The 56,517-nt window shown below is 60.2% G+C and carries 52 protein-coding genes, 1 tRNA gene and 1 pseudogene (2 of these 54 only partly in view); 31 read left to right on the forward strand and 23 right to left on the reverse strand.

Annotation, left to right across the window (positions count from 1 at the left end; genetic code table 11):
* On the reverse strand, positions 1-28 hold the 5' portion of the coding sequence (locus EI293_RS13760; RefSeq protein WP_125438790.1) for an NAD(P)H-hydrate dehydratase. The gene continues 1,496 nt to the left of window position 1, outside the view; 28 of the gene's 1,524 nt are visible here — the first part of the coding sequence; the start codon lies at positions 26-28; the stop codon falls past the left edge of the window.
* 39 nt (positions 29-67) lie between these two features.
* Here EI293_RS13760 and EI293_RS13765 point away from each other — a divergent pair, with 39 nt between their 5' ends.
* The 4 genes from EI293_RS13765 to sdaAA all read left to right on the forward strand — a co-directional run bounded on the left by EI293_RS13765 (position 68) and on the right by sdaAA (position 3,328).
* Entirely contained in the window at positions 68-862 is a 795-nt protein-coding gene (locus EI293_RS13765) for a M949_RS01915 family surface polysaccharide biosynthesis protein (RefSeq protein WP_394343404.1), read from the forward strand.
* 318 nt (positions 863-1,180) lie between these two features.
* Positions 1,181-1,660 (forward strand): hypothetical protein, encoded by a 480-nt coding sequence (locus EI293_RS13770; RefSeq protein ID WP_125438794.1) that lies wholly within the window; start codon positions 1,181-1,183, stop codon positions 1,658-1,660.
* 132 nt (positions 1,661-1,792) lie between these two features.
* Entirely contained in the window at positions 1,793-2,251 is a 459-nt protein-coding gene (gene msrB / locus EI293_RS13775; protein WP_125438796.1) for a peptide-methionine (R)-S-oxide reductase MsrB, read from the forward strand.
* A gap of 171 nt (positions 2,252-2,422) precedes the next feature.
* The gene (sdaAA, locus tag EI293_RS13780) at positions 2,423-3,328 is read left to right on the forward strand and encodes an L-serine ammonia-lyase, iron-sulfur-dependent, subunit alpha (RefSeq protein WP_125438798.1); all 906 of its coding nucleotides are present in this window, start codon (positions 2,423-2,425) and stop codon (positions 3,326-3,328) included.
* Positions 3,329-3,331: 3 nt separating this feature from the next.
* On the opposite strand, the gene EI293_RS13785 is transcribed toward sdaAA, so the two are convergent.
* The 4 genes from EI293_RS13785 to ispF all read right to left on the reverse strand — a co-directional run bounded on the left by EI293_RS13785 (position 3,332) and on the right by ispF (position 8,433).
* Entirely contained in the window at positions 3,332-4,366 is a 1,035-nt protein-coding gene (locus EI293_RS13785) for a hypothetical protein (protein ID WP_125438800.1), read from the reverse strand.
* A gap of 149 nt (positions 4,367-4,515) precedes the next feature.
* Positions 4,516-5,916, reverse strand: coding sequence for a LutB/LldF family L-lactate oxidation iron-sulfur protein (locus EI293_RS13790; RefSeq protein ID WP_125438802.1), 1,401 nt, complete (start codon positions 5,914-5,916; stop codon positions 4,516-4,518).
* Between the two features lie 272 nt (positions 5,917-6,188).
* Positions 6,189-7,871 carry a M28 family peptidase gene (locus tag EI293_RS13795; RefSeq protein WP_125438804.1) on the reverse strand — a complete coding sequence of 561 codons (1,683 nt, stop codon included), beginning with the start codon at positions 7,869-7,871 and terminating at the stop codon, positions 6,189-6,191.
* Positions 7,872-7,956: 85 nt separating this feature from the next.
* Positions 7,957-8,433 (reverse strand): 2-C-methyl-D-erythritol 2,4-cyclodiphosphate synthase, encoded by a 477-nt coding sequence (gene ispF, locus EI293_RS13800; protein ID WP_125438806.1) that lies wholly within the window; start codon positions 8,431-8,433, stop codon positions 7,957-7,959.
* A gap of 217 nt (positions 8,434-8,650) precedes the next feature.
* Between ispF and EI293_RS13805 the strand changes: the two genes are divergently transcribed.
* The 5 genes from EI293_RS13805 to EI293_RS13825 all read left to right on the forward strand — a co-directional run bounded on the left by EI293_RS13805 (position 8,651) and on the right by EI293_RS13825 (position 16,163).
* Positions 8,651-9,265: a TetR/AcrR family transcriptional regulator gene (locus tag EI293_RS13805; RefSeq protein ID WP_125438808.1), complete on the forward strand. Its 615-nt coding sequence runs from the start codon at positions 8,651-8,653 to the stop codon at positions 9,263-9,265.
* Positions 9,266-9,288: 23 nt separating this feature from the next.
* Positions 9,289-10,980: a TolC family protein gene (locus EI293_RS13810; protein ID WP_125438809.1), complete on the forward strand. Its 1,692-nt coding sequence runs from the start codon at positions 9,289-9,291 to the stop codon at positions 10,978-10,980.
* Positions 10,981-11,080: 100 nt separating this feature from the next.
* The gene (locus tag EI293_RS13815) at positions 11,081-12,205 is read left to right on the forward strand and encodes an efflux RND transporter periplasmic adaptor subunit (RefSeq protein ID WP_125438811.1); all 1,125 of its coding nucleotides are present in this window, start codon (positions 11,081-11,083) and stop codon (positions 12,203-12,205) included.
* 31 nt (positions 12,206-12,236) lie between these two features.
* Positions 12,237-15,716: an efflux RND transporter permease subunit gene (locus EI293_RS13820; protein ID WP_125438813.1), complete on the forward strand. Its 3,480-nt coding sequence runs from the start codon at positions 12,237-12,239 to the stop codon at positions 15,714-15,716.
* A 174-nt stretch (positions 15,717-15,890) separates the two neighbouring features.
* Positions 15,891-16,163, forward strand: coding sequence for an acyl carrier protein (locus EI293_RS13825; RefSeq protein ID WP_125438815.1), 273 nt, complete (start codon positions 15,891-15,893; stop codon positions 16,161-16,163).
* Between the two features lie 405 nt (positions 16,164-16,568).
* On the opposite strand, the pseudogene EI293_RS22580 reads toward EI293_RS13825, so the two are convergent.
* A pseudogene (locus tag EI293_RS22580) lies at positions 16,569-16,922 on the reverse strand (YkvA family protein); the annotation flags it as partial.
* 159 nt (positions 16,923-17,081) lie between these two features.
* The gene (locus EI293_RS13835; RefSeq protein ID WP_125438817.1) at positions 17,082-17,681 is read right to left on the reverse strand and encodes a C40 family peptidase; all 600 of its coding nucleotides are present in this window, start codon (positions 17,679-17,681) and stop codon (positions 17,082-17,084) included.
* Between the two features lie 316 nt (positions 17,682-17,997).
* On the opposite strand from EI293_RS13835, the gene EI293_RS13840 reads away from it, so the two are divergent.
* Complete coding sequence (locus tag EI293_RS13840) at positions 17,998-18,363, forward strand: hypothetical protein (RefSeq protein WP_125438819.1); 366 nt, start codon at positions 17,998-18,000, stop codon at positions 18,361-18,363.
* Between the two features lie 194 nt (positions 18,364-18,557).
* Here EI293_RS13840 and EI293_RS13845 read toward each other — a convergent pair whose 3' ends face one another.
* Complete coding sequence (locus tag EI293_RS13845) at positions 18,558-19,316, reverse strand: SDR family NAD(P)-dependent oxidoreductase (RefSeq protein ID WP_125438820.1); 759 nt, start codon at positions 19,314-19,316, stop codon at positions 18,558-18,560.
* 239 nt (positions 19,317-19,555) lie between these two features.
* Here EI293_RS13845 and EI293_RS13850 point away from each other — a divergent pair, with 239 nt between their 5' ends.
* A complete protein-coding gene (locus EI293_RS13850) occupies positions 19,556-20,035 on the forward strand; it encodes a hypothetical protein (protein WP_125438822.1) in 480 nt (159 codons plus the stop codon).
* 115 nt (positions 20,036-20,150) lie between these two features.
* Here EI293_RS13850 and EI293_RS13855 read toward each other — a convergent pair.
* A tRNA-Thr gene (locus tag EI293_RS13855) sits at positions 20,151-20,223 on the reverse strand.
* A gap of 133 nt (positions 20,224-20,356) precedes the next feature.
* Here EI293_RS13855 and EI293_RS13860 point away from each other — a divergent pair.
* Together EI293_RS13860 and EI293_RS13865 are read left to right on the forward strand one after the other, a co-directional pair.
* Positions 20,357-21,109, forward strand: a complete 753-nt coding sequence (locus EI293_RS13860) for an FkbM family methyltransferase (RefSeq protein ID WP_125438823.1) — start codon at positions 20,357-20,359, stop codon at positions 21,107-21,109.
* Positions 21,110-21,133: 24 nt separating this feature from the next.
* Positions 21,134-21,415 carry a DUF4834 family protein gene (locus EI293_RS13865; protein ID WP_125438824.1) on the forward strand — a complete coding sequence of 94 codons (282 nt, stop codon included), beginning with the start codon at positions 21,134-21,136 and terminating at the stop codon, positions 21,413-21,415.
* Between the two features lie 69 nt (positions 21,416-21,484).
* Here EI293_RS13865 and EI293_RS13870 read toward each other — a convergent pair whose 3' ends face one another.
* The gene (locus EI293_RS13870) at positions 21,485-24,130 is read right to left on the reverse strand and encodes a DUF5686 and carboxypeptidase regulatory-like domain-containing protein (RefSeq protein ID WP_125438826.1); all 2,646 of its coding nucleotides are present in this window, start codon (positions 24,128-24,130) and stop codon (positions 21,485-21,487) included.
* Between the two features lie 253 nt (positions 24,131-24,383).
* Between EI293_RS13870 and EI293_RS13875 the strand changes: the two genes are divergently transcribed.
* Entirely contained in the window at positions 24,384-24,881 is a 498-nt protein-coding gene (locus tag EI293_RS13875; protein ID WP_125438827.1) for a regulatory protein RecX, read from the forward strand.
* A 43-nt stretch (positions 24,882-24,924) separates the two neighbouring features.
* On the opposite strand, the gene EI293_RS13880 is transcribed toward EI293_RS13875, so the two are convergent.
* A complete protein-coding gene (locus tag EI293_RS13880) occupies positions 24,925-25,554 on the reverse strand; it encodes a DUF4230 domain-containing protein (RefSeq protein ID WP_125438829.1) in 630 nt (209 codons plus the stop codon).
* Between the two features lie 60 nt (positions 25,555-25,614).
* Between EI293_RS13880 and EI293_RS13885 the strand changes: the two genes are divergently transcribed.
* The gene (locus EI293_RS13885) at positions 25,615-26,856 is read left to right on the forward strand and encodes a hypothetical protein (protein ID WP_125438830.1); all 1,242 of its coding nucleotides are present in this window, start codon (positions 25,615-25,617) and stop codon (positions 26,854-26,856) included.
* Here the strand turns inward: EI293_RS13885 and EI293_RS13890 are convergent.
* From EI293_RS13890 to EI293_RS13900, 3 genes are all read right to left on the reverse strand, one after another.
* Positions 26,834-27,745: a 1-aminocyclopropane-1-carboxylate deaminase/D-cysteine desulfhydrase gene (locus EI293_RS13890; RefSeq protein ID WP_246010640.1), complete on the reverse strand. Its 912-nt coding sequence runs from the start codon at positions 27,743-27,745 to the stop codon at positions 26,834-26,836. The two genes, EI293_RS13885 and EI293_RS13890, sit on opposite strands and share 23 nt — an antisense overlap.
* A 92-nt stretch (positions 27,746-27,837) precedes the next feature.
* On the reverse strand, positions 27,838-30,414 hold the full coding sequence (locus EI293_RS13895) for a YfhO family protein (RefSeq protein ID WP_125438832.1): 2,577 nt from the start codon (positions 30,412-30,414) through the stop codon (positions 27,838-27,840).
* A gap of 156 nt (positions 30,415-30,570) precedes the next feature.
* Positions 30,571-31,461, reverse strand: a complete 891-nt coding sequence (locus EI293_RS13900) for an EamA family transporter (protein WP_170170375.1) — start codon at positions 31,459-31,461, stop codon at positions 30,571-30,573.
* A 102-nt stretch (positions 31,462-31,563) separates the two neighbouring features.
* On the opposite strand from EI293_RS13900, the gene EI293_RS13905 reads away from it, so the two are divergent.
* A complete protein-coding gene (locus tag EI293_RS13905) occupies positions 31,564-34,065 on the forward strand; it encodes a bifunctional UDP-N-acetylmuramoyl-tripeptide:D-alanyl-D-alanine ligase/alanine racemase (RefSeq protein ID WP_125438836.1) in 2,502 nt (833 codons plus the stop codon).
* A gap of 80 nt (positions 34,066-34,145) precedes the next feature.
* Positions 34,146-34,796: an OmpA family protein gene (locus tag EI293_RS13910; protein WP_125438838.1), complete on the forward strand. Its 651-nt coding sequence runs from the start codon at positions 34,146-34,148 to the stop codon at positions 34,794-34,796.
* Between the two features lie 210 nt (positions 34,797-35,006).
* Here the strand turns inward: EI293_RS13910 and EI293_RS13915 are convergent, their stop codons facing one another.
* A complete protein-coding gene (locus EI293_RS13915) occupies positions 35,007-35,906 on the reverse strand; it encodes a carboxypeptidase-like regulatory domain-containing protein (RefSeq protein ID WP_170170376.1) in 900 nt (299 codons plus the stop codon).
* A 265-nt stretch (positions 35,907-36,171) separates the two neighbouring features.
* Here EI293_RS13915 and EI293_RS13920 point away from each other — a divergent pair, with 265 nt between their 5' ends.
* Together EI293_RS13920 and feoB are read left to right on the forward strand one after the other, a co-directional pair.
* Entirely contained in the window at positions 36,172-36,390 is a 219-nt protein-coding gene (locus EI293_RS13920; protein ID WP_246010641.1) for a FeoA family protein, read from the forward strand.
* A 10-nt stretch (positions 36,391-36,400) separates the two neighbouring features.
* Entirely contained in the window at positions 36,401-38,584 is a 2,184-nt protein-coding gene (gene feoB / locus EI293_RS13925) for a ferrous iron transport protein B (protein WP_125438842.1), read from the forward strand.
* A 57-nt stretch (positions 38,585-38,641) separates the two neighbouring features.
* Here feoB and EI293_RS13930 read toward each other — a convergent pair whose 3' ends face one another.
* From EI293_RS13930 to EI293_RS13965, 8 genes are all read right to left on the reverse strand, one after another.
* Positions 38,642-39,352, reverse strand: a complete 711-nt coding sequence (locus EI293_RS13930; protein WP_125438844.1) for an SAM-dependent methyltransferase — start codon at positions 39,350-39,352, stop codon at positions 38,642-38,644.
* Between the two features lie 102 nt (positions 39,353-39,454).
* Entirely contained in the window at positions 39,455-40,234 is a 780-nt protein-coding gene (locus tag EI293_RS13935) for an alpha/beta fold hydrolase (RefSeq protein WP_125438846.1), read from the reverse strand.
* A 192-nt stretch (positions 40,235-40,426) separates the two neighbouring features.
* Positions 40,427-42,322, reverse strand: coding sequence for an ATP-binding protein (locus EI293_RS13940; protein WP_125438848.1), 1,896 nt, complete (start codon positions 42,320-42,322; stop codon positions 40,427-40,429).
* A gap of 181 nt (positions 42,323-42,503) precedes the next feature.
* Positions 42,504-43,097, reverse strand: a complete 594-nt coding sequence (locus tag EI293_RS13945) for a hypothetical protein (RefSeq protein WP_125438850.1) — start codon at positions 43,095-43,097, stop codon at positions 42,504-42,506.
* A gap of 72 nt (positions 43,098-43,169) precedes the next feature.
* On the reverse strand, positions 43,170-44,231 hold the full coding sequence (gene selD / locus EI293_RS13950) for a selenide, water dikinase SelD (RefSeq protein ID WP_125438852.1): 1,062 nt from the start codon (positions 44,229-44,231) through the stop codon (positions 43,170-43,172).
* 31 nt (positions 44,232-44,262) lie between these two features.
* Positions 44,263-44,655 carry a VOC family protein gene (locus tag EI293_RS13955; protein WP_125438854.1) on the reverse strand — a complete coding sequence of 131 codons (393 nt, stop codon included), beginning with the start codon at positions 44,653-44,655 and terminating at the stop codon, positions 44,263-44,265.
* 14 nt (positions 44,656-44,669) lie between these two features.
* Positions 44,670-45,686 carry a tRNA 2-selenouridine(34) synthase MnmH gene (gene mnmH, locus EI293_RS13960; RefSeq protein WP_125438856.1) on the reverse strand — a complete coding sequence of 339 codons (1,017 nt, stop codon included), beginning with the start codon at positions 45,684-45,686 and terminating at the stop codon, positions 44,670-44,672.
* Between the two features lie 129 nt (positions 45,687-45,815).
* On the reverse strand, positions 45,816-46,529 hold the full coding sequence (locus tag EI293_RS13965) for a pyridoxine 5'-phosphate synthase (RefSeq protein ID WP_125438858.1): 714 nt from the start codon (positions 46,527-46,529) through the stop codon (positions 45,816-45,818).
* An 82-nt stretch (positions 46,530-46,611) separates the two neighbouring features.
* On the opposite strand from EI293_RS13965, the gene EI293_RS13970 reads away from it, so the two are divergent.
* The 12 genes from EI293_RS13970 to bamA form a co-directional block, all read left to right on the forward strand.
* Complete coding sequence (locus EI293_RS13970; RefSeq protein WP_125438859.1) at positions 46,612-47,661, forward strand: hypothetical protein; 1,050 nt, start codon at positions 46,612-46,614, stop codon at positions 47,659-47,661.
* Between the two features lie 27 nt (positions 47,662-47,688).
* The gene (locus EI293_RS13975; protein ID WP_125438861.1) at positions 47,689-48,153 is read left to right on the forward strand and encodes a GatB/YqeY domain-containing protein; all 465 of its coding nucleotides are present in this window, start codon (positions 47,689-47,691) and stop codon (positions 48,151-48,153) included.
* A gap of 78 nt (positions 48,154-48,231) precedes the next feature.
* Positions 48,232-48,753, forward strand: coding sequence for a CvpA family protein (locus EI293_RS13980; protein ID WP_125438863.1), 522 nt, complete (start codon positions 48,232-48,234; stop codon positions 48,751-48,753).
* A 75-nt stretch (positions 48,754-48,828) separates the two neighbouring features.
* Positions 48,829-49,446: an anthranilate synthase component II gene (locus EI293_RS13985; protein WP_125438865.1), complete on the forward strand. Its 618-nt coding sequence runs from the start codon at positions 48,829-48,831 to the stop codon at positions 49,444-49,446.
* Between the two features lie 5 nt (positions 49,447-49,451).
* A complete protein-coding gene (locus EI293_RS13990; protein ID WP_125438867.1) occupies positions 49,452-50,228 on the forward strand; it encodes an alpha/beta fold hydrolase in 777 nt (258 codons plus the stop codon).
* A gap of 159 nt (positions 50,229-50,387) precedes the next feature.
* Positions 50,388-51,065: a CBS domain-containing protein gene (locus EI293_RS13995; RefSeq protein ID WP_125438869.1), complete on the forward strand. Its 678-nt coding sequence runs from the start codon at positions 50,388-50,390 to the stop codon at positions 51,063-51,065.
* A gap of 38 nt (positions 51,066-51,103) precedes the next feature.
* A complete protein-coding gene (locus EI293_RS14000; protein ID WP_125438871.1) occupies positions 51,104-52,549 on the forward strand; it encodes a POTRA domain-containing protein in 1,446 nt (481 codons plus the stop codon).
* A 38-nt stretch (positions 52,550-52,587) separates the two neighbouring features.
* Positions 52,588-53,481 carry an NAD kinase gene (locus tag EI293_RS14005; RefSeq protein WP_125438873.1) on the forward strand — a complete coding sequence of 298 codons (894 nt, stop codon included), beginning with the start codon at positions 52,588-52,590 and terminating at the stop codon, positions 53,479-53,481.
* Positions 53,482-53,609: 128 nt separating this feature from the next.
* Positions 53,610-54,491 (forward strand): DUF6089 family protein, encoded by an 882-nt coding sequence (locus EI293_RS14010; RefSeq protein WP_125438875.1) that lies wholly within the window; start codon positions 53,610-53,612, stop codon positions 54,489-54,491.
* 42 nt (positions 54,492-54,533) lie between these two features.
* Entirely contained in the window at positions 54,534-55,292 is a 759-nt protein-coding gene (gene porG, locus EI293_RS14015) for a type IX secretion system protein PorG (protein ID WP_125438877.1), read from the forward strand.
* A gap of 154 nt (positions 55,293-55,446) precedes the next feature.
* The gene (locus tag EI293_RS14020; RefSeq protein ID WP_125438879.1) at positions 55,447-56,193 is read left to right on the forward strand and encodes an isoprenyl transferase; all 747 of its coding nucleotides are present in this window, start codon (positions 55,447-55,449) and stop codon (positions 56,191-56,193) included.
* Positions 56,194-56,202: 9 nt separating this feature from the next.
* Positions 56,203-56,517 carry the beginning of an outer membrane protein assembly factor BamA gene (gene bamA, locus EI293_RS14025; protein WP_125438880.1) on the forward strand. It continues 2,217 nt past the right edge of the window, so only the first 315 of its 2,532 coding nucleotides appear in the window; the start codon lies at positions 56,203-56,205; its stop codon lies beyond the right edge, outside the window.

Raw genomic sequence — 56,517 nt, forward strand, 5'->3', positions numbered from 1 at the left:
GGGTCTGGGCGGGGGAGAGGAGTTTCATATTCTGGCTATACTTGAAACCTGCTTACTCCGATACATGATGCGCACTATTCTCTGGCTGGCGGCCCTGTCCCTCGTGGTGGCCTGCTCCGAACAACGTTCCCCCACCGAAACTACAACGGCCCCTGCCGGCCCTGCTACGGCCGTTGTTCCTACCGATGCTGATAGCGTAGTCAGCGTGCAGAATTTACCGCTCAACCAGCTGCCGGCCGGCGTGCCGCGCCAGCCGGGCCGGGTGCTGGAGCTTAAGCAGTGGACCGATAAGAACGGCCTGAATCTGCTGGTGCTCACCCGCACCCCCGTTCGCGACGACCCACCCCAGCCCGACGGGCCGGAAGAAGCGCAATCGGTGGATATGTATGCCCGTCAGTATGTGCAGCGAACCGGTCAGCGCCAGTGGCAGGAGTTATGGCACCTGCAGGATGGAGTAGCCGGCTGCCCGTTTGATCTGGGGCTGGGGCCTGTACCCGGAGCCACGGCCGTAACTGACCTGGACGACGACGGACTGACGGAAACGACGCTGCTCTACGCGCTTACCTGCACCAGCGACGTGAGCCCGGCTACCCTGAAGCTGATTATGCACGAGGGCGCGGCGAAGTACGCGCTACGCGGCTACACCGTGGTGCAGTACGACTCGATTCCCGCTGCTGAGCGCCGGCCGGTCAATACCTGTTGTCTGGATACCATCAGCGCGGCGCGGCTGGACGAGCATTATGAGTTATTGGGCGGGCGCTATGAAAACGAGCAGGATTTTCGCAGAGCCCCAGCGGCCTTTCTTCGTTTTGCCCGGCAGGAGTGGCGCCGCTGGTCAGTGCAGGAGTTTGAGCAGTTGTAGCCAGCCCCGTAGAGCAGCCACAGCCCGTCACCGCCGTTATTGCCGGGGCCACAGAACAGGTAAAACGGGGTGGCGTAGGCGGGCTGCAACTCCGTCAGCAGTCAGTTGCGCAACGCGTAGTGGCGCGTTCCATTAGAGCCAGATAGGTAATGCCTTGCACTTGGCTGGTGGCCTGGTCGAGGGCGCGGGTCTGGGCGGCGGTGAGGAGTTTCAGGAGTGATTGAAAGAATGACGCAACGAGTAGTCAGGTGGATATGGAAAAAACAGCATATTTGCTGATAGCAGCAAAGCAGGGATATTATAAGTCACTTTAATTTAATGGCAGATTACGCGTTCCATACCGATGAATTTGGGATAGATGACACTGGCATCCATTTACTACGCAACCGGTTTCGCTATCAAAGTTTCCGGTACGAAGAAATTCGCCAGATGCATGTCGGCGAAGGTCCGGATATCCAGAACTGGGCGGTAGTGCTGGCTTTTGGAGTTGCGTTGCTGGCTGCCGGTTTGTGGGGTTGCTACGCTTTGTACTGGTTTTTTACGCAGGGCGAAGGAAGTATTGATTACCGCTTGGTGGTGGTGCCGTTTTTCCCATTGGTACTGGGTGTATTGGCCGTAGTTTCCGCCTTGCGCCGCACGGTAGTACTGGAAATCCAGGACCACCACCGGAAACGTCGCGTATCCCTGCGGGAGGTGGAGCGCAACGGTCGGTTGCCCCAGCTCCTGACTTATCTGGCGAACCGGCATGAAACACTGGATGTAGCACCGGCTGTTCATCGTTGCTGGCAGGAGGCGTGAGCCGGACAAACTAGTAGGGTTCAGCTTCGGAGACACCAGCGTGGCGCACGTCACTATGTCACCGCAGAAAACTTCCCGCCCGGCCGCTGCGTTTGCACAGCAGTTACCTTGCTGATCTAATTCTTCCCAACCATGCAAACCTGGAACGACGTCATCCGGCTGGCCAACCACGGCAGCCCGGCCCCCCATACACGCGTAGAAAAAACCGACGCCGAGTGGCGCGCCCAGCTCACTCCCGAGCAGTACCACGTAACGCGGGAGCACGGCACCGAGCGGGCCTTCACCGGTGAGTACTGCGAAGCCCACGAGGCTGGGCTGTACGCCTGCGTGTGCTGCGGTACTCCCCTTTACGACTCCCGCACCAAGTTCGAAAGCGGCACCGGCTGGCCCAGCTTCACCCAACCCGTCGACGAAAGCGCCATTCGCTACAAGAAGGACACCAGCTACGGCATGACCCGCGTGGAAGTGCTCTGCAACGTCTGCGACGCCCACCAGGGCCACGTTTTCCCCGACGGCCCGCCCCCCGGCGGCCTGCGTTTGTGCATCAACTCGGCCAGCGTGAAGCTGGTGAGCGAGCAGCAGGAAGCATAAGCTGTTTGCGCGACTACCTGCCGCGTAGCGCTCCGCCTCTGGCTTCGGCCGGAGGCGGAGCTTTTTTTATCTGACTGCCGCCGATTTTATCCCGATTTTCGCACTCCCGCAGGCATCTGTGGGTTATCAAAAGCCGTCACGCACCCATTCCCACCCCTACGTTTCCCACCCATGTCTTTGCTCTTCACCGATTTTGCTTCCTGGGGCGCTCACTGCGCCGCCACCGGCGAACCACTCTATCAACCCGTGCTGGCCTACGAAATCGAGCAGAAAGGCCGGACTGAGGAGCAGATCTGGACCGGTTTGCAGCGCGCCTACGATGTGATGCGCGACGCCGTGCACACCGGCCTTACCCAGAACATGACCTCCCGCTCGGGCATGGTAAACAACGGGGCCAAGAAAATTGCGGCCTCGCCGGTAACCGTACTTTCGCCCGAGTTCAAAAACCTGATTACGCGCGCTCTGGGAGCGAAGGAGGTAAACTCCTGCATGGGCCGGGTAGTGGCCGCGCCCACCGCCGGAGCCTCGGGCATTCTACCCGGAGTATTGGTCACGCTCCAGGATATTCATAAGCTGGAAGACCGCGCCATTCTGGAGGGATTGCTGGTAGCGGCCGGCGTGGCCCTTATCATCGAGCAGAATGCCTCCCTGGCTGGGGCCGTGGGTGGCTGCCAGGCCGAAACCGGCTCGGCCGCCGCCATGGGCGCCGGGGCCATTGTGTACTGCCTGGGTGGCTCAGTGGAGGAAACCTTCGCCGCCGTGGCCATTACCATTCAGTGCATGCTGGGCCTCGTCTGCGACCCGGTGGCGGGCCTGGTGGAAGTGCCCTGCGTGGTGCGCAACGCCTCCGCCTCGGCCATTGCCTTCAGCTCCGCCCAGATTGCCATTGCCGGCGTCGATCCTGTGATTCCCGTGGACCAGTGCGTGGCGGCTCTCGGCGAAGTGGGCCAGGCGATGGAGACCCGCTACAAGGAAACCGCCCTCGGCGGCCTGGCCAACACGCCGCGGGGCCGCGAAATTGAGAAGATGGTGCTGGTGCAGGACGTCCATATCCTGCCTGACGAAGACCAGGAGTAGTGGTTAAATAGGTTTGATTGCCGGGGCCATAACGAGCCGGGCCAGGTAGGCAATGGCTCCGGCGTAGCGGCTCCGGAGTTCCACGTAGTGCTCCCAGGCCATATTTTCGTCCTGGAGTGGAATGCCAGCGGCCCGCAGTTGCTGGCAGGCCAGGGTGAAATCGTGGCGGTGTGGCGCATCGGGGGCCTTTCCGGCCGATTCCTCGGCGCCGGCATCGTACTTAAAGTAGCGCGATACCCGGTTAAGCGACACGCAGCCGGCCTTGAAGCACAGCTCCCGGTGCGCGTTGCGGGGCTGGTCCACGGTGCTGCTGATGAGGGCTGCCGCGTCGAGGATGATATCGGCGGCCGTAATCCAGGAGCGGCCGGGCTGGGGCGAGCGGAAAAAGGCCATGATGGGCAGCGAGGTATGCGTTTCCTCAATCTCCACAAACCACTCTTCCCATGCCTGCCATTGGCTGGTATCGTTCAGGGAGCCGGATTGGTTGAGCCACAGCAGCAACTGCACGGCCGAGGCCTTGATGCCGGCCCGCAGTTCCAGCCGCGCTACCGTCAGCTCCCGTCGTGAGAAGGCCTGGTACATGGTGGGCAGGTAGGAAATCAGCAGCGTGAGCAGCAGCAGGCCCAGCGTCGCCTCGGAGTACGACATGGCCGTGGACACCAGGTGATGGCTGGGGTCTTCGGAGCCGAGCGTGAGCAGGGAGCTGTTGCTGATGCGAAAGCAGCGCTCCAAATCCCCCTCGCCCAGCCCCCAGAAGATGGCGGTGTAGCCTGTGCTGACCATCGTGAGCCAGGCAATGGGCAGCATCACCAACCCCACGGGCGCATAGAGGGCCAGAATCCGGTCCCGTTGCTCGTAGGAGCGGCCCAGGCGGGCGGCGGTTTCAAATACCCAGCGCACCAGCCGGAACACGGCCGTATTCAGCCACGCCGAGTCGCTGCGCGGCAGCACAAACGAGCGGATGGCAGCCAGCACGGTATCGGCCACCAGATAAACGCCGGCCACGAAAGCCAGCGCCCGAAACAACAAATCAAGCATACACAGCAACCACGCGCAGCTACGGTGCCGCCGTGCTTGTACTGCCGGGTAGCCGCTAGGGTTGGATTGGATGGGCGGCAGAATAGCGTAAGCGCTGCCGCATCTGTCTGCTGGCCTGCCTGATTAGTTGCCTGACCTATCCCTGAAACTTACTTCCGCTCCTTCCAGAGCTGGCGAAACGTTTTGGGGGCTACCTGCACGGCGTCGCGGCGCTTGTTCCAGCCTACTTCGCCCAGCAGGCGGCTGAGTACCCAGTTTTTGCCGGCGGCGGGGGCCAAATCCCACACCCAGCGGTGCTTCATGCCATACAGCCACAGTCCCACGGCCCGGCGCTCCTCTTTTTCGGTGAGGCCCTCCTGCACGCTCTGCTGACGGTTGCGGAGCAGGATGTTGTGAATCGGAATGCGGACCGGGCACACCGAGGTGCAGGCCCCGCACAGGCTGCTGGCGTAGCTCAGGTGCTTGTTTTCGGCCATGCCCGAGAGGTGGGGCGTAATTACGGAGCCGATGGGGCCGGAGTAGGTGGCCTCGTAGGTGTGGCCGCCGATGTTCTTGTACACCGGGCAGATGTTCAGGCAGGCCCCGCACCGAATGCAGTTCAGCGCCTCGCGCTTGTCGGGCTGGGCCAGCAGGTTGGTGCGGCCGTTATCCAGCAGAATCACGAACATCTCCTCCGGTCCGTCCTTTTCCAGCGGCTGGCGCGGGCCGGTATAGATGGTATTGTACACCGTGACCTGCTGGCCGGTGCCGCTGGTGCTGAGCAAAGGCCAGAATAAATCCAGGTCCTGGAGACGCGGAATCACCTTCTCGATGCCCACAATGGCAATGTGGGTTTTCGGAAAGGTGGCCGAGAGGCGGGCGTTGCCTTCGTTTTCGGTTACGCACACGGCACCCGTATCGGCAATGAGGAAGTTGCCGCCCGTAATGCCCACTTCGGCCGAGGTGTACTTGTTGCGCAGCAGGTGGCGGGCCGTGAGCACCAGCTTCTGGGCGTCGTCGGTGTACTCAATGCCGAGGTGCTTCACGAAGATATCGGCAATATCCAGCTTGCTCAGGTGCATGGCCGGCGTCACGATGTGATAAGGCCGCTCCCCGTTCAGCTGCACAATGAACTCGCCCAAATCTGTTTCTACCGACTCAATACCGCGCTTTTCCAGGTACTTGTTGAGGTGGATTTCCTCGGTAGTCATGCTCTTGGCTTTCACCACGGTGCGGGCCTTCCGGCGCTCCATAATCTTGCCCACCTCAAACAGAGCTTCCTCCGCGTTCTGGGCCCAGATGACCTTACCGCCCCGGGCCGTAAACTTCTCCTCGAACTGCAGCAGATACTCATCGAGGCGGTTAATTACCTCCGTTTTCAGGTAGGAGGCGCGGCTGCGGGCCAGCTCGTGGTCCTGGTAGAAGCCCAGGCCGGTCTGCACGGCGGCGTTGTACTTGCCAATGTTGAACCGGATTTTGCGCCGGTGCTCCAGATCGAAAGCCTTGTGGTCGGAATCAACCAGAAACTGGGCCGATTTCTTGGGGGCGGGCGTGAGGGTCGTCGGGTTCATGGCAGCACAGAGTACAACGGGTTCTTAGCAAAGATAAAAACCCGCCGGACCTTGAGAGGTTCAGCGGGTTTTTATTTAGGGTAGTCGGAATCGGTGTCATTGCGAGTGGAGCGAAGCAATTCGTCCTTCTCAATGGCAGAAGCCCTGAAATACGAAAAGCTTCTGATGCCTAGTGCTGGCGTCAGGGGCTTTAGAATAGGTCAGAGTTAGGAACTTCGTGAAGGACGGATTGCTTCGCTCCGCTCGCAATGACAGCTTACCTCATTCCTGCATTACTTCTTGTTCGAATCCACGACGATGCGCTGGTCGCGGTTGGCGAGGTCCCAGGCGGTGTAGAACACCAGACGGGCACGCTTTTCCATCTTCGGAAACTCAATTTTCTCGATTTCGTCGCCGGCGCCGTGGTAGTCATCGTGCACGCCGTTGAAGAAGAAGGCCACCGGGATTTTGTGCTTGGCGAAGTTGTAGTGGTCGGAGCGGTAGTAGAAGCGGTTCGGGTCGTCCGGGTCGTTGAAGCGGAAGTCGAGGTCCATCTTGGTGTACTTCTCGTTCTGGGCCTGCAGAATTGTGTGCAGCTCGGAGCTGAGCTTGTCGGAACCGATGACGTACACGTAGTCGCCCTTGCCTTCGTGGTCCTTGTCGGTACGGCCCACCATGTCGGTATTCAGGTCCACCATCGTCTTTTCCAGCGGGAAGATGGGGTGATCGGTGTAGTACTCCGAGCCCAGGAGGCCTTTTTCCTCACCGGTTACGGTCAGGAACAGGATGCTGCGGCGGGGGCCGTGACCCTCGGCCTTGGCTTTCACGAAGGCCTGGGCCATTTCCAGTACCGTTACAGTACCCGAGCCGTCGTCATCGGCGCCGTTGTGTACCTCGCCGTTGATGATGCCGATGTGGTCATAGTGCGCCGACAGCACCATGATTTCGTCTTTCTTATCGGTGCCTTCCAGGAAGCCCAGCACGTTTTCGGTGGTGAAGTCCTCCGTTTTCTTGGGGGCTTTCACCAGCACTTTGGCGGGCTTGAAGGGGCTGGCCGTGGGCTTGGCGGCCTTATTGACGGCGGCGGTATACTTGGTTACGGCCGGGGCGGTGGTGCCCAGTAGCTTGTAACCCACCGCCGGGCTCACGAAGTAGGCCGTGGGCCGGGTGGTCTGGGAGGCTTCCTTGAAGGCAATGCTGGGCCGGCTGATGTAGGGCGTCATGCGGGCCGCCAGCTTCTCAAAGTTGCTGTTGGGGTTGAAATCCACGAAGAATACCGAGCGGGCGCCTTTCTGGGCGGCCAGCGTGAGCTTGGCCCGGTAATCCTGGCCCCACTTGCTGTTCTGGCCGTCTTTACCCAGCAGGGCGGTGCCTTTGTCGGTCTGGGGTTCGCCCAGCAGAATCAGCAGATCCTTGCCCTTCACGTCGCCCAAAGCGGCGTAGTCGGAGTAGCCATCCTGCTCAATACCGTAGCCGGCAAACACGGGCTGCACGCTGGTTTCCTGCGCGAAGCCGTTGCCGCCGAGGGCGTAGAAATCCGTCAGCCACTTGTAGCTGCTCGTCCCGATTTTGAGCGTAGCCCCATCGGCCCAGGAGCTGCGCACCATGGTAAAGTGCTGCAGGTAGGGGTTGTCGGAGCCCGTCACGGGGCCTTGCAGGCCGAGGTCGGCAAACTGCTTGGCCAGGTATTCGGCGGCCATTTTCTGGCCTTTCTCGCCGGTTTCGCGGCCTTCGTAGGCATCAGAGGCCAACACGGACAGGTGCTGGCGCAGGTCGGCCTGGGTGATGGTTTCACCGTAGCCTTGGGCCAGGTCGGCGGCGGGAGTTGGAGCGGCCGTTTCCAGCACGGGCGTGGCCGTTACCTCAGTTTTGGCTTTGCGCTTGGTTTTCACCTTGACTTTCTCGGGGGCCTGGGCTACCGCCGAGGTAGCCACGCCGGCGGCCAGCAGCCAGGTGAGCAGGGAAGTTTTGTTCATACAGGTTAAGAGTGGTAGGGGTGGAGATGGGCTAAAGACAAGGCAGCCGCAAAAGGCTGCACACCCGGTAGCAGGCGGCGGAAAGCTACTTCGTAATCAGCACCGAGGCGTAGGCGGCCACACCTTCGCGGCGGCCCACGAAACCCAGCTTCTCGGTGGTAGTGGCCTTGATGCTGATATCGTCGGCGTCGAGGCCCATTACCTCGGCCAGCACGCGCTGCATTTCTGGAATGTGGGGGTTGACTTTGGGCGCTTCCAGGCAGATGGTGGAGTCGATGTTGCTGATCTGGTAGCCGCGCTCCGTGAGCAGGCGCACCACTTCCTTCAGCAGCCGCTTGCTGTCGATGCCTTTGTACTGCGGGTCGGTGTCGGGGAAGTGGAAGCCGATGTCGCGCAGGTTGGCCGCGCCCAGCAGCGCGTCGCAGATGACGTGGATGAGCACATCGGCATCGGAGTGGCCGAGGGCGCCGTGGGTGTGCGGCACCTGAATGCCGCCAAGCCAGAAGGGCAGGCCTTCCTTGAGCTGGTGAACGTCGTAGCCGAAGCCAGTCCGGATTTTCATAGAGTTCGGAAGAGGAAAAGAAACGGAATGAAGTGCCAAGTTACGGGAACCGCGTCGTTGGGAGCCGGAGAAAAAAAGCGGGCCGCGGCTAAAGTAAAAACCGCCGCCGTGCGTCCGCCCGGGCACCGGGTCTGGAATCGGTGAAAAAGGATAGCAAAAAATTAATGGAAACTATGGAGTCAATAAAAGTTTCCGTAGTACCTTTGCTGCCGTAATCATGGAAATCAAAGACCGAATCTTACACGCCTCCATCGGCCTCTTCACCCGCAACGGGATTAAGAGCGTGTCGATGGATGACATTGCTACCCACCTGGGTATCTCGAAAAAGACGCTGTACAAGTGGTTCGAGAACAAGGACCAGATTGTATCGGCCGTCATTCACAACCACCTGACCGGGGTGCAGGGCGAGTGCGAAGGCATCATCGGCCACGCCCGCAACGCCGTGGACGAGATGGTGCAGATGATGGACTGGGCCAAGCGGCAGTTTGCCAACGTGAACCCCAACGCCATTCACGATTTGCGCAAGTATTATCCCGCCGCCTGGGGCCTGTTTCACGAGCACAAGAGCAGCTTTATCCTGCAACAGATTCAGGCCAACCTCCTCCGTGGCGTGCAGGAAGGCCTCTACCGCGCCGACCTCGACATTGAGGTGCTCTCGCGCCTGCGCCTGGCCCAGATTGACGTGCTGTTCGACCCGGAGGTGTTCCCCTCCGCCCAGTTCGACCAGATGCGGGTGCAGATGGCCTGCAACGAGCATTTTCTGCTGGGTGTAGTGTCGCTGAAGGGCCATAAACTACTGAATGAGTACCGTCATGTGACGGAAGAAGAATAGGCTTCATCACCGCTTTCCCTGATATGAAAATCAACCTTCGCGCGTTGTTGCTGGCCGCCGGGCCGGGCCTGCTGGCCCCTGCCGGGGCAGCCCTGGCACAAACCGCTCCGGCCCCGCAGCCGGCATTGGCTACCTCCGCAGCCGTCGGCCTCATGCCCCTGAGCCTGCAGCAGGCCATCGACTACGCCGTCAAGAACAAGCCAACGCTGCTGGCCACGCGCCTTGGCGAGCAGACGGCCCGCGCCAAAGTGGGCGAAATCAAGGCGGCCGGTTTGCCCCAGGTGAACGTGGCGGCTAACTTGGCCGACAACTTCAAGCTGCAAAAAAGCCTCGTGGACTTTGGGGCCCTGGGCGGCGGTAGCTCGGCTACCACCCTCACGCCCGCCGATATTGCCGCCGCCCAAAGCGGCCGGACGGTAAACCTGGGCACGGTTTCGCTGCCCTCGGAGCCGGTGCCGCCGCAGGCGTTTGCCTTCGGCCTGCAGTGGGCCGGCAACACCAGCGCCTCGGTGTCGCAGCTGCTGTTCGATGGGGCCTACCTAATTGGCCTGAAAGCGGCCAAGGTCTACGAGCAGCTGGCCCAGAAGCAAACCCAGCAGGCCGAAATCGACGTGGTGGAGCAGGTGAGCAAGGCCTACTACAGCACGCTGGTGGCCCGCGAGCGGCTGCAGTTGCTCTCGCGCAACGTGCAGCGCCTCGACACCATTCTGTACCAGACCAACGAAACCTTCAAGGCCGGTTTTGCCGAGAAGCTGGACGTGCAGCGCCTGCAGGTGCAGCGCAACAACCTGGTAGTGGAGCAGCAGAAAGCCAGCCGCCTCACTGAGCTGAGCGTGGCCCTGCTGAAGTTCCAGATGGGCCTGCCCCAGGGCCAGGACGTGCAGCTGACCGACTCGCTCGGGGCGGCCGTGGTAGATGCCGGGGCCCTGCGCCAGCGTTTGGGCGTGGCCAGCGCCACCACTGGCGGCGGCGTAACCGGCCTGGGCGGCGTGCCCACTGGTACGTCTCCAACCAGCACCAACACCGACGCCCAGCGCCAGCAGGACCAGCAAACCGCCCTCAGCGGAGCGCGCACGGGTCAGCTGGCCGCCGCCTTCAACTATAACAACCGCATCGAGTTCAGTACCCTGGAAACCCAGCAGGCCCTGGCTGGGCTGGACCTGGCCAACCGCCGCGCCGGCGCCTATCCGCGCCTGTTGGCTACGGCCGCCTACGGCTTCTCGGGCTCGGCCAAGAACCCCGGCGACCTGTTTGCCTTCCGCGGGCCCGATTCGCGGTCTGGCAACGGTTTTCCCAACCAGAACTGGTTCGGGTTCGGCAACGTGGGCCTGAGCTTGCAGATTCCGGTGTTTGATGGCTTCCGCCGCAAGTACCAGGTGCAGCAGGCCCGCATTCAGCAGCAGACCATCGAGAAAGGCTTCGAAACCCTGCGCCAGAGCATCGATTTGCAGGACGCCCAGAGCCGTACCACGCTCATCAACGCCCTGGACGTGCTGGATAACCAAAAGGCCAACCTGGACCTGGCCGCCGATGTGGCTCGGGTGTCGCGCATCAAGTTTCAGGAAGGCGTAGGCTCGAACCTGGAAGTGGTAACCGCCGAAACCGAGCTGCGCTCGGCCCAGACCAACTACTACGCCGCCCTCTACGACGTGTTGGTGGCCAAAGTCGACCGCGACAAAGCTACCGGCGAGCTGTATAGCCAGGCCCGGAAGTAAGAGGCTGAAAGTCAGAAGCTAGGAGCTGGAAGCTTCTGACTCAGCTGCCCAACCACGATGTTCTAGCTCCTCACTCCTTAGCTTCTAGCTTCTTCTCAAGATGAAATACGTTACTTCCGCCTTTGTCCTGACGCTGGGCTTGCTGACCGCCTGCGGCGGCGACAAAGACCCGAACGCCCAGCTGGCCGAGCTGAAAAAGGAACAGGCCGCCAACCAGGCCAAGATTGCCGAGCTGGAGGCCAAAACCGGCGCGAAAGCCGAAGGTGCCGCCGCCCAGACTACGCCCGTTTCGGTGCTGAAAGTGGCTCCCGAGAGCTTTAAGAGCTACCTGGAATTGCAGGGCCGCGTCGACTTCGACCAGAACGCCAACGTGGCCGCCCGCGCCGCCGGTACACTCACCAGCCTGCGCGTGCAGCGCGGCGACCGGGTAAGCAAGGGCCAGACCCTGGCTACCGTGGATGCCTCAATACTTGATGCCAACATTGCCGAGCTGCGCACGCGCATGGATCTGGCCCGCGTGATATATGAGAAGCAGGACCGCCTCTGGAAACAGCAGATTGGGACCGAAATCCAGTACCTGCAGGCCAAAAATAACTACCAGGCTTTGCAGCGCAACCTCAGCACCCTCAACCAGCAGCGCGCCCTTTACACCGTGGTGGCCCCGTTCGCGGGTACCGTGGATGACGTGCTGCCCAAAATTGGCGAAACCGTAGCTCCCGGCGCGCCCGTGGTGAAACTCATCAGCAGCAGCGGCACAGGCAAAATCCTGGCCGATGTGTCGGAAGCCTACGCCTCGCGCATCAAAGCCGGCGACAAGGCCCTGGTGACCATTCCGGACCTGGGCGGGGAAGAGCTGCCCGCCACGGTGCGGGTGGTGTCGAGCACCATTAATCCCACCAGTCGCACCTTCACCACCGAGCTGCGCCTGAGCGGCAGCAAGGCTGGCCAGTTGCGCCCCAACATGGTGGCCAACGTGCGCATCCAGAATTACGACCGTCAGAATGCCACCGTGCTGCCCGTGGATTTGGTGCAGAAGGATGAGCAGAACAGCTACGTGCTGGTAGTAAGCGAGAAAGGTGGCAAGAAAGTGGCCGCCAAGCGCGTCATCCAGACCGGCCAGACTTACAACGGCAAGGTGGAAGTAACCAGCGGCCTGCAGGCCGGCGACCAGGTGATTTCGGCCGGCTACCAGACCCTGAACGAAGGTCAGCTGGTAACGCTGTAAGCGCTGCCCCAACCGCTAAAAACCCAACAACATGCAGGATCTAGAGAAAGAGTTTGGGCCGACCAGTTGGTCGATTAACAACAAAACCAGCATCTACATTATCACGGTGCTGCTGTGCGTGGCGGGGATTTTTGCCTACATCAAGCTGGGCAAGGAGAAATTCCCCGACATCGTGATTCCGCGCATCATCGTGGCCACTATTTACCCCGGCACTTCGCCGGCGGATATCGAAAACCTGGTGACGCGCCAGCTCGAAAAGGAGCTGAAAAGCGTGAACGGGGTGAAGAAAATCAACTCCACCTCCAACCAGGACTACTGTATCGTCGACATCGAGTTCAACTCGAACGTGGACGTGCAGTACGCCAAGCAGCTGGTGAAGGACGCCGTGGACAAGGCCGCGCCCGAGTTGCCCAACGATTTGCCCTCGCCGCCTACGGTGAAGGAAATCAACATCTCGGAGCAGCCCATCATGTTCGTGAACCTGAGCGGCAACTTGCCCGCCGTGCAGCTCAAAAAGTACGCCGACGACTTCCAGGATAAGATTGAGGCCCTGCCCGAAATTACCCGCGTGGACATCGTAGGTGCCCTCGATCAGCAGGTGAACGTGGATGTGGACCTGAACAAGCTGCGCGCCTCGCGCCTGGGCTTCTCGGATATTAGCAACGCCATTGCCCGCGAAAACGTGACCATTTCGGGCGGCTCCGTCGACGTAGGCTCCCAGAAGCGGGCCGTGCGCGTGGCCGGCCAGTACGTGCGCGCCGAAGATATTGCCGACATCCAGGTGAAGAACCTCAACGGCGCGGCCGTGCGCCTCGGCGACATTGCTACCGTGGAAGACGGGTTCAAGGACCGGGAATCCTACGCCCGCCTCGATGGCAAGCCCGCCATTACCCTGAACGTGGTGAAGCGCCAGGGCGAAAACCTGATTGACGCCTCCGACAAAATCAAGGCGCTGGTAGCTGAGTCCGAGAAAACGCTGCCCAAAGAGCTAAAGGTGACCATCACCGGGGACAGCTCCAACGACACCCGCGTAACGCTCCACGACCTGATCAACACCATCGTTATCGGCTTCCTGCTGGTAACGGCCATTCTGCTGTTCTTCATGGGCACCACCAACGCCATGTTTGTGGGCCTCTCCGTGCCGATTTCGATGTTCCTGGCCTTCCTGATTATTCCGGGCTTCGATTTCTCGCTGAACATGATTGTGCTCTTCGCCTTCCTGCTGGCGCTGGGCATTGTGGTGGACGACGCCATTGTGGTCATCGAAAACACTCACCGCCTGCTGCACGAGCACCCCGAGCTGAGCACCGAAAAGGCCGCCAAATTCGCGGCTGGTGAGGTATTCGTGCCGGTACTGGCCGGTACGCTCACCACCGTAGCTCCCTTCGTGCCGCTGATGTTCTGGCCCGGTATTGTGGGCTCGTTCATGTACTACCTGCCCGTTACGCTCATCATCACCCTGATGTCGTCGCTGGTGGTGGCCTTCATCATGAATCCGGTGTTTGCCGTGAGCTTCATGGAGCGCGAGGAGCACTTCGAGGAAGACCTGCACAGCAAGCCCAAACTGAGCAAAGGCCTGAAAATTGCCGTGGGCGTACTGGTAGTGCTGGGTATCCTGTTTAACGTGCTGGCCCTGGGTGCTACGCCCGAAGTTGGGGTCGATGGCAAAACCAGCGGTCTGATTGGCCACTTCATCGGCAACGTCTGCCTGGCCCTGGCCGGCTTCATCCTGCTCGACAAGTTTGTGCTGGTGAAGATGATTGCCTGGTTCCAGACCCGCGCTTTGCCCAAGTTCCAGAACGGCTACGCCAGCCTGGTGCGCTGGTCCATCAACCACCCGGCCCTGGTGATGATTAGCGTGGTGGTGCTGTTCATCGGCTCGTTCGTGGCCGTGGGTATGCGCGGCCCGAAGGTGGACTTCTTCCCGAAAGGCGACCCGAAATTCATTTATACCTACCTGAAAATGCCGGTGGGTACCCGCGTCGAAATCACCGACTCCATCACCAAAGTGCTGGAAAACCGCATCTACGGCGTTATCGGCCGCCAGAACCCCGATGTGGAATCGGTGATTACCAACGTGGCCATTGGTGCCGGCGACCCGAGCGACGCGTCCTCGTCGAGTGGCACGGCCATGTCGAACATGGGCAAGGTGGCCGTGGCCTTCAAGGAGCTCAGCGACCGGACCGGCCCGACTACCGGCACCTACATGGATAAAATCCGGGAGGCGGTGAAAGGCATTCCCGGCGCCGAAATTTCGGTGGACCAGGAAGCCAGCGGCCCGCCCCAAGCTAAGCCCATTGCTATTGAGGTGATTGGCGACGACTACCCCACGCTGGCCAAGCTCAGCAAGAAGGTGACCCGCTACGTTGATTCGCTCAACATTGGCGGCGTGGAAGCGTTGCGCTCCAACCTGGAAGACCGCAACCCCGAAATTGCCGTGAACATCGACCGCACCCGCGCCAACCGGGAAGGTATCAGCACCGGCCAGATTGGCCTGGAAGTGCGCACGGCCATCTACGGCTCGGAGGCCAGCAAATTCAAAACCTCCGACGACGAATACCCCGTGCAGGTGCGCTACGCCAAGCCTTACCGCAACGACGTGGACGCCATCATCAATTCCCCGCTCACGTTCCGCGACGCTACCGGCGCCGTACGCCAAGTGCCTATTTCGTCCATTGCCCAGGTAACCTACGGCAGCACCTACGGCGGCATCCGGCGCAAGGACACCAAGCGCGTCATCACCATCAGCTCCAACGTGCTCAACGGCTACACCGGCCCTGATGTGGTAGCCAACATCCGCACGGCCCTGCAGTCCTTCCCCACGCCGGCCGGCTACACCATCAAAATGGGCGGGGCCGAAGAAGACCAGAAGGAAACCACCGACTTCCTGCCCATGGCCGGCATCGGGGCGCTGGGCCTCATCTTCCTGATTCTGGTAACGCAGTTCAACTCGTTCAGCAAGCCGGTTATCATCCTGTCGGAAGTGCTGTTCTCCATTGCCGGCGTATTCTGGGGGCTGGCCATCACGGGCCAGAACGTCAGCATCGTAATGACCGGGGTTGGTATCATCGCCCTGGCCGGTATCGTGGTGAAAAACGGGATTCTGCTGGTCGAGTTCATGGACATTCTACGGGCGCAGGGCATGCCGCTGCGCGAAGCCATTGTGCTGGCCGGCCGCACCCGCCTCAACCCGGTAATCCTGACGGCTACGGCCGCCACGCTGGGCCTGATTCCGCTGGCCATTGGCCTGAACATCGACTTCTACGAGCTGTTCGCCAGCGGCCACGCCCACTTCTTCATCGGTGGTGAGTCGGTTGTGTTCTGGGGCCCGCTGGCCTGGACCATCATCTTCGGGCTGGTGTTTGCCACCGGCATCACGCTGGTCGTAGTACCCGTGATGTACCTGCTGAGCGAGAGTCTGAAGCTGCGTCTGAAAGGCACGCCTGAACCCGCCGCCATAGCTGACGCCGAAGAGGTGGAGGCCGCCCGGCCGCCGGTGCTCACGCACTAAACAGCTGCCGCAATAGCCGGGCCGCTGTACGCGGTGGCCCGGCCGTTGCTTTTTTCTTACGTGGCTTGCAACCATTTCGGCTTTCGAAATACTCCTCCGCCCGAACGGGCGGGCCAGTACCGGAGCCGGCCATGCTTGCTCGCTTTTTCTCTCTCGTACCCTGTCGTTTCTCGTATGGTTATCCTGACGACTACCGCCCCTAAAACAATTCAGCAGCAGGTGCTGCGCATCATCAGCAAGCGGAAGGCCATCAAGGCTAAACGCCTGCGTATCGGTACCGACCTGAGCCGCGAGTTTGGCTTCGATACCGTGGATGTAGTGGATATCATTCTGGAGCTGGAACGGAATTTCCACATCACCATTCCCGATGAAGTACCCCTAGCAACGGTGGGTGACTTCGTGAAATACGTGGTGTCGCACACGCCCGCCCGGCAACAGGCCGCCTAGCGGCAACAGTAGCCAAAAAGGCTACTTGGTCTTTTTACTCTGCAAAAAGCCCCGAGGAGGCAGCGCACCTAGTGCGGCTGCCTCCTCGGGGCTTCCTTCTGATTGGGTACGGAAGGGTTATTAGCGCACGTTTCCGCCGGCATCACCACCCTCGGGGAGGTTGGCCGCAGACGAACTAGGCTCCCGGCTGCTGTCAGTCGTGTTGCCTACCTCGGTGGCGCTGCTCAGATCATCGGCCTTTTTACCGGTAGGGTTGTGAGCGGCCGGAGCATCTACGTTGGCGAAAACAGGGGTAGCCGCAGCTTTATCTTCGGTTACGCGCGAGTCCGTTACCAAGCTAGGACGGGTCTTTTCCCATTCCAGAAACTTGTCCATCTCGTCCTTGATGGTGGTACTGAACCAAGCCACCAGGGCCACGTCATCCAGTAGGCCCAGCACCGGAATAAAGTCTGGAATCAGGTCGATAGGGCTCAGGAAGTAGATGGTAACGGCTACCGCCGCTACTATCGTGGAAGTGGGTAGGCCTGTGTATTCACCCGAAACGGATGTGCGAACCAGCCGCAGCATCGTCTGGAGGGTTTCCCAGGCTTCGTGCGCAATAGAGCCAACATCCTTTTTGTCGCTTGCTTTGGTGTAGGCGTCATTCAGCAGCTGCTTCATGCGCGTAGGCTTCTTAATGTATTCTTCGGCCTTACCGACGAACTTCTTAAAAATCGGGGAGGAGGCTATGTCCTCACCTTTGGGAATTTGCTTGTCCATAATGTGCGGAGGGAGAGAAAGAGGTAGACCGGATAGCGCGTCTTGCTGTGGGCTATACCGCCATTTCAGCAAAATAGTTTTCGGGCCGAAGGTCGCAGAAAAAAACAAAAACGCCCCGTTTGTGAAAACGAGGCGTTTCGAACTGCAAAAACCAGTGGTCTACCGCTCCACGCGACCGGCCGCGTAAAAATTGCGGCTGTAGTAGGCTTGATTCAAAGAACTTACCATGACGCCACCGCCGCAGGCAGAGTGGGCAAATTTGCCATCTTTCAGGTAAATACCAACGTGGTAGATGGGCTGGCCCGGACCCCGACGGAAAAATACTAGGTCGCCAGTCTGCATTGCGTCCTTCTGCACATGTTTCACGCTGGTGAACATGGAGCGGGAACTGCGTTGCAGGGTTATGCCATACGCCTCTTTGAATACGCGGGTCACAAACCCGGAGCAGTCGGTGCCGCTTTTGCTGTTGCTGCCGTAGCGGTAAGGAGTACCCAACCACGATACCACGGTTTCCAGCAATGACTTATCTTCCGTATAGCTGGCTTCAATGCCTAGCCGATGCGCTACTTTATCGTATGCTACCGAGTCGGAGGCGGTAAGCAGGCGGGTTTCCTCTTCCCCTGAGAACAAGGTGCTGAGCAGAGAAGCTTGCTGCGTGGTGGCCAGAGGCGAAGCGGAATTGGCAGCAGGATTTTTTTCGAAGAAAAAAGACAGGACCATCGAGGCCGCGGCGAGGCAATACAGAATGCTGTTTTTCATTGTCCGTCGTGGGAGGGAGGATGCGCTGCCGGAGGCGGGCCGGCAACGTTGTGCGTGCTTCTTTTTGACCAATAGGCAACCGGAAATCCGGATGACAAAAACGTGATGAAACGAACCTTCTGAGTCGCCGAACTTAGTAGCTAAGACGACGGCCAGTGGTTAAAGCTAACCCTAAATTTTTGGAAGCACCAAGGTTTCGTGCCCACTTCGGCATAAGTTCTTCTAATGGTGCAGCTGATTTTTGAAAAAATCATACTCAAAAAGTTAACTGCTTCGGAATCGGAGGCGTATACTTCTGCCTGCTTTTTTTCTGCCTATGCAACTGCCTCGTATCGTTGAAAATTCGCCTTTCGCGCGGCTGGCCCGCCTCAAGCTGGGCGCGCCCAATGTGGCCATGGTGCTGGGCCGAAGCATTCACCTGAGCGGTGTGAGCCGGGAGCAGTTTCTGCGCGACCCGTTCTGGGTCGCTCACGAGATGGAACACATCCGGCAGTTTCAGGAATTCGGGCGTCTGGGGTTCCTGGCCCGCTACCTGCGCGACTGGATGCGGCACGGCTACTTCAACATACCGTTTGAGGTAGCCGCCCGCGAAGCCGCCGAGCGCGACGCCCACCTCTACGCTCAAGGCCGCCCGCTTCCTACCGTCTTAGAGCGCCACCCTACGCCGAAGGGGAAATTGTGAGTTAACCTTTCAGGTAGCGCAAGTGAAGCGAATAGGATAGAAAAAGCCCTGTTGGGGCGATGTTGGCCGTTAAACGGTCAGCGTCGCCCCAACAGGGCTTTTATTTATAGTTAGTAGGTGTTGTTTAAGCTGAGTTCTACCGCGCTGTTCACGCCGCTTGCGCTACCTGAACGGCAAACTCACAATTTCACCACTTACAGCGCGGCCAGCCGGCCGCCGTCGGCTACCAGGGTGGTGCCGTTGATGAAGCTGGCCTCCGGGGAGGCTACGAAGCAGATGACTGCGGCCAGCTCCTCGGTGGTGCCTACCTGCCCGGTAATTTTCTCCTTGCCGCTTTTCACGTTGGGGTTGCTCCAGAGCATGGGCGTATCCACGGCCCCGGGTGCCACGGCATTGATGCGGGCATGGGTATGGGGGATTTCCTGGCTGAGGCCCCGCACGAAGGCTTCTGTAGCCCCTTTGCTGGCGGCGTAGGGTACCACGTTGGCGGTGGTCTGCTGGGCGTGCACGGAACTGACGGCCACAATGGCCCCATGCTTCATGTGGGCCAAGCATAGCTGGGTCAGTCGGAACAAGGGCCGCAGATTCACGTCCATCAGCTCGTCCCAAGCTTTGGGGGCCAGTTTCTGGATAGGGTCGAAGGTCATCATGCCAGCGTTGTTGATGAGCACATCAATGCGGCCCCATTCTTTCACCGTGCGCTCCACGGCGCGCACCAGCTGGCTGTCCTTGCCCACATCGGTACGGATGAAGAAGGCCTCGCCACCGGCTTTGGTAATGGTATCCACGGTTTTCTTGCCTTCATCGGCGTCGCGGCCCAGCACGGCCACGCGGCCACCCTCGCGGGCCATCCGTACGGCCACAGCCCGGCCAATACCGGAGGTGGCGCCCGTCACAAGGCACACTTTATTCTGAAAGCGTTTGGCGGATTCGGTAACGGGGGTAAAAGGCATCAGAAGAAATATTAGGGGAGATGAGTAACCATCCAAACGGGCAGCTCAACCGGATGTTTAGGTTGCCGTCAGTTTAAAGCGGTTAGCCTGTCCGAGCCAGATGCGTATCTTTTCGCTTTTGCGTCCGGTTATGCAGATTTAGGTAACTGAGTAGTAACCTTCCAGCGGCTTTTCACGAATAGGGGAGGGAACTGGCTTTCTGACGGTTCACTATCTCCCTATCACGTAACGCAACTCCCATGAGCACGCAAAAATCACATCAGCCCGGCGCTCCAGCCCATAAGCACATCACCTTCACGCCCGCCAGCGAAGTATCCGGCTCGTCGGAACAGAACGATTCGACCGAGAACACCCGGTCGGTAGCCACCCGTCAGGATGGTCAGCAGAAGTCGTGGCTAGACCAGCAGCAGTGGCTGAAAAATATCGATGTAAATCAGCTCTCCCAGCAGGTAAAAGATATCAGCTCCAAAGCCAAAGACCTCGGTACGAAAGCCGTGGATCAGGTGAACCGGCTCACGCCCACGCAGAAAGTAGTAGGTGGCGCGCTGTTGGTAAGCGGTTTAAGCTGGCTGGCTTTGCGCTCAAAGAGCAGTGCCCCGAAAGGCCAGACCTACCGTAGCAGCAAAGACGAAGACACCACTTGGAAAAACTCCAACGAATCGGTGTACCGTGGGGCTACCCGCAGCTACGGCGAAGACGACTACGCTACTGACCTGTAAGCTAACCGGTCATTTTACCATACAGCACAAAAGGCAGCCGAATCAGATTCGGCTGCCTTTTGTGCTGTATGGTAAAATGAAAAAGCCCCGCTTCTCTGAAGAAGCGGGGCTTTTGAGCCTGTTATTGGACTCGAACCAACGACCTGCTCATTACGAATGAGCTGCTCTACCAGCTGAGCTAAACAGGCATTTCCCGTGCGGCGGACCCGCTGGGGCAGCAAAGATAGAAAGCTGAGCGAACAACGTGCAAGGGCCTGGCGTTTTTTTTCGTGAAGAGTTGGGGTGCGGCGTTCCGGCGGTTTCCGGCATCTTTGCAGAGTTATGATGAAACAACTACGCAAGCTGCTGGTCAGCACGCTCGGATTTGAGCGGTACATTCGGTTGGTGAGTCGGGTGTATCTGCGGCTGGTAGGCGCGGGGTGGGGCCGGAAAAAGTATCCGGAGCTGTTTTTTCTTGAGCAGCTGATAAAACCTGGCTTCGTCTGTATAGATATCGGGGCCAACCTGGGCTATTACTCAGTAGCGCTGTCCAGGCTGGTGGGCGCTGGTGGTACTGTGCTGGCCGTGGAGCCGATTCCGGATTTTCAGGCTATCTGGCAGGATAACGTGCGCCTGAGCGGCCACCAGAACCTTACGCTGCTACCGTACGCGCTGGGCGGCGAGAATACCACCGTGCAGATGGGCACGCCCGAGCGCAACGGCCTGCTGCACCACGGCATGACCAAAGTAGCCGCCAGCAACCCTGCTGAACACTACGCCCGCACCTACGAGGTGCCTATGCGCGTGCCCGATGAGCTTTTCCGGGACTTGACCCGGCTGGACTTCGTGAAGTGTGATGTAGAGGGCTTCGAGTACGAGGTATTCCGCCACATGCGGGCCACCCTGCAACGCTTCCACCCACTCATTCAGACGGAGCTGAACGGGCTGGAAAACCGGCGCGCCGTGGCCGGTTTACTGGCTGAGCTGGGCTATAAACCATTTGTGCTGTCGGCACGTTCTGAACTGGTACCCTGCACGGCGGCCCAGCTGGAAAGTGCCGTTACGGCCGATTTTTACTTTCAACCCGTGGCGTAAGCTCGTCTGCCCCATTTTCTGCTAATGAAATTTTTGCTTGTTCTTCTGCTCTTCGGGCTCGTGATGCGGTATGTGCTGCCGCTGGTCATACGGCTGGTCGTGAAGCATCTGCTCAAGAAGCAGGCCCGGCAGTTCGGGCAGCAATTCGGGGCTAACCCTTTTGAGGCCCCGGCCCGGCCTGCCGCCCGCGCCACCTCCGCCGCGCCCGGCGAAGTCCACGTTGATTACGTGCCGCCCCGCGAGAAACCGAAGAAGCCCAAAGAATTCAAAGGCGGCGACTACGTGGATTTCGAGGAAGTGAAGTAAACCAAAAGTCAAGGAGAGAAAATCAAAGCCTGGGATGGTAGGGCTTTGATTTTCTCTCCTTGACTTTTTTTAAAACCCAATGCCTACCCGCAGGCCCGTGCCGGCGCGCTGGCCCGACTGGAAGCTGGTGTAGAAATCGGCCCGCAGTACTTTGAAAACGTGCTCTACGCCCACGCCCAGCTCCAGGTAGTGGTTGGCGGTGGGCGTGGTGAGGTAGTTCAGCGAGGCGACTTCCTGCCAGTGCAGGCGGCGCAACAGCGGAATTTTGTTCAGCAGGAAGCCGTTGAAATGGTGGTTGTAGTGGGCTTCCAGAAACTTATCGGCGGTGCTGAAACGGTAGTAGTCCAGCAACTGAAACTTGGTGAAATCTTCCGTCAGGTAGGTGCGGTTGCCGCTGAAGTGGCGGAAGTCCATGAAGCTGAGCCGGGGCTGACCCGGGAAGACGCCGGCGGCCACTTGGTAGCTGCTGGTGCCCAGCAGGCCCAGGCTCACAGACTGGCGCAGGCCGGCTTCCAACAGCGTGTAGCGTACATCGGAGCCCAGCACGCCCCCAATGCCCTGCCGCCAGGTGAGCGAAAAGGTAGGGTACTTGGAGCCCAGGTTTACCTTGCCGTTGGGGCGGGTGATGTAGCGCTGACCCGGCAGATAATAGGCCGTGAGTTCGGTGGTCAGGGCCTCGCTGCGGCCGAAGCGCGTGCCGTCGGGGCGCTCGGCATTTACGGGCTGGTTGGGCGTAAAGGCCCGGCCGGCCCGGTCAGTAATCAGCTTGATGGTGGTGTTTTCCAGCTCCCGGCGCACCCGGTAGCTGCCGGAGGCCTGCACCGTGAGGCCGTTCAGCGGCTCCCACTCGTAGCCCAGGCCCAGGCCGTCGCGGCGGTAGAGCTTGGCGTAGTTGCGGTTCTCGAAGAGGGTGTAGTAGGTATTTATGAAGGGCGTGAGCTGGCTGCGGGAGTCGAAGTTCTCGATGGTACGGCCGGCCCGGATGGTCAGGCGGGAAACCTTCACGGCGTCCAGCTGCCAGCTGGCCACCACGCTCGGGCTCAGCAGCCGGTTGCTGAAGCCGTAGCGCAGGCTCGGCGTCACCGACCACATCCGGCGGTCCTCGGTGCGCTGGGTATAGGTGGCCTGGGGGTTGATGACCAGCCCTTCCACGGTGTTGTAGTTGATGATGTTGAACACCGGATCTACTGACCACTGGCGCTTGCGGAAGGTGTTGTTGTGGATGTAGCCCGTGAGCAGCAGCTCGCCAAAACCCAGCTCATTGCGCTTGCGGTCCAGCGAATCCTGGTAGGGCCGGGAGTTGCGGATAACCTCCGTGCTGTCTTTCACCAGGTAATCCTTCTGCTCCTCCTCGGTGAGTGGTACCGGCCGGATGGTGGCCCAGTAGGCTGTATCCCGCTCGTTCACGCCCTTTTCCACCAGCATCACCTCGCCGCGCTTCAGCTGGCTCAGGCCCAGCCCGCTCGTGTCGCGGGTGGCTGCCTGCCGGCTCTGCTTGCGCACTGCCTGGCTGAGGCCATCCAGCTTGGGCTTCTGCTTTTTCACCTGAGCTACTGTTTCGCGGGTCACGGGCGCATCGTCGGGGGTGGTGGTGGCGGGCGGGGGCGTGGTAGGGGCGGGGCGGTTGGGGTAGGTGGGCGTAACCTGGTAGTTTGATAGCACCGCCGTCACGAAGCCGTTGCCCTTAAACCCGAAGGCCGTGAAGCCCATTGTCACCTTCTGGCTCTGCATCACCCACACATCGGTAAGGCCGGGGGCGGGCGCGAAAATCTGCTCGATGTGCAGGTTTTCCACGTAATCCAGCTGGGCGTCTTTGCTCAGGTCGAGGCTGACTGAGTGCAGCCGCCAGGTGCCGTCCACGATGTAGATGTGGCCCGTGAATACCGGATCGGTGCGGCGGCGGGGCGTTACCTTGATTTTGTGGATGAGCAGGCTGCCCTGTTTGGTAGTGCCCTCCAGCTCGTAGCGGTAAAACAGCGGCGCGTTGGCGGCAATCGGCGACACGAAGCCGCGTTCCGAAAACCCGCTTTTCAGCACGTTCTGGTAGAAGTTCAGGCCCCGGCCGGCGCTGGCCCGGTTGAAGCTGATGCCCTTGGCGTCGCCGCTGATGCGGGAGGATATCATGCGCTCCTGCACTACGTTGGGCTGGCGGAAGTTCATTTCCGACACCGATTCGGAGAGGTAGAAGATGCCCGGCTTGAAATCGGGACCCACTTTCACCAGTCCCAGAATCTTGCCCGGTACGTCGGTGAAGCGGCCCAGCACCTTCACGTAGGTGCGGGCTTTGAAGGCCGCCACCTCCCGCTGATGGTAGCGCCGCCACTGCATGGCCTGCTGCACAATGGTATAGGCGGGGTCCTTATCGGTGGAGCGCACTACCACTTCGCGCAGCTGGTAGCTTTCGGGGTTGAGCGTTACGTTCAGGGTGGTGGCCGTGTCGCCGCCCGCTACCCGGATGGTTTCCAGGTGGGGCTTGAAGCCGACGTACTGAAACACCAGCTCGTAGGTGCCGGCCGCCAGCCGCAGCTGGTAATTTCCCTGCTCATTGGAGGCTGTGCTGATAGAGGTGCCGCGTACGGCCACGTTGGCAAAAGCCAGTCCTTCGCCCTTGGTGCTGATAATGCGGCCCCGCACGATGCCGGCGCGGGCCGGTCCCGCCAGACTCAGTAAAAACAGCAATAATACCGCGCCAACGCGCATGCAGGAACTGAACATAACCGATAGGTAAATGAGGTGCTGCAAGTAAGAGGAAATCCGGCGGCCGGCGGTTGCCTGCAGAGTAGTTTTTGCCGAAACCAAGCCTCAGCCATAACGGGAACAGGGTTCCAGCCCTAGGCGCTGCGCTGGTATGTGGCTTGTTGTCAGGCGGAAGTCAATACAAGGCCGGCTTATTGAGTTATTTTGCCGGGCGTGGTGTTCTGCGTAAGCGGTTTCGCCCGCCATTCCTTTCCCTGTTTCGCTACGCGTTATGATGCAGCCCGCCAAAAAGAAGTTCTATACTCCCACCGAAGCCCTCCAGAAAATAGCCGCCTTCTGCACCTACCAGGACCGCAACCAGAAGGAAGTGGAAGCCAAGCTGCGCGAGTACGGCCTCGACGAAGACGAAGCCGGTGAAATTATCATCCGGCTGAGCCGGGAGAACTTTCTGGATGAGGAGCGTTACGCCCAGACGTTCGTGCGGGGCCATGTGCGCAAGAAGTGGGGCCGCCGCCGCATTATGCAGGAACTGAAGCAGAAAGGTATTTCGGAGTACTGCATCAAAGTCGGCATGAAGGAAATCGACGGCGACGAGTACTATCAGAACCTGGTGGATCTGCTCGAGAAGAAAGACCGGCAGGAAAAGGAAAGCCACCCCGGCAAGCGTCGCCAGAAGATTCAGGTGTACCTGATGGGCAAAGGCTACGAGCAGGACCTGATCAAAATGGCTCTCGAAGACCTGGGCAAAACGATGGAAGACGAGGAATAGCCGCCCCATCGGTCCGGTGGCTGGAAGCCGTCGGGTCGGGGCGCTACCGCTTACCGGGCAACTTCGGATTGGCCATCTGTCGCGAAAGGATAACGCGGCGGCCGGTCATGGTTTGCAGCATGGGCCGCAGGATTTGCTCGGCGTTCTGCGTAGTCTGGGCCAGGATGCCGGATTGCAGCGCGGCGGTGCGCACGTTGGCCTCGGCGTATTTGTAGCCGGCATCTACCAGCTCGGCATCCTGGAAAAAGCCGTTTTCTACGCTGTACACCTTGCTTTTGCTGTGGTCAACCTGCCACACGCACAGCTCCGGCTCGGGCAGCGCCAGCCGCAGGATGGAGTCGCCTTCCAGCACCACGTCCTGGGGACGCACCTTTCGCAGGTCGAGGCAGCCTACAGCGTTGCCGGCCACGATGAGGGCCACTTTGGCATCGGGCAGAAAGCGGTAGGTGCTCTTTTTGTACTCCACTACGTCCTTGAACTGATAGCGCACCAGCTCCAGACGGCCTAGGGCCTCTACCTTCTCCAGCACCGTATTGTGGGTGACGGTGATGCGCGGGGCGGGGTCGAGCGGGTTTTCCAGCCCGGATAGCGCGGGTCGTACTTTCGTCCAGAGAAACCACCCCAGCCCTGCCAGAAACAGCAAAGGCAGCAGACGACGGAGTAAATAGGGCATAAGCAGGGGGAAAGACTACAGCGGAAAGGTGCCATCAAATACGGATAGTTCAGCTTTCGGATGAGAAAGTTTTCACGCATCTACCGTCCTTTGCACCTGATGCTGAACCTCAAACCGTTGTCCATTTCTGCCGAAACTGCCGCTGCGCCCGGTCCGGCGTGGCTGCGGCAATGGCACGGGTGGCTGCTGGTGGCGGTGTGGGTGCTGGTGCAGCTGCTGGTGCTGGCGCAGAACCACGGCCCCCGCTACGTGAACGACAGCGGCCGGTACCTGGCCTACGGCACCCGCATTGCCCAGGAATGGCATTTCGAGCGGGACCATAACCTGCGCTACGTGGGCTATCCGCTGTTTATTGCGTTGTGGCTGAAGCTGGGTACTGGCTGGTGGGGCATCGTGCTGGGCCAGATGGCCGTGAGCGGTCTGGCTGCCCGGGCCTTCTACCGCACCCTGCGCCGCCTCACGCCCCAGCCCCTCGACTGGCGGCCGGCGGCCCTAGCCACGGCCGCGCTGGTAGCCTGGCGCGACGCCCAGCAGTTCAACGTGTACCTGCTCACCGAAAGCCTGTTTGCTAGCTTCACCATTCTGGCTTTTTGGGCGCTGGTGCGGGCGCGGCGCGGCCCGGCGGGTCGATGGGTAGTATTCGGGCTGCTGGTGCTGCTGACGGGTATTGTGCGGCCCAACGGGTTTGTGGTGGCCGGGGCGGCGGCGCTGGCCGGCTTGGCGCGCCTTTGGCAGCTGCCGGGTCGGCGGGCCTTTTGGCGGGCGGTGCTGGGGCTGGTGGCGCTGGTGCCGGTGTGGTGGTGGGTGCTCAACAAGCTGCTGCTCACCTTCACGCTGGTGGAAACCTATTTGCGGGGAGAAATTATCTACGGCTTCACGCCCTGGGTAGTGGAGCCGACGGAGCCGCTGCTGCTGCCCCCGCCCGGTCTGGCCCCGGTGCTGCGCCTGGGCTACTTTATAACCGCCAACCCCACGTATTTCCTCAAGCTGGCCACGCTGAAGGGGCTGCTGTTCTTCAGCTACGTGAAAACCTACTACTCCTGGAGCCACATCCTACTGATTGTGGTCTTCATTTATCCGTGCTACTGGCTGGCAGTGCGCGGCCTGCGCACCGCCACTGCTTGGCTGCCGGCCCGGGTGTTTCTGGCGGGTGTGGTGCTGCTGCAGGGCTTCGTGGTGATGATTACCGTGGAGGACTGGGACGTACGGTTTCTGCTGCCGGTGCTGCCCTGCGTGTTTGCCTTGGCCGGTCTGAGCCTGGGCCGCTGGCTACCACCCGCTACCCCAACGCTAAAGGCGTAGGCGCGCCGCCAAACCCGGCCCAGGCCTGCAGGCCGCCGGTATGCACCGCCACCACCGTGCTACCCCGCCGGAAGTGGCCCTGCGCCAGTAAATCCAGCACGCCTACCAGCATTTTGCCGGTGTAAATAGGGTCGAGCAGCACGCCGTGGCGGACCTGAAACCCGGTAATAAACGCGCGCAGCTCCGGGCTGAGCTTGGCGTAGCCGCCGCCGTGGTAGGCCGTGTGCAGCGCCCAGTTCCGGAAGGTGCGGCCCGTGGCCGCCTGGGTTAGCTGGTCGATGTCGGAGCGCAGGAAGTCAGCACCTTTCAGGGCGGCGAAGCCCAAGGCCTGTTCCGGTCCTTGCAGCCCAGTGACGAGGCCAGCCAGTGTGCCGCCAGTACCGCAAGCCACGCACAGTGCGTCGAAAGCAGTAAGTACGCGCAGCTCTGTCACCAGCTCGGCGCAGCCGGGCAGGGCCAGGGCGTTGGAGCCGCCTTCGGGTACCACGTAAGCCGGGCCGGTTACGCGCAGCACCTCCGCCAGTACCTCCGGCTCGTGCTTGCGGCGGTAGGTGGCGCGGTCCAGAAAGCGCAGCTCCATGCCATCGGCGGCGGCCCGGGCCAGGGTGAGGTTGAGGGGGCGGTGGGCCAGCTCCTCGCCCCGCACCACGCCCACGGTGCGCAGGCCCGTGAGGCGGCCAGCGGCGGCCACGGCCGCCAAGTGGTTGGAAAACGCGCCCCCGAACGTCAGCAGCGTGTGGTGGCCGAGTTGGCGGGCTTCCTGTAGGTTGTATTTGAGCTTGCGCCACTTGTTGCCGGGCAGCTCCGGGTGCGTCAAATCGTCGCGCAGCAGCAGCAGGCGTACGCCGGCCTGCTCAGCGGCTGGCTCCGACAAAAGCTGAAGAAGCATGGGAAAGCGGTTAGGGGTGAAAGGCAAAATGCCCATCATCCTGACTGAGCGAAGGATGATGAGCATTTTGCTTGTGGCTTGCTAAAGCATCTTTACGCCAGCAGCGTATCCGTCAGGCTGTGAGGCTCGGGGCGGTGTTTGAGGGCGTAGAAAAGCGCCACCAGCATGGCCGCAATCAGCAGCACCGACGACACCAGGGATACGGTGTTGCCGATGGTGTAGGCGGCGGGCTCGAATTTGAACTCGATGGTATGGGTGCCGGCGGGTACCGGCAAAGCCCGCAGCACGTAGTTGGCGCGCAGGTGGGGCACCGGCTTGCCATCGATAAAGGCCTGCCAGCCGTCGGCGTAGTAGATTTCGGAGAAGACCACCAGGCCCGCCTGCGCGGCGGTGGCGCGGTAGGTGAGGGCGTTGGGCGTGTATTTGGTGAGGGCAATGCTGGAGCCTTCGGCCGGGTAGGTAGTCTGGCTGACGGGAAACTTGCTGACGTCCACCACAGCCGTGGTGGCGGCGTTGAGGCCCGTGAGGGCCTTCATTTCCTCGTCGGGGCTCTGCACTTTCTGCACCTGGCTCACAAACCAGGCATTGCCCAGCGCGCCAGGGTTGCGCTGCACCTGCTGGGGCTGGCCCTGCTCCTGGCCGGGCACAATCACGTAGCGGGTGTTCAGCATGCTGAGTACGGCCGTGTTGTTGGTCGAAATCTGCCGCTCAATGAGGTCCTGGTAGCGGTGCAGCTTGGCCCCGTGGTACCCCCCGATGCTCTTGTGGAAATAAGAGGTCTGGGCTTCGTTGAACGGGTTCTGCACGTTCAGTACGCGGTAGCTCAGGTCCTTGTCCTGCAGAATCTGCTGGTCGGCGGGGGAGGGTACGAACTGCTCGGCAATGGTTTCCTGCTGGAAATTGCCGTCGTTGAGATAACGCTTATCCACGCCCCACAAATCCACCAGCGTGAGCAACCCCACCAGCGTAGCCGCCAGGCCGGCCGACAGCTTCCGCTGCAAAAAGAACCACAGCACCCCGGCCGCCGCCGCTACAAAAAACAGGGAGCGGAATACGTCGGTGCGCAGCAGGGAGGCGCGGTCGGCGCGTAAGGCATCCAGCGGGAAGCCGCTCTGTTGCAGCTGGGCATCAATGGGCGAAGCAAAATCGGATACCAGCCCGGCCAGGAATGCCAGCGCGCACAAACCGGCCGTAATGGCCAGCGCCCGTACCACGTGCTTTTTGAGCAGTGCCGTGTCAGCATCGTCGGTGGGCTTGCCGGTGAGGGCGGCCAGCGTCGGGTGGGTGCTTACCGGGGCGGTAGCTCCGGCCAGGGTGCGGCCGCGCAGCACGCGGCCCAGGGCCAGCACGGCCAGCAGCGGCATGGCCAGCTGGGCAATGGTGAGGGCCATGCTCACGGCCCGGAACTTGTTGTAGCCCGGGAAGTAGTCGAACATCAGGTAGTTGAACGCCTCGAAGTTCTTGCCCCAAGCCAGCACAACGGACAGCAGCGTGCCCGCCAGCAGCCAGATGCGGGTACGCCGGTCGGCCACCATCAGGCCCAGCACAAACAGGAAGAACACCACCGCGCCCACGTACACCGGGCCGCTGGTAATGGGCTGGTCGCCCCAGTAGGTGGGCATCTGGGCCAGATAATCGGTCAGCTGCACGGGCGGTACGCCGGCGGCGGCCAGGGCCTTGCCGGTTTCCGAGTTTTCGGAGAGCTTCATCTGCGAAGCCCCGCCGTAGAAGTTGGGGATGAGCAGGGTGGCAGTTTCGCCCACGCCGTAGCTGTAGCTGAAGGCATATTCCTTGCCCAGGCCCGAGCCGGCGTCATCATCGGCCGGAGCGGCGGGCTGGCCGGGGGCGGTGGGCGGCGGCGTGGTCAGCTCGGCTTTGCCCCGGATGCTGTACTTGCTGTATTCGAGGGTGGTGTAGAGGCGGCCGAAGCTTACGCCCACGGCCAGCAGCGCGGCCACGCCCAGCAGGGCGGTGCGGGCCAGGAAATCGGGCAGGCGCTTTTTGCGGGCGGCAAATACCAGCTCCACCACGCCAAATACCAGCACCAGCAGCAGCAGGTAGTAGGTAATCTGGAGGTGGTTGGAGCGCACGTTCATGGCCAGGCCCAGGGCAAACAAAGCCGTGCCCAGCCACTTGTTGCGCCGGAACGCCACTAGCAGACCCGCCAGCACCAGCGGCGCGTAGGCCAGGGCCAGGCTCTTGGTGTTGTGGCCGGCCGCCAGAATAATCAGGTTATAGCTGGTGAAACCCAGCGCAATGGCACCCACTATACTCACCAGCGGCGAAAGGCCCAGGGCCACGCACAGCGCGTAGCCGCACACCAGCGCCAGAAACAGGTTGGCCACTACCGCCGGCAGCCCCAGCGTGAACAGCTTGTGCAGGTACTGGCTCAGGTCGCCGGGGAAGCGGGTGCTGATCAGGTAGGTAGGCATGCCCGAGAACATGGAGTTGGTCCAGAGAGCTTCCTCGCCGGTCTGGTCGCGGAACTGGGCCGCCTCGTGGGCCCCGCCGTTGAACTGCACAATGTCGTGCTGGGCCAGGGTCTTGCCATCGAACAGGATGGGAGAGAAATACACGGCGGCCAGCACCAGGAAAAACACAACGGCCAGCAGGTGCGGCAGCACCCGCCGCCACCACGGCGCAACGGCCTGACGGGGAGGAGTAGTCATTCGGCTTACTAAAAAGTCGGATAAGGCCAGAGTTGGACCCAAGCCCGAAGGTAAGCAGGATAGGTGATTAGGAGGATAGGAGGGTGTGCGGGTAGGAGGGTGAGAGGGCTGTCATCCTACTCACACACCCTCCCACCCTCCCACCCGCACACCTTCTTACCCTATAGCCCTACCCCGCCAGTTATATAGCCCAATCGAGAGAAAGATGATGCCGTAGGCCGCCAGTTGCACGCCCGTGGCTTGCTCGCCGAAGTACAGAAAGGCCAGCAGAAAGCTCAGCAGCGGATTGAGGTACATGAAAATACCCACCGTGCCCGAAGGCAGCACGTTCAGCGCGTACAAGTTCAGAAACAGCGGAATGATGGTAAATACCGTGCTCAGCAGCAGGGCCACCAGCAGCAAATGCCCATCCCGGAGCCCGGCCAGCGGCTGCGCCCCCAACAGCGGGGCCAGCGGCAGAATTACCACCGCCGACACGGCCAGCTGCACTGTCAGCAGCACCAGCCGGTCGTAGCCCTGCAAGCGGCGCTGACTGATGAGGTAGGCCGCGTACGTGAAGGCCACTACCAGGCTCATACCCAGCGTTCGGAACTCGCCCGAGCCCAGCAGCACGCAACTCGCCGCCGCCAGCCCAATGGCCAGCCACTGGTTGCGCCGCAGCTTTTCCCGCAGCACTACAAAGCCCAGTAACGCCGTCAGAATGGGGCAGATAAGATAGGCAAATGAGCCTGCCTGCACGCTCACCTCGTTAATGACGTAGATGAACAGCAGCCAGTTAGACGTCAGTAGCGCCCCGCCCACCAGCGTGCTGATGAGCACCGGCCGCCGCTCCGCTCCGGTGGCTGTCCGCCATTGTGCCCGCGTCTGCCGCACCACGTCGCGCCGCCCCAGTCCGTGAATCAGTAGCAGCAGCAGCAACGAGAGCAGCACCCGGAAAAACAGGATCTGCCCGCTGGCGTACCCGACCAGCCAGCGCAACGGAATGGGGAAGAAGCCCCAAATAAAGAAAGCCGCAAAAGCGGACAGGTGGTGACGCGAAAGTTTCAAAACGAGGGGAGCAGAACAACGAAAGCGCAAAGGTAGCCCCGCATTCCCGGCCCGACGGCTTCCCGCCGCCGCCTCACCCGCCCGCCGTACCTTTGCTGCGCTATGCTTCAGTTCTCCGATCTGCCCGCCCTTACCGGCGGTACCCTGCTGCAACTCCCCGCCGCCCCGGCCGCCATGCAGCGTCTGCTGCTGGATAGCCGCCGCGTGGAAACGCCAGCCGACAGCCTGTTCCTGGCCCTGCGCGGCCCCCAGCACGACGGCCACCGCTACCTGCCGGAGCTGTACCGGGCCGGCGTGCGCCAGTTTGTGGTGCAGGACGACGTGCTGCTGGCCGATTTTCCTGAGGCCGGTTTCCTGCGCGTGCCCGATACCCTGGCCGCTTTGCAGACGTTGGCCACCCATCACCGCCGCCACTTCCCGATTCCGGTGTTCGGCATTACTGGCTCCAACGGCAAAACCATCGTGAAGGAGTGGTTGGCCCAGCTGCTGAGCCCCGACGAGCTGATCTGCAAAAGTCCGCGCTCCTACAACTCCCAGGTGGGCGTGCCCCTGAGCGTGTGGGAGCTCACCGCCAGCCACACGCTGGGTATCTTCGAGGCCGGTATTTCCGAGCCTGGCGAGATGGCGCGGCTGGCCCGCATCATCCAGCCTACGCTGGGCATCTTCACCAATCTGGGCACCGCCCACGATGCCGGTTTTGCTTCCCCCGCCGAAAAGGTGGCCGAAAAGATGCGCCTGTTTGAACAGGTTGATACCCTGTTCTACTGCGCCGACCACGAGCTGATTCACGCCGCCGCCCGCCGCCAGCTCAGCCCCGCCCGCACCACCCGCGTAGCCTGGACGCGCCAGCGTGCCCGCTTCGACGCCCAAGAAGCCGACCTGCTCATCACCATGCAGGAAGCCGCCGCCGACCGCGCCGTGGTGCGCGTAGAGCGCGCCCGCCCGCGCCCCCAGGAGCACACCTTCACGTTGCCGTTTGCCGATGAGCCCTCCGTAGAAAACGCCCTCCACGGCCTGTCGGTGCTGCTGTGGCGGCAGGTACCACCCCCCGAAATCCAGCAGCGCCTCGACCGCCTCCAGCCCGTGGCCATGCGCCTGGAGATGAAGCAGGCTCTGCACGACTGCTACGTCCTCGACGATACCTATAACAACGACCTGGCCGGCCTGCGCCTCGCCCTCGATGCCCTGGCCCGCCAGGCCCGCCGGGGCCGCCGCACCCTCATCCTGTCCGATGTACTCGAATCGGGGCTGGCCGGGGCCGAGCTGTACGCGCGGGTGGCGTCCCTGCTGCCGTCCCACGGGGTGGAGCGCCTCATCGGCATCGGGCCCGATATCAGCCGGCACCACGCGGCGTTTCAGGGCCTGCAGACCGAGTTTTACCCCGATACGGCCGCGTTTCTGGCCGCCTTTCAGCCCGAGCAGTTTCGCCAGGAGCTGATTCTGGTGAAAGGTGCCCGCCGCTACGGCTTCGAGCGGATTGTGGCCGCCTTCCAGCAGAAAATCCACGGTACGGTGCTGGAAGTCAACCTCGATGCGCTGGTCCACAACCTCAACTTCTATCGCCGCCGCCTGCAGCCCGGCGTGAAGCTCATGGTTATGGTAAAGGCCTTTGCCTACGGCAGCGGCTCCGCGGAAGTCGCCAACCTGCTCCAGTTTCACCGCGCCGACTACCTGGCCGTGGCCTATGCCGACGAGGGCGTGGACCTGCGCCAGCACGGCATCAGTCTGCCGCTGATGGTGATGAACCCGGCCCCCGACGCCTTCCAGAAGCTGCGCCAATACCACCTGGAGCCCGAAATCTACTCCTTTGAGCGGCTGCATGATTACTTGTCCGCCGCCCGCGAGGCCGCTATGCCCGCCATCCACCTCAAGCTTGATACCGGCATGCGCCGCCTGGGCTTCGCCGAGGAAGACCTGCCCGAGCTGTGTCGCTTGCTGCGCGAAAACGCCGCCCACCTGCGCGTGGCCAGCGCCCTCACCCACCTGGCCGGGGCCGACGAGGAGCAGCACAACAACTTCTCGCGGGAGCAGCTGGCCGCCTTTGCCCGCATGACGCCCCAGCTGGAAGCGGCCCTGGGCTACCCCATTCTCCAGCATGCCCTCAACTCGGCCGGCATCGTGCGGTTTCCGGAGGCTCAGCACAGTATGGTGCGCCTGGGCATCGGCCTCTACGGGGTGGAGGCAAGTGGGCAGGAACCCGACGCGCTGCGACCCGTGAGCACGCTGCGCACCACCATTTCCCAGATCAAAACCCTGCCGGCGGGCCACACCGTGGGCTACGGCCGCCGCGGCCAAGCTACCGACCACGAGCGGCGCATTGCCACCCTGGCTATCGGCTACGCCGACGGCTACGACCGACGCTTTGGCAATGGGGCGGGGGAGGTGCTCATCCGGGGGCAGCGGGCGCCCATCGTGGGCAACGTGTGCATGGATATGTGCATGGCTGACGTGACCCACATTGCCGACGTCCAGGCCGGCGATGCGGCCGTGATATTTGGCGAAAACCTGCCCCTTACCGAGCTGGCCGCCCGCATCGGTACCATCCCGTACGAGTTGCTGACCAACGTGAGCGAACGGGTGAAGCGGGTGTTCGTGGCAGAATAGGGCTGGCTGAATATTGCCGGCTTGCGAACATCCCGTATCATTGCCCGTAAGCCAACGCTCACCCTATTTTCTCCCCTTTCATGAAAAAGACCTTCCTCTCTGCCCTCGCGGCCACCGTGCTGCTGGCCTCCTGCTCCGACCTCAAGAAGCCCGCAGAAAAAGACCAGCCCCAGGAAGCCACCGCCGACACGGCCGTAGTGTACCGTGACGGTGAAACCCCCGCCGGTGCTGCTGCCACCGCCACCGATGCCGCCGGCAACGCCGTAGATAAGGCTGCCAACGCCGTGGAAAGCACCTGGGACATGACCAAAGCCAAGCTCGCCGACGTGAAGCTGGAGGAAATTGACCTGCCCGAAATCACCGTGCGCGGTGACGACGTGTACAACGTGTACGGCCTCGAAGAAAAAGTCCTGTTCGATACCGATAAAGCCGAAATAAAGCCGACTGCTACCCGCGCTTTGTCGGAAATCAGCGCATCTATTGCCCGCCGCCACCGGGGCAAGCAGGTCCGCGTGCTGGGCTTCGCTGACTCGCGCGGCGACAAAAGCTATAACAAGGAGCTGAGTGCCCAGCGAGCTGCCGCCGTGAAGGATTGGCTGGTGAAAAACGGCATGATGACCGCCACTCAGGTAACGCTGGAGCCCATGGGCGAGACTGCTCCCGTGGCCTCCAATGCTACCGCCTCCGGCCGCCAGGAAAACCGCCGCGTAGAAATTGCCGTGCTCAAATAGGCTCACGAATTTTTACGGATTACGTCGGATTGACGCGGATTTTGTAGCCGTTTTATTCTGATCATCCGCAAATACATAAGGGCACAAACAAAAGGGACTCGCCAGCCGGCGAGTCCCTTTTGTTTGTGCTTTCAGACCGTTGAGTTGTACTACCGGCCGGTTTCCGTATCGTTCACGAAATCCGTGTTAATCCGCAAAAAATCCGCGAGCCTAGTCCTTAATCTGGTCTACCTCGGCCCGGATCATGGCGTTGTAGCGCATGCCGTTGTTGGCGAGGGTAATCAGGCTCCAGCCGCGACCCATGGTGTAGTTCCAGGTGCGGGCCTCCTTAAATTCGAAGGTAGGACGCAGAATCTGGCCGTAGGGCGTGTAGTTGTCCATGAAATTGGTGGTGTAGAAGCCGTCGCCGCTCACAATCCACTCCATCGCCACGAAAAAGCCTTCTACCGGGGCCTCGATGTTATACTGCGTCAGGTCGACGGTATACCACTCGCCGCCTTTCGGAGCCGATACCACGATGTTCTCGTTCAGCAAATCGGAGTTAGGCGAGTTATAGTTGCCATCCGCCTTGTAAAGGCGCACTCGGAACGGCTCCCGGGGGAAACCGTTCTCACCGATGTAGAACGATACGGAGCGGACGTTACCGAGCTTCTTGCCTTTCTCATTCTTCACGAAGAAGGCGTACTGGCTGCCAGGCATCCCCTGAATCATGCCTTCACCAGGTGTATTCGAGTTCGAGCCCAAGGCCAGATTTTTCACCTTACCGCCCTTTACAGTTACGTTGCCCAGCTCAATAGCCCGCTTCGGAACCTCAATAATCATGTCCTGCACCTTAATGCCGGGCTTGATGAGCACCGCTTTGCGGAAGTAGCCCAGTGCCATAATCACCAGCGAATCCTGCGGGTTCTTTTGGGGCATGGCCATCTGAAAGAACCCGTATTCGTTGGTCAGAGCACCGGTTTGCTCTTCTTTCAGCCCGATAGAGGCGAAAGGAATAGGCTCTTTCGTTTTTTCATCAACGATACGGCCGGTCATTTTGGCGTCCTGAGCGAAACTCAGAACCGGGAGCAGCAAAGCCAGTGCAAAAAGAGAAAGTACGCGTTGAAGCATATGAAGGCAGACTAGTGTATATGCCAAAATTACAATGAAATGCGGCATAAAAAGCAAGTCCTCCCCGAATATTTATACCGGTACAATTTGAGTTCGGAATAATTACAAATCAGCTACTTTTCCTGCCTCGGCCGGCGAGTTTCCCCGCCCGGCGAATTTTGGCTGAAACATAAATGGGTGGTACCTTTGTTTGAAGTAAATCTAAATAGTTCCGCCCGTGTCTAATCGCCCACCTCTTGCCCCACCGCCGTCTGCGCCGCGTAGCGTGACCGACCTCCAACTGGGGGAGAGCGGCACCATTTGTTGCCTCCAGGACCCCGAAATGGCCCTGAAGCTGCTGGAAATGGGCTGTATTCCGGGCACTATGGTGCGCCTCAACAGCCGGGCTCCGCTGGGTTGCCCCATCACACTGGTGGTAGGCGACATGGCCGACTATACGCTTTCCCTACGGGTGAGCGAGGCGGCAACTATTCTTCTGAAATAATTCCGGGTACATGGCAGGCGGACCACTACTATCCGGCCGGGCCGGCGCGGGGGTGTCGGCAGTGCAACTGGAAACAGCCGCGCTGCGGCAGCCGGGGCCGCTCACGCGCATTGCGCTGGTGGGCAACCCCAACTCGGGCAAATCCTCGCTGTTCAACCAGCTGACGGGCCTCAACCAGAAGGTAGGCAACTTCCCGGGCGTAACCGTGGACCGCAAAACGGGCATCAGTCAGCTCACGGCCCAGCACCGGGCCGAAATTGTGGACTTGCCGGGCACCTATTCGCTCTACCCCAAAAGTCTCGACGAGAAGGTTATCACCGACCTGTTCTACGACAAAGCTAGCCCGCAGTACCCCGGCTTTGTGGTGGTGACGGTGGACGCCAGCAACCTGCGCCGCAACCTGCTGTTATTCACCCAACTGGCCGATATGGGCCTGCCCACGGTACTGGCCCTGAACATGATGGATGTGGCCGAGCAGCATGGCGTCCAGATTGATATTGCGGCGTTGCAGCAGGAACTGGGCGTGCCCATCATCCCGATGAACGCCCGCAAAGGCGTGGGCATTACGGCCCTCAAGATTGTGATGGCCCAGATGCTGGATGCGCCCTCAGTGAGCTTTTACGAGCCTGAGGAAGCCTTACTGCCCATGATCCGGCAGATCCGTTACTACTTCAACCTGCACAACGACTACCTGGCGCTGCACTACGCCCACCAGTATCGCCACATCAGCCTGCTTTCCGCCGAGGACCGGGCCTACGTGCAGGAACTGACGGAGCAATATGGATTTGAGCCCACGGCCCGGCAGGCCCAGGAAACCATTGCCCGCTACGGCCGCATCAACGAAATCCTACTCAACTGCGTGTCGGTCACGCGTACTGAGCGCAACGAACCCTACAGCAACAAGCTGGACAAGGTGCTCACGCACAAGGTGTGGGGCTACCTTATTTTCTTCGGGGTGCTGTTCCTGATGTTTCAGGCGGTATTCGCCTGGGCCAGCTACCCCATGGAACTGATTGATGAGGGCGTAGCCTGGATCAATAGTCTGATCCAGACGAATTTCGATGGGCCGTTGGTGAACCTGCTGACGGAAGGGGTGCTGGCCGGTTTGGGCGGCGTACTCATCTTCATCCCGCAGATTGCCCTGCTCTTTGCCTTCATTGCGGTGCTGGAGGAAACCGGCTACATGGCCCGCGTGACATTCATGATGGACCGCATCATGCGGCGCTTTGGGCTGAATGGTAAAAGCATCGTGCCCCTTATTTCGGGGGTGGCCTGCGCCGTGCCAGCCATTATGAGCGCCCGTACCATTGAAAACCGCAAGGACCGGCTCATCACCATCTTCGTGACGCCACTCATGTCGTGCTCGGCCCGGATTCCGGTGTACACCGTGCTCATTGGGCTGGTGGTGCCCGATGAGTCGGTGCTGGGCGTGTTTAACCTGCGCGGCTTTGCGTTGATGGGGCTGTACCTGCTGGGCTTTTTCGCGGCTATTCTCTCGGCCTGGGCCATGAAGTTGCTGCTCAAAACCACCGAGCGGAGCTATTTTATCATGGAGTTTCCGGTGTACCGCTGGCCGCGCTGGAAAAACGTGGGCATCACCATCGTGGAGAAGGTGAAAGCCTTCGTCTTCCAGGCGGGTAAGGTGATTCTGGCTATTTCCATTCTGCTGTGGGTGCTGGCCTCGTACGGGCCGGGTTCGGCTATGGAACAGGCCGGCAAGCGGGCCACTACGGAAGCCCGGCGGCAAGGCCTCACGCCCGCCGAGCTGGATTCCCGCGTAGCTTCCGAAAAGCTGGAAGCTTCCTACGCCGGCCACTTTGGGCACCTTATCGAGCCCGCTATTCGCCCGCTGGGCTTCGACTGGAAAATCGGCATTTCGCTGCTCACCTCGTTTGCGGCCCGGGAAGTGTTCGTGGGCACCATGAGCACCATTTACAGCGTAGGTCAGGACGCAGACCAGCTCACCGTGCAGCAAAAGCTGGCCGCCGAGAAAGACAGCAACGGCCAACCGTTCTTTACCCCGGCGCGGGCGTTTTCCCTGCTGGTGTTCTACGTGTTTGCCATGCAGTGCATGAGCACGCTGGCCGCCACCTACCGCGAGACCAAGGGCTGGAAATGGCCGCTGCTACAGCTGCTCTACATGACCGGTCTGGCCTACGTTTCGTCGTTGCTGGTGTACCAAGTGATGAAATAAAGTAGTTTTTAGTTAGTGGCTGTGGGCCAAAAACCAGCAACCAATAACCAAAACAAACTACTGTCCGATCAGGAAGACGGCGGGCTGCTTGTGTATTTCAGGGAGGGGCTTCTTCTTCCAGCCAGCTACCGTGTCAGTGCGGATGTACTCGTTTTCGGCCGTGAGGCTGGCGGCCACGCAGAGGCGGGTGCCGGGGTGCAGTGTGCTGAGCAAATCCTCCAGCAGCGGCAGGTTGCGGTAGGGCGTTTCGATGAACAGCTGAGTTTGGTGCTGCTGCAAAGCCTGCTGTTCCAGCTTCTTCAGGGCCGCTATGCGCTTGCCCCGCTCGATGGGCAGGTAGCCGTGAAAGGCGAAGCTCTGCCCGTTCATGCCCGAAGCCATCAGCGCCAGCAGCAACGACGAAGGCCCCACCAGCGGCACCACTCGCACGCCGAGCTGGTGCGCCCGGCGGGCCAGCTCGGCTCCGGGGTCGGCAATGCCGGGGCAGCCGGCTTCGGAAATGACGCCCCCATCCTGGCCCGCCACCAGCGGCTCCAAGGCCGCTTGGATCTGGGCCTCGGTGCTGTCCTTGTCGATTACGCTGATGCGCAGCTCCTCAATCACGTGCTGCGGGGCCACACTCTTGATGAAGCGGCGTGCCGTACGGGCATTTTCCACCAGGAAATAGCGCAGAGCGGCCACGCGTTCCGCCACCTGCGGCGGCAGCACCTGGGCCGCCGTGTCGTCGGCCAGAATAGTCGGAATAAGGTAAAGCGTGCCGGGTTTCAAAAGGGGAGGATTGAATTGTTGAATTGCTGGATGGCCGAATTGCTGGATGGCTGAATTGTTGGATGTGCAGTCTGACTGTCCAACAATTCGCTCCCCAGCAATTCAACTTCCGATAAAGGCTTTAACAAGCCCAAATACTTCGTCAGGCTTTTCGGCATGCACCCAGTGGCCGGCATCCACTACGGTTTCTACCTGCGAGTTGGGGAACAGGGCCGGGATGCCGTGCAGCTTATCGTCGGCGTTGATGTAGTCGGAAAGGCCCCCGCGGATGAACAGGGCCGGTTTGAGGAAGGGCTGGGCGGCGGTGATTTCCTCGCCGACGTGCGCCATGCCAGCCGTCAGCACGGCCAGGTTGGGTCGCCAGGCGAAGCTGTTGTCGTCGCGGCGGTACAGGTTCTTGAGCAGGAACTGCCGGGTATCTACCTGCCGGATGTGCTGGGCCAGGGCGTCGTCGGCCTGCTGGCGGTTTTCCAGCGTGGCCAGCGGCACGGCGTTGAGGCCGGTAATCACGCTGTCTTGGTGCTCCATATCGGAGAAGCGCGGCGCGATGTCCACCACAATCAGCTTGCCCAGGTGCTGCGGATGCTCGAGGGCGAAGCGCATGGCTACTTTGCCGCCCATGCTGTGGCCCAGCAGCGTGGTTTCGGGGCCGAGCTGGAGCTGGTCGAACAGGCCCAGCACGTCCTCGCTCATCAGGGCGTAGGTATGCTCCGGGGCGTGGGGGGAGCGGCCGTGGTTGCGCAGATCGGCCACGATGACGCGGTGGCCGGCCTCGGCCCAGCGGCGGGCCAGCGTCTGCCAGTTATCCAGGGTGCCGAACAGGCCGTGCAGAATCACCAGCGGGGAACCCTGCCCCATTTCGCGGAAGTGTAGTTGCAGCATAGTCCTGCAAAGATGGGGCTTCGGAAATTGAATTGCCCGTCGGAACCTCCCCGTTACTAAGGCCCGATAGGCGGAGCGGAATGCAGATGACCGGACGCAGGAGGGCTCAATGGCGTTGCTGGACTATTCAGAATACTTGCGGCAGCTTCGCTCAGAGGCATATATTATTATCCTTATTGGCCTGCTGACAACTCATTCCAGATGGGCAGCAGGCAGATTTACACACACTGTAGTGCCCTGCCCGGGGAGGCTTTCAATGGATAAAGCCCCGCCTTGCCGGTCAACGAAAGCCCGGCACAGCAGCAGGCCGAGGCCCGTGCCGGAACGCGGGCCGCGCAACGGGGCCAACCCATCGGGGGAAAATAAGGTGGCTATCTGGTTCGGGGTCATACCGGACCCGGTATCCTGCACGCGCAGAACCACGTTGCCTTCAGTGCCCGGCTGCGCCCGCAGATAAATGCTGCCTCCGGCCGGGGTAAATTTCAGGGCATTGCCTATCAGGTTACGCAGAATTGTTTCAGTCATGTGGGCATCGGCCCACACGGCCGCGTGCGGCGGGCAATCGAGGTGAAAGGTAATCTGCTTGGCCTCGGCGGCGTTGGTGTACAGGCGCGTGGCTTCCTGGTATAACTCGGTTACCAACAGTCGCCCGGGCCGAAAGGCCAGCTCGCCGGTCTGGTTTACTGCCCAGTTCAGCAGGTTATCAAGCAGGTGATTGAGCTGATAGGCCGATTGCCGGACCAATGCGGGCAGGCGGCGCAACCCTTCTTCGTCGCCTTGTTTGAGGTAGAAGTCAATGAGCTCCGTAACGCCGGCAAAGGAGGTGACCGGGCCGCGCAAATCGTGGGCGACAATGGCATAGAGCCGGTCTTTGGAGGCAGCCAGCTGGCGCAATTCTTTCGTCACTTCTTCCAAGGCCCGGTGGTTGCTGGAAAGCTCGGCCCTACTGCGGCGGAGCTTGGTGTAGAGGTAGGCCATGCCACCCAAACCCAGCAGCAGGGCTGCAATAGCGCCCCACAACGCCCGGTTACGCTCCTGCATCACCAACTCCCGTTCCGTCAGCCGCCGGATCTGGTGTTCCTTGTCGGCGGTTTCATAGCGGGTTTGCAGGGCTGTGAGGGTCTGCACGCGCGAACGGCTGTTGAGGCTGTCATTCAGGTCGCGGAATCGGCTTTGCCACTCGTAGGCCTGCTCAAACTGCTGGCGGCTCACGTTGATTTCGGCCAGCAGATTGTAGCTGTCCAGCACTCGTTCCTTGTAGTCGATCTGGCGGGCCAGCAGCATGGCGCGGCGGGTCAGCAGCTCGGCCTCCGGCAGCTCGTTCTGCAGTAGCAGCACCGTAGCCAGTAGTTCCAGATGACCGGCCTCAAACCGGTGGTTATGCAGGGGTTCAACAATGGATACTGCCTGCCGTAGAAGTCCTTCGGCCGTATCCAGCTGATTCATCTGCATGTAAAACGAGCCCAGATCGGCCAGGTACAGCGACTCGCCTGCCTGGTCGCGGGTGCGGCGGGCCAGTTGCAGCGCCCGCCGCGTGAAGACGAGGCCTTCCTGCTGCTGTTTCAGGTAGAAGTAGAGGTTGCCCAGGTTGCCGAACAGCATCAGCTGGCTGCGCACCTGCACATCGGGGCGGTAGGCGTAGGTGAGGGCGCGGCGGTAATTGCGCAGGGCAGCGGCCGTATCGTTCCGCTCGTGATATACCCCGCCCATACCGGTGTAGCTGCGCACCAGCCCATCGTTGGAGCGCAGCCGGCGCGCCAACAGCAAGGCTTCCTGTTGCAGCTGTAACGCATGAGGGCCATCGGCAAGGTTGGCGTAACAGCTGGCAAGGTTCAGCAACGCCCGAAGCAAGCCCGGAGAATGGTTGAGCCGCCGAGCCAGGGCCACGCTCTGCTCGCCGTACGGCAGGGCGTGGGTGGGCTCATTATCGTGCAGCGCGTAGCAAAGCTCGTTCAGGAGCCGTACCCGTGTTGTATCGGCGGGCTGGGTCCTGAGCTGGCGCAGCAAAGCCGGGACAGCCGCCGCACGGGCTGCTACCGTACCAGTAAGGCAACAGAGCAAAAACGCAACCAGCAGGAAACGCCGCATCGGTAACGGTGGGCAACAGGCATGAGTAAGCCCGGCAATATCTCCGCTAACCGAAGCCTATGACGGGGTAGAGGTCATCCCAACAAATATAGTCAGCTGTCCGACTTGAATAAGCGGGCGAAAAGAGCGTTTGAACGAGCGAAAAAGTAAACTGAACCGTTTCGCAGTGGTAGACGTCAACTCAGATCCAGCAGAACCAGCTGCGCCGTCTTTCCAGCGGGGTGTTGCGCAGAAATTCGGTCAGGGGCTCCAACTTCGTGAGTAGTGAGGTGAGGGTAAGTACCTCACCCGTGCGCAAATGCAGCTGCAGGTAGTTGTACGGACTCCAGAATAAACGCTCCGACTGGCACGTAACCCGTTCTACCCGCACCAGGTCGCTTTTGCCGAACGGAATGTGTCGCGCGCCCTCGTACACTTCCAGGATATTCTGCTTGGGGTCGAAAACCAGGGTGGTTTCCAGGTTGCGGGCGTAATAGCGGGCATGGAGCACGAAGGCCGGCACCGAAAATCCCAGCACCACGGCGGCCACGGCCGTCAGCAGGACCAGCTCATAGGCCGCTAATGTACCGGCGTAGAAGAACGAGCCCAGAAACGGCAAGCCCACGCCCAGGCACAGCAAAGGCCAGAACAACAGGGAAAACTGCCGCATAAACGTGGGGCGATACGCCCGGCTTTTACGCCCGAAAAGCCCGGTAATCAGCCGTAAGCCCACAATAACAGCGGTAACAACGGCAGCTATTTCCAGCAGCGGGCGCAGAAAGGAGAGAAGCTTCATGGAAAGGCTACTACGACTGTCGGCCCCGACGGATAGCCATCGGGGCCGACACGGACGCGTTCAGGTTAGGTATTAAGCGCCTACAATAATCCAGGGCTCATTGGCCACGTGGGCGCGCAGGGTGCCGAAGGACTCCAGCGTCAGGCCATACTGCTCAAACACGGCTTGTGCCGCGTCCCGGTCCGCTGGGTCCACGCATACCAATAGGCCGCCCGACGTCTGCGGGTCGCAAAGCCAGGCGCGCTGCTCGTCGGTGATGGAGCCAACTTTGTGGCCGTAGGAATCCCAGTTGCGCACCGTGCCGCCGGGAATGGATTTCTGCGCATAGTACTCGGCCGCCTCGGGCAGCAGGGGCACTTTCCCGAAGCTGATTTCAGCCGTGAGGTTGCTGCCTTCACACACTTCCGAAAGGTGGCCCAGCAGCCCGAACCCCGTTACATCGGTCATGGCGCGCACGCCGGACAGCTGGCCCAGCTCCGCTCCGATTTTGTTGAGCTGCATCATGCTGTGCGGGGCAATCTGCGCGTGTTCAGGGCGCAGAATACCGCGTTTCTGGGCCGTGGTAAGCATGCCTACGCCCAACGGCTTGGTAAGGTACAGCTCGCAGCCGGCCGTGGCGGTGTCGTTCTGCTTGAGGTTCTTGATATCGAGCAGCCCTGTGACGGCCAGCCCGAAAATGGGCTCCGGCGAGTCGATGCTGTGGCCACCGGCCAGCGGAATGCCGGCCTCGGCACAGATGCTGCGGCTGCCTTCAATTACGCGGCGGGCCACTTCGGGCGCGAGCTTATCAATGGGCCAGCCCAGCACAGCAATGGCCATGACCGGCCGGCCGCCCATGGCATATACGTCGCTGATGGCGTTGGCCGAGGCAATCCGTCCAAAATCATAGGCATCATCCACGATGGGCATGAAGAAGTCGGTGGTGCTGATGATGGCCTGCCCGCCGCCGATGTCGTACACGGCCGCGTCGTCGCGGGAGGAGTTGCCCACCAGCAGCTGCGCATCGTGGGGCTGCGGAATGCTGGTATGCAGAATCTGGTCGAGGACTTTGGGCGCGATTTTGCAGCCGCAGCCCGCGCCATGACTGTACTGGGTGAGGCGAATTTCTTCGGTGGGTTCAGCGGAAATAGGCATAGGAAAAGTCAGTGCGTGCGAAGAAGAAAAGTTATAAAGCCCAGGCTGTCTGTTGCAATACCACCCGGTACCCATCGGGGTCCTCAAATGTTATCCCCAGCTCATTCCAGTACGGATTATACGCCGGAACGGGCTCGAAGCCGGCTGCTTTCATTCGGGCTACGGCCGTTTGCCATTCGGCTGCATCGGGTAGGTAAAAAACCAGCAAATGGTCTGGTGAGGGTGCACGACCGGTGGTGTGTGTGGATTGGTGCGTGAATTCCAGGTGGTAAGGAGCCAGTGGGTGCCCCAGCATTACCCCATCAAAGCCATTGTGCGCCGTGAAAGCCGCCAACTCCTGAAAGCCCAGACCATTGCGGTAAAAGCGGAGTAAGGCGGCAATATTGTCCGTAGGGCGGGCCACCCGAAGTACTGGGATTGACATAGCAGATGACCTACTTAGTGTGCCTTCTGTGCTGCCCGCAGCACCAGTTCGGCATTCATGGCCGGGTCGCAGGTGTCGGAGGCTACGGGAATAATGCGTCGGCCCTCAAGGCCGTGGCTGTACGTACGGTCATAATAGTCGAGCACTAGGCTTACCATTTTCTCCATATCGTCTTCCCCGATGGCTGCCAACGCTTCCTTCGTAACCAAACCGCCCAGCCGCTTCCGGATGCGCAGAATGGAAGTGGCCAGCGCGGCCGGGTCGTGGCGGCCATATTCCTCAGCCAGCTTACGCACACGCTGTTCGCGGGGTACTTCCAGCAGCAGCAGCGGCGCGGTGCGCATCTGCTCAAACAGCGGCGCCGGCAAATGCACCGGCCCGATAGTCCGGCTTTCATCTTCCACCCAAATAGTAGCGTCAGAGGCGAATCCGGTTAGTTCAGCGGCCAGATCATTCTCAAACTGCTCCTGCGTGGGCGAGGCCGGCTGGCCGATGCTGCCAAAAGCAGAGCCCTTATGGTTCGCTAACCCTTCGAGGTCGAGGACGGATTGCTGCCGGGCGGCAAGGGCATGCAGCACGTCGGTTTTGCCGGAGCCCGTGAGGCCGCCCAACACCCACAGGGCGCGGGGCCGGGCAAATTCAGCCAACGCCCACCGGCGGTAGTCCTTATAGCCCTTGTCGAGCAACTCTACCTGAAAACCGGCCAGTTCGAGTAGCCAAAGCACTGCGCCGGAGCGCATACCGCCCCGCCAGCAATGCACCCGAACCCGCCTGTTCGGGGCCAGCTTCTGGGCCAGTTTCACCAGCAGGCTCATTTTCGGCCCGAAGAAATCCAGCCCCAGCAGTACCGCTTTGTCCTGGCTCATCTGCTTGTAGGTGGTTCCGATGCGGGCGCGCTCCTCATCTGAAAACAGCGGAAAGCTTACGGCCCCGGGCACATGGCCCTGCGCGTACTCAATGGGTGCCCGCACATCCAGAATGGGCACTTCGGCAGCACCCTGCAGAAAATCAGAAAGCGGAAGACGCGGCACGGGCAGGGAATAGTGAGTGATGAAATGGTGAGTAGTGAAATAGTGAGTAGTGAAATAGTGAGTTTGATGTTTTGATGGCGCATTTGGCGCAAGTAGAACGTCACCCTCACCCTTTCACCACTTACCATCTCACTTAAGCTGTCGGCGGTAGAGCTGGATGGTGTTTTCCAAGCCCAGGTACAGCGCGTCGCAGATGAGGGCGTGGCCGATGCTGACTTCCTGCAGACCCGGCAGCTGCTGGTGCATGTACGCCAGGTTATCCAGGTCGAGGTCGTGGCCGGCGTTGAGGCCCAGGCCCAGTTGCTGGGCCAGCAGGCCGGCTTCGCGGTAGGGGCGGAGGGCGGCTTCCGGGCCGGCGTGGTACTGCCGGGCGTACTCCTCAGTATACAGCTCAATCCGGTCGGTGCCGGTAGTAGCGGCGGCCCGCACCAGCTCCGCCACCGGGTCAAGAAAAATGCTGACGCGGCAGCCGATACGCTTGAGGTCAGCCACTACGTCGCGCAGATAGTCCTGATGGCGGATGGTATCCCAGCCCGCATTGGAGGTAATAGCGTCGGGCGCGTCGGGCACCAGCGTCACCTGCTCGGGGCGCACCTCGCGCACCAGGTCCAGGAAATCGGGGGTAGGGTTGCCCTCCACGTTCAGCTCGGTAGTCACCACGGCTTTCAGGTCGCGCACGTCTTGGTAGCGGATGTGGCGCTCATCGGGGCGCGGGTGTACCGTAATGCCCTGGGCCCCGAACCGCTCACAGTCGCGGGCCGCCTGTAGCAGGTCGGGGCGGTTGTGGCCGCGGGCGTTCCGCAGGGTGGCTATTTTGTTGATATTTACGCTGAGCTTGGTCATGTTCAGAAGCGGCGCTGAGGGTGAGTACGTAGTCAAAGATACGTAGCCTCAACAGCGCCGGCCCATTTTAGTTGAAGCAGCTATGGTTGTTCGCCTACCCGTTTTCGCCCGGCCCATGTTGGGATTTAGCCTGCTGCTGCTGGCCGTTATCGGTATTGAATGGCTGGTAATCCGGCAGCCCGTGTTCACCCGGCAGCCTTTACTACCGGCCGCCGTGAGCTTCGACGTGTTGGTGGGTTTGCCCGTGCTGTTCTACCTGCTGGTAGTGCGGCCCTACCGGCTGCCGGTAAGCACCGTGGCCGCTGCCTTTACTGCAGCCGTGGCTTTGGGCTACTGGCTGCTGCCGGTCCCGCAGCAGCAGTACGTCCGCTGGGCGGGACACGCGCTGGGTGGTGTAGAAGTCCTGACAGCTACGTTGCTGTTGCTGAATCTGCGGCGGCTGCAACAGGCGTACCGGGCGACCTACGCCCCCGAGGTAGCGGAGCGGCTCACGGCGGCTTTCTGGCAGGTATTCGGCCGGCCGCTGGCCCCGCTGGTTTTTGAGCTGCAAGTGTTTTACTACGCACTGCTGAGCTGGCGGGCCCGGCCTGTAGCCTCCGCCGGCAGCCGCGTATTCACCAGCTACCAGGAATCTGCCTTTACGGCGTACGTGGGCACGGTAATGCTGCTGTCGGTGGCAGAGATGGGGGCGCTGCACCTGCTGCTACTGCGCTGGAATCCGCTGGTGGCCGGGGTAGCGCTGGTGCTGCACCTCTACGGGCTGCTGGTGTTGCTGGCCCACGCCCGGGCCGTGCGGCTGCTGCCAGTACTGCTCACACCCGGGCAGGAGTTGGTCGTGCGCGTGGGGTTCTTCTGGACGGTGCGGTTACCGCTCGTCGCTTTGGCGGCAGCGCAACGGCTGCCCGATACGCCCGCGCCGGCTCCCGGGCGGCTGAACCTAGCCCGGCCATTACTCACGCCGCCCAATGTGCTGCTGGTACTTACCAGTGCGCAGGATATCACGGGGCCGTACGGGCTGCGCCGGGTTGCCCACGAGCTGACGCTCTACGTAGACGACGCTGCCGGCTTGCTGGCGGCGCTGGCCCTGCCCGAAACCCCGGCCTGCGGCCCCGTATTCGGGAATAAGCCGTAATCTTGCACCTTCCTAATCCCCCTTCCCATGGCTCTGAAAGAAACCATCGACGCCGATATCAAAAAGGCCATGCTGGCCAAAGATAAAGTTCGCCTGACCACTCTGCGCAGCATTAAGTCCCAGATTCTGCTGGCCGAAACCGCCGAGGGCCAGCACGGCGCGGCCCTCACGCCCGACGCCGAAATCAAGCTTCTGACCAAGCAGGCCAAGCAGCGTCGCGAAGCCGCCGAAACCTACAACAAGCAGTTCCGATCCGACCTCGAAGAAGTAGAGCTCAATGAGTTGGCCATCATCGAGGAATACCTGCCCCAGCAGCTTTCTGAAGCCGATCTGGTAGAAAAGCTGGTGGATATCATCCAGCGCGTGGGTGCTGCCGGCCCCTCCGATATGGGCAAGGTGATGGGCGTAGCCGCCCGCGAGCTGGCCGGCCTAGCCGACGGCCGTCTGATTTCCCAGACCGTCAATAACCTGCTCAACAACACCAATTTGTAAGTGTGTAAGTGGCAGGGATGGGTGCTACATTACCTAAATGCAGCACCCATCCCTGCCACTCGGATAACTCTCTTTCCCGTGTCCGCCTTTGATATCTTCCTGCTGATTCCGCTGGGCATTGGGGCCGTGCAGGGCTACCGGCGCGGACTGTTGCTGGAAGTGGCCTCGTTGCTGGCCTTCGTGCTGGGCGTGGTAGGCGGCTTGGCGTTGCTCAACGATGCCATTCCGCTGGTGCGGCAGTACGTAGGTGAAGCCTTCGGCCTGCTCCCGCTGGTATCGTTCGGGCTGGTATTCGCGGCCATTGTGTGGGGAGTACATCTGCTGAGTTCCTTCATTAAGAAGGCAGTACACCTCACTCCGCTGGGCGTACTGGATAACCTGGGCGGCGCCGCCAGCGGCGTACTCAAGTGGGTGTTGGGGCTGAGCCTGCTGCTGCACGGTATCGGGCTGGCGGGGCTGCAGGTGATTTCTCCCCAGTTGGTAGCCGGCTCGCAGGTGCTGCCCATCGTGCGCGAAGCCACACCGGTAGCCCTTCGTCTCGTCAGTTTCGTGCTGCCTTTTGCCGGCACTCTGCTCGACAGGCTGCGGGAAGTATTCTGATAAACTCAACTGAGTGGCCGGAGAACCTGTTCAGTTACCGGTTCCGTTACGCTCTTTACTCAGGTATCTTACGGCATGCGCCTGTTACTGCTGGATAACTTTGACTCCTTTACCTATAATCTGCTGGATTATTTCCGGCAGCTGGGGTGTGAGGTAGAAGTGCGCCGAAACGATGTGCCCGTAACGGAGCTGCAGGAGCTGGCGGTAGACGCTGTGGTATTGTCGCCCGGCCCGGGTACCCCGGCTAAAGCCGGCAACCTGATGGACGTTATCCAACTGTTTCATACCCGTTTGCCCATGCTGGGCGTGTGTCTGGGGCACCAGGCACTGGGGGAGTTTTTCGGTGCCCGGACGGTGCGGGGGCAACGGCCAATGCACGGTAAAGTATCGGAAATTGAATGGACGCAGCCCAGTGCCCTGTGGCAGCTGACGCCCGCCCGCATGCCCGTTACCCGCTACCATTCCCTTATACTACCGCACCTGCCGGCTACGTTGGAAGCCCTGGCTTTTACCACCGACGACGCCCATGAAATTATGGCCCTGCGCCACCGTACGCTGCCTTTGCATGGCGTACAGTTTCACCCCGAAGCCATCCTGACGCCTCACGGCTTGGCACTACTCGGCAATTGGGTCAAGAGTTGTATCATTGCACATACCGCCCCTGCGGCCCCGGCCGGGCGGGTTATTTCCTAGAGAAGATGGAATTGCAGATCAAGGAAAAAAACGAGTTTCAGTACGTTGATGAAGGTGCCGGTGAGGTGCTGCTGCTGCTGCATGGCCTGTTCGGGGCCCTCAGTAACTGGGAAGACGTAGTGGAGGAATTCAGCCCGCGCTACCGCGTAATCATTCCGCTGCTTCCCATTTATGAAATGCCGCTGCTGAAGGCCGGTGTTCCGGGCCTGGTGAGCTTTGTGGAAGATTTTCTGGCAGCAATTGGCCTCACGCAACCATGTACCGTACTCGGCAACTCCCTGGGTGGTCATATTGCCCTGGTGTACACGCTCCAGAACCCCGCGCGGGTAAGCCGGCTGATACTCACTGGCAGCAGCGGCCTGTTTGAGGACGGTATGGGCGGCTCTTTCCCCAAGCGCGGCAACTACGGATTTGTGCAGGAGCGGGTGGCCTACACGTTCTACGACCCGGCGGTGGCCACGCGCGAGCTGGTAGATGAGGTATTTAATGTGACCAACTCCAATGCCAAATGTCTGCGTATCATTAGTATAGCCCGGTCGGCCCAGCGGCATAATCTGGCCAAGGACCTGCACCGCATCAAGGTGCCGGCGCTGCTGGTCTGGGGGCTCAACGATACCATTACGCCCCCCGTGGTAGCTCATGAGTTTCACCGGTTGCTGCCAGCCGCTGAGCTACGCTTCCTCGACCACTGCGGCCACGCTCCCATGATGGAGCGGCCCCGGGAGTTCAACCAGCTGCTGTTGAGCTTTCTGGAGCGTACCAGCGCGGCAGTTGCCCGGTAATGGAGGTCTTTCATCGGCCGGGTGCAACTATTCATCCGGTACTCCCACTCTTTTAGCCGCCGATGCACGTAGGTATGTAGTGAAAAACCTTCCTTTGGGTAAAACGCTTATACTGCCCCGCCGCCCTGCTTCCCGTTTCGCCTAACTGCCTATTCTCCGATGAATTCTATCCTCGCCGAAGATTTATTGAACCAGATGATTCCGCCCCTGAAGGTGACGGATTCGACGGAGAAGGCTGCCCGCTGGCTGGAAGAGTTCCACGTTGGCCAGTTGCCCGTGCTCGATAACCGCCAGTATAAGGGCCTCGTGACCGAATCAGATTTGATTGATCGGGAAGGAGCCGAGTGTGATCTGGGCAGCCTGCCGCTCAACTACGGCGAGGTGCATGTGCAGCATGATCAGCATTTCTACAACATTATTGAGCTGGCCGTCCAGAATAAAATTCAGCTGGTACCCGTGCTCGATGCGCAGCATGAGTACATGGGTGTGGTGACGGTGAGTGATACGCTGGCAGCCTTTGGCAAAGTACCCGTTGCTACCAGTCAGCAGGGAATTATTGTGCTGGCCATGGAGGAGCGTGACTATTCGCTCACCCAGATCAGCCGCTACGTGGAGGAAAACAACGCGAAGATCATGAGTGCCCACGTCGCGCAGGACGAGCATGACCCTTTCCGCATCCGGCTGACGCTGAAGCTTAACACGCCCAATATTACCCGCATTATTGCCACGTTGGAGCGTTTCGGCTATTCCATCACGGCGCAGTTCAGTGGCACCGGCGAAGTAACCGAGGATGAGCAGGAGCGCTACGACGCCCTGTTGCGCTACCTTAACATCTAGCGCGGGGAGGGGAGGTGCTGTTATTTCTCTTGCTGCTGATGCGCGGTCTGTTTCCGGTGGCATCCTCCTATCCGGCCACGGCCGTTCCTGCCGCAACCACCGCGTTTCTCCCCGATTCCCTCCGCCGGTCCGCCACCGACAGTCTGGTGCAGGCACAATGCTCCGGTTATCCTGTTTTCCGGGTCGGCCGTGTGCTGTTCGTCGGTAATAAAGTAACCAAGGAGCCGGTGTTGCGCGCCGAGCTGGATTTTCAGGAAGGTGACACCCTGACGGCCGCCACCTTGAGTAGCCGCTTGGAAGTCAACCGCCGCCGCCTCTTCAATCTGCAACTGTTCCATCAGGTGCTGGTGCAGGCCGTATGCCGTGATGGAGAACTGACCATCCTCTACAGCATGCAGGAACGGTGGTATACCTTCCCCATTCCTATCTTCTCCCTGGCCGATCGAAATTTTCGCTCCTGGCTCGACCGTTCTGACCGGTGGAAACGGGTGGACTATGGTCTCCATGTGGTTAGGCGCAACTTCCGCGGGCGCAACGAGCAGTTGCTGGGCAACCTGCAGCTGGGCTTTAACCGGAAATACGAGCTGTTCTATGAGGCCCCCGGCTATGGCCGCCGCCGCCGCATCGGGTTCGGGGCCGGCTACTCCTACTACCGCAGTCATGCCCTTGACTATGCCACCGTCGGCGACAGGCTTCGCAACCTGCGCCAAGAGGATGCCTTTCCCATTGAGCGGCAGTACGCTACCCTTGGTCTGCGTTGGCGCCGGACGGTACAGCACCTTACGGCCCTGGATGTGGCCTACCACCACGAGCGGGTTTCTGATTCGGTACTTTATTACAACTCAGGTTACTTTCTGAACGGCCCGCGCCGGGAGTACGTGGATATCAGCCTGATCAGCACGCTCAACCAGCGCAATACCTTTGCCTACCCGCTTACCGGGCAATATGCCCAAGTGAGCCTCATCTACCGGGCGTTTCTGGACAACCGCAGCCCGAACAGCTTCACGTTACGCGGCCGTTATGCCCGCTACGTGGCATTAGGCGGCCCTTTTTACTATACTATTGGGGCCGTAGGGCAAATGCGCGTTGCTGAAAGGCTGGCTTATCCCGATAACCGTGCCTTTGGCTACGACCTGCTGGTACGCGGCTATGATGCCTACGCAATAGAAGGCCGCCACCTAGGCCTGTTGCAGCAAGGCCTCACGTATCGGTTACTCGATGTGGGCAAGATGCAGATTGGTGGCCTGCAGAGCACCCGTTTCAATAGTATTCCGCTGGTGTTTTATTTAAATACCTTTGTCGATGTGGGCTACGTTCGGCAACGTGCCGTATTACCGGTCAACCGATTGCCTAACCGGCTTCTAGCTTCAGCCGGGGTGGCCCTGCACCTCGCCACGTACTACGATTGGGTATTTACCCTGGAATATACCCGCAACCGCGAGCAGCAGGGTGGCTTTTTTTTCCGTACCCAGTTTCCCATCTGACCCCTCTTGTCCGGCTCTGGCTGGGTTATGTTTTTGTTATGAAAATAGCCATTCTGGGTAAGCCTTTTGACGAAAACCAGACCGCCTTTATGCAGGAGATGATGGACGATCTGATCCATCGACAGGCAGAAGTTCGTATTCTGGATACGTTTCACGAGTATCTGAGCCAGCATATTCAGCTTCCGGAAGGTATCACCACCTTTCATCGGGGTGACTCACTGGCAGGTACCCGATTTGTCCTGAGTATCGGGGGCGACGGCACGCTGCTGGACACTGTTACCTACGTAGGTGCCCTGCAAATCCCCATCCTTGGTATCAATACCGGCCGGTTGGGCTTTTTGGCTACCATCTCTCCCGATAAGATTACCCAGGCCATTGATGCCCTGTTCAAAGGACATTTCGTGCTGGAAGACCGCAGCCTCATTCGGGTGGATACCGACCCCGATACGTTCGGCGACATAAATTTCGGCCTCAACGAATTCAGCATCCTCAAGCGCGACACGTCCTCCATGATTGTCGTTCACACCTATATCGATGGAGAATACCTGAACTCCTACTGGGCCGATGGGCTGATTGTCGCCACCCCAACCGGGTCCACGGGCTACTCCCTTAGCTGCGGCGGTCCGGTAATGCTGCCCCAGACGAACAATTTTATCATCGCTCCCGTATGTCCCCACAATCTGAACGTGCGGCCTCTGATTGTGTCCGACCGGAGTGTGATTTCTTTCGAGATAGAGGGCAGAAGCAACAATTTTCTTCTCTCTCTCGACTCCCGCTCCAAGACTGTAGAGGCCGGAATTCAGATTGCAGTCCGCCGAGAAAACTTCAATGCTCGTCTGGTAAAACTGAATCATGTTAACTTCCTGAGTACCTTGCGCAGTAAGTTGAACTGGGGGCTTGACCGTCGGAATCCCGCCGGAATCCCAGTGTGACCTTAGAGTTTTTACAGAAAATGTTTTTTTAGTTCCCGGCATCCTCTACTTTTGTCGCTGACTGCAACCGTGTACATACGATTCTTTCGCACTTTTTCTCAGCCTGATATCTCTAAATTTCGCTCCATATGAAGCAACTCTTCACCCACACTTTGGCCCTGTTACTGGTCCTCGCGCTGGTAGCGTCGGAGGCGAGTGCACAGCAGTTCAGCAAGCGGAAGCAATACAACTCCGTCGGTGTTACCCTGAACGGCATGGCCTATTTCGGTGACATCACGCCGAAGCCCAGCATTCCCAGCTTCCGCGCCGGTGCTACCCGCCCTAACGTTGGTCTGTCCATCACTCGGCGCTTCGCTCCGCGTATTTCGGGTCGCGCTTCACTTTCCTACGGCCGTATCACGGGCGACGATGCCAAGGCTGCTGACCAGTCGGATCCAGACGCAAAATATCGTTTCACCCGGAACATGAACTTCCGTAACGACATTCTGGAACTGGCTGCTACCGGTGTTTTTGACCTGATCGAAAACCGCAATAACTACATCAAGCGTCCCGACTTCGTACCGTACGTATTTGCCGGGGTAGGTGTAATTCACCATAATCCTAAAGGCGAAGACGCTCAAGGCAATATTGTGAACCTGCAGCCGTTGAAAACCGAAGGTCAGGCAAGTGCTTATGGCTTGACGCAGTTTGTAATTCCTTTCGGTGCGGGTGCCCGTTATAAGCTCAACAAAAGCTTCGATGTTGGTATCGAGCTGGGCTTCCGCAAAACCTTCACCGATTACCTTGACGACGTAAGCACCAACTACGTAACTGACCGCAACACGCTCGGTTCGGATGCTGCCAAGTATTTTGGCTTCGATATCACGAATGGTCGCCCCGATACCTACTCGGAAGCGAATCAGGCAGGTGGCCAGCGCGGTAAGAGCAACGAAAAGGACTGGTACTCTACTCTGGGTATCTCAGTTAACTACATCCTCGCTCCGCGAGTACGTAACCCCAAATTCAGATAGTCAGTAAGCTGGCTGTCTAGTTTCCTCCACCAGCCAGTTAGTATGACGAATTTGAACCCCTTTAAAGCACTCCTTATCGGTATTCTACCGGTAGGGAGTGCTTTTTTTGCCTACACGGCAGCTGCTCAGAATACCAGCGAGTTGGGAGTTGGTATCGGAGGAATGTCCTACAAAGGTGAACTGTCGCCTAATTATCAGTTCCGCAATAACCGCCCCGCCCTTACAGCGTTTTACCGCAAGGATATCTCGGGGCCTATTACTCTGCGCGCGGGCCTGATGGGTGGAATGTTGCGCGCTGATGACCGGAACGTGCGCGGTATCAATGGCAACAATCCGTCGCTGGCCAGTTACCGGGACGCGAGTATGAAGGGCAGCCTGCTGGAACTGTCCGGCGGGCTGGAGTATAATTTCTTCGACTATCATAACCGGCGCGATAAGGTTCATTTCACGCCATATGTGTTTATCGGGCTGGCTGGCTTCTATGCCAACACAGAAACAGCAAGTACTGCTCAGCCAGAGCTGAACCAGAAAGCCGGTTTAGTAAGCCTGGCAATTCCGGCCGGCCTGGGCTTTAAATATGCTTTGTCGGAGCATTGGAACTTGGGACTGGAGGCCGGAGCCCGGAAAACCTTCACGGATAATCTGGATCATGTTGATGGCAAGTCACGGGGGCAGAATGACCTCGTAGGTAACTCGCACGACCAGGACTGGTATTTCTACAACGGCATAAGCGTCTCTTATACCTTCTACAAAATCCGGTGTCCTGATAAGAACCAGGAAAAAGGGAAGAAGAAGGACTGAATGGATAATATGCCATTTTGAACGGTCTGCTGCCCCTGGCATACGAAATGCCAGGGGCAGTTCGTATTTTAGCGGACAGGTCGCAAGTGGTTATCGGGCAGAAGGGAATGCAACCATTTGCGTAACTTGCGGCCTCTTTACGCAAAAAGTACCAATGGCCGTCCGGTCCGAGATTGACTCCCAGAATATTCCCGCTCACGTAGCTGTCATCATGGATGGCAATGGCCGTTGGGCCAAGCAGAAAGGCGGCTTGCGCATTTTCGGGCACCAGAATGCCATTACGGCGGTTCGGGAAACCGTGGAGGCAGCCGCCGAGGCGGGCGTACGTTACCTCACCCTGTATGCTTTCTCGACCGAAAACTGGTCGAGGCCCGCACACGAGGTAATGGCCTTGATGCAGTTGCTGGTGCATACTATCCGCAAGGAAACGCCAACGCTGCTAAAAAATAACATCCGGCTTCAGGCTATCGGACAGATCGAAAATCTGCCTGCTTCCTGCCAGAAGGAGTTGGCAGAGGCAATGGAGCTGACCAAAAACGGTTCTGGTACCACCTTGCTGCTAGCCCTGAGCTACAGCGGCCGTTGGGACCTGACGCAGGCCGCGAAGCGTATGGCCATTGAGGTAGCGGCTGGCCGCCTGCAGCCGGAAAATATTACGGAAAATACGGTGGCGGGGTTTCTCTCCACGGCCGGTATTCCGGACCCCGAATTGCTGATTCGTACCAGTGGCGAACAGCGCATTAGTAACTTTTTGTTGTGGCAGCTGGCCTATACGGAACTGTTTATTACCGATTTGCTCTGGCCTGATTTTCGGCGGGAGCATTTTTACGAAGCTTTGCGTGCCTACCAGCAGCGGGAGCGTCGGTTTGGGAAAACCAGTGAGCAGCTAACCGTTTCGTAATCGCAGAACATGAGTTCTTCCTACCATAAGATTATTCCGGTAGCCGCGCTGGCACTGGCGCTGGGTACCGCTCCCGCAACCACTGCTTTGGCTCAGACCCAGCCGGCCACCGCCGATGGGGAGCAGCCTCAGCGCTACACGTTGGGGGGGATTACCATCAGCGGAGCCCGCTACCTCGATGCTAACACGCTCATCGGGCTGAGTGGCCTGAAAGTAGGCGACCCGATTACGATTCCGGGAGAAGAAATCGGTAAGGCTATTCGCCGGCTCTGGGACCAAGGTATTCTGGGAGACGTGAGCGTGAGCATTGCCCGTACCGAAGGC

This window comes from Hymenobacter perfusus (assembly GCF_003944765.1).
GTDB classification, from domain to species: domain Bacteria; phylum Bacteroidota; class Bacteroidia; order Cytophagales; family Hymenobacteraceae; genus Hymenobacter; species Hymenobacter perfusus.

Bases quoted from the DNA above. Each gene is read 5' to 3' on its own strand.
- ispF (WP_125438806.1), bottom strand. From the start codon at position 8,433: ATGAAAATCCGGACTGGCTTCGGCTACGACGTTCACCAGCTCAAGGAA.
- EI293_RS13795 (WP_125438804.1), bottom strand. From the start codon at position 7,871: ATGAACAAAACTTCCCTGCTCACCTGGCTGCTGGCCGCCGGCGTGGCT.
- EI293_RS13945 (WP_125438850.1), bottom strand. From the start codon at position 43,097: ATGAAGCTTCTCTCCTTTCTGCGCCCGCTGCTGGAAATAGCTGCCGTT.
- EI293_RS13975 (WP_125438861.1), top strand. From the start codon at position 47,689: ATGGCTCTGAAAGAAACCATCGACGCCGATATCAAAAAGGCCATGCTG.
- EI293_RS13765 (WP_394343404.1), top strand. From the start codon at position 68: ATGCGCACTATTCTCTGGCTGGCGGCCCTGTCCCTCGTGGTGGCCTGC.
- EI293_RS13940 (WP_125438848.1), bottom strand. From the start codon at position 42,322: ATGCGGCGTTTCCTGCTGGTTGCGTTTTTGCTCTGTTGCCTTACTGGT.
- EI293_RS13995 (WP_125438869.1), top strand. From the start codon at position 50,388: ATGAATTCTATCCTCGCCGAAGATTTATTGAACCAGATGATTCCGCCC.
- EI293_RS13985 (WP_125438865.1), top strand. From the start codon at position 48,829: ATGCGCCTGTTACTGCTGGATAACTTTGACTCCTTTACCTATAATCTG.
- EI293_RS13825 (WP_125438815.1), top strand. From the start codon at position 15,891: ATGGTTATCCTGACGACTACCGCCCCTAAAACAATTCAGCAGCAGGTG.
- EI293_RS13785 (WP_125438800.1), bottom strand. From the start codon at position 4,366: ATGCTTGATTTGTTGTTTCGGGCGCTGGCTTTCGTGGCCGGCGTTTAT.
- EI293_RS14005 (WP_125438873.1), top strand. From the start codon at position 52,588: ATGAAAATAGCCATTCTGGGTAAGCCTTTTGACGAAAACCAGACCGCC.
- EI293_RS13815 (WP_125438811.1), top strand. From the start codon at position 11,081: ATGAAATACGTTACTTCCGCCTTTGTCCTGACGCTGGGCTTGCTGACC.
- EI293_RS13845 (WP_125438820.1), bottom strand. From the start codon at position 19,316: ATGCCTTTTACCCCCGTTACCGAATCCGCCAAACGCTTTCAGAATAAA.
- EI293_RS13970 (WP_125438859.1), top strand. From the start codon at position 46,612: ATGGTTGTTCGCCTACCCGTTTTCGCCCGGCCCATGTTGGGATTTAGC.
- EI293_RS13875 (WP_125438827.1), top strand. From the start codon at position 24,384: ATGATGCAGCCCGCCAAAAAGAAGTTCTATACTCCCACCGAAGCCCTC.
- EI293_RS13860 (WP_125438823.1), top strand. From the start codon at position 20,357: ATGATGAAACAACTACGCAAGCTGCTGGTCAGCACGCTCGGATTTGAG.
- EI293_RS14020 (WP_125438879.1), top strand. From the start codon at position 55,447: ATGGCCGTCCGGTCCGAGATTGACTCCCAGAATATTCCCGCTCACGTA.
- EI293_RS13850 (WP_125438822.1), top strand. From the start codon at position 19,556: ATGAGCACGCAAAAATCACATCAGCCCGGCGCTCCAGCCCATAAGCAC.
- selD (WP_125438852.1), bottom strand. From the start codon at position 44,231: ATGCCTATTTCCGCTGAACCCACCGAAGAAATTCGCCTCACCCAGTAC.
- msrB (WP_125438796.1), top strand. From the start codon at position 1,793: ATGCAAACCTGGAACGACGTCATCCGGCTGGCCAACCACGGCAGCCCG.
- EI293_RS13935 (WP_125438846.1), bottom strand. From the start codon at position 40,234: ATGCTGCAACTACACTTCCGCGAAATGGGGCAGGGTTCCCCGCTGGTG.
- EI293_RS13865 (WP_125438824.1), top strand. From the start codon at position 21,134: ATGAAATTTTTGCTTGTTCTTCTGCTCTTCGGGCTCGTGATGCGGTAT.
- EI293_RS13885 (WP_125438830.1), top strand. From the start codon at position 25,615: ATGAGAAAGTTTTCACGCATCTACCGTCCTTTGCACCTGATGCTGAAC.
- EI293_RS14010 (WP_125438875.1), top strand. From the start codon at position 53,610: ATGAAGCAACTCTTCACCCACACTTTGGCCCTGTTACTGGTCCTCGCG.
- EI293_RS13895 (WP_125438832.1), bottom strand. From the start codon at position 30,414: ATGACTACTCCTCCCCGTCAGGCCGTTGCGCCGTGGTGGCGGCGGGTG.
- EI293_RS13840 (WP_125438819.1), top strand. From the start codon at position 17,998: ATGCAACTGCCTCGTATCGTTGAAAATTCGCCTTTCGCGCGGCTGGCC.
- EI293_RS13890 (WP_246010640.1), bottom strand. From the start codon at position 27,745: ATGCTTCTTCAGCTTTTGTCGGAGCCAGCCGCTGAGCAGGCCGGCGTA.
- EI293_RS13965 (WP_125438858.1), bottom strand. From the start codon at position 46,529: ATGACCAAGCTCAGCGTAAATATCAACAAAATAGCCACCCTGCGGAAC.
- porG (WP_125438877.1), top strand. From the start codon at position 54,534: ATGACGAATTTGAACCCCTTTAAAGCACTCCTTATCGGTATTCTACCG.
- EI293_RS13905 (WP_125438836.1), top strand. From the start codon at position 31,564: ATGCTTCAGTTCTCCGATCTGCCCGCCCTTACCGGCGGTACCCTGCTG.
- EI293_RS13810 (WP_125438809.1), top strand. From the start codon at position 9,289: ATGAAAATCAACCTTCGCGCGTTGTTGCTGGCCGCCGGGCCGGGCCTG.
- EI293_RS13790 (WP_125438802.1), bottom strand. From the start codon at position 5,916: ATGAACCCGACGACCCTCACGCCCGCCCCCAAGAAATCGGCCCAGTTT.
- sdaAA (WP_125438798.1), top strand. From the start codon at position 2,423: ATGTCTTTGCTCTTCACCGATTTTGCTTCCTGGGGCGCTCACTGCGCC.
- EI293_RS13805 (WP_125438808.1), top strand. From the start codon at position 8,651: ATGGAAATCAAAGACCGAATCTTACACGCCTCCATCGGCCTCTTCACC.
- EI293_RS13880 (WP_125438829.1), bottom strand. From the start codon at position 25,554: ATGCCCTATTTACTCCGTCGTCTGCTGCCTTTGCTGTTTCTGGCAGGG.
- EI293_RS13820 (WP_125438813.1), top strand. From the start codon at position 12,237: ATGCAGGATCTAGAGAAAGAGTTTGGGCCGACCAGTTGGTCGATTAAC.
- EI293_RS13835 (WP_125438817.1), bottom strand. From the start codon at position 17,681: ATGAAAAACAGCATTCTGTATTGCCTCGCCGCGGCCTCGATGGTCCTG.
- EI293_RS14000 (WP_125438871.1), top strand. From the start codon at position 51,104: ATGCGCGGTCTGTTTCCGGTGGCATCCTCCTATCCGGCCACGGCCGTT.
- EI293_RS13990 (WP_125438867.1), top strand. From the start codon at position 49,452: ATGGAATTGCAGATCAAGGAAAAAAACGAGTTTCAGTACGTTGATGAA.
- EI293_RS13955 (WP_125438854.1), bottom strand. From the start codon at position 44,655: ATGTCAATCCCAGTACTTCGGGTGGCCCGCCCTACGGACAATATTGCC.
- EI293_RS13915 (WP_170170376.1), bottom strand. From the start codon at position 35,906: ATGCTTCAACGCGTACTTTCTCTTTTTGCACTGGCTTTGCTGCTCCCG.
- EI293_RS13870 (WP_125438826.1), bottom strand. From the start codon at position 24,130: ATGTTCAGTTCCTGCATGCGCGTTGGCGCGGTATTATTGCTGTTTTTA.
- feoB (WP_125438842.1), top strand. From the start codon at position 36,401: ATGGCAGGCGGACCACTACTATCCGGCCGGGCCGGCGCGGGGGTGTCG.
- EI293_RS13770 (WP_125438794.1), top strand. From the start codon at position 1,181: ATGGCAGATTACGCGTTCCATACCGATGAATTTGGGATAGATGACACT.
- EI293_RS13910 (WP_125438838.1), top strand. From the start codon at position 34,146: ATGAAAAAGACCTTCCTCTCTGCCCTCGCGGCCACCGTGCTGCTGGCC.